Origin of the sequence: Streptomyces sp. CC208A (assembly GCF_030010625.1) — a bacterium.
GTDB lineage: Bacteria > Actinomycetota > Actinomycetes > Streptomycetales > Streptomycetaceae > Streptomyces.
The window spans coordinates 1-54332 of record NZ_JASCXN010000039.1 but is presented as its reverse complement, the minus strand read 5'-3'; the positions used below and the strand labels follow the sequence as shown (position 1 = coordinate 54332).

Here is a 54332-nt window from a genome sequence, read left to right as displayed (position 1 = left end):
GGTGCCGGTGGTGGCCTGCTGTGTCATCTCGCTTCCTCCAGCCGAGCTCCAAGGAGCTCACTCGGAGTGGCGAGACCGCGTGTCCCGAGCCCGTTCCCGGGATCGGAGAACGGTCTCCCTTCCAGCTTGCACCTCATGCCCCCGGGCGGGAAAGCGGCCGGCCCCCACGGCGGACCCGAGGGAGCGACCGGACGCGCCCGGACGATCACATGCCGCCCATGGACGGCATCGAGCCGTCGAGGCCCGGCAGCATCCAGTCCTGGAACGGCGCGAGCACCGCCAGGACGAGGAAGGCGACGCCCACGACACGGCCGAGGAGGACGCCCCGGGACCACAGCTTCTCCATGAAGATCACCAAGGCCAGTCCGGCCATCGCCGCCACGTTCATCATGCCGAGCGGGACGAGCACGACCATCAGCCCGGCGCAGCAGCCGACGCAGTACGCGCCGTGGTGGACGCCCACCCGCAGGTCGCGGGCCGGTCCCCGGAACCCGGCGTAACGCACCAGATGACTCATCGGGTCGCGGCAGTGCCGCAGACAGACGTTCTTGAGGGGGCCGAGCTGGTACAGGCCCGCGAGCAGGAAGGCGACCGAGCCGATCCAGCGTCCGGCGGTGGGGTGGTCGTCCACCAGGCCGCCGGTGAAGGCCAGGGCCGCGTAGGCGAGCAGTCCGAAGGCGGTCCACACGAGCAGGTACCCGCCCATGAACGCGACGGTGCGGGCGGTCCGGGTCCAGCCGGAGGACCGGCGGCCGATCCCCCGCACCCAGGTGAGGGCCACCGGCGCCATCGACGGCAGCATCATGGCCGCCATCATCGTCACCCAGAGCAGCAGGAAGAGGGGCAGCGCCATCCCCATGGTGCCGGGCGCCACGCCCATGTCCCGGGCCTGGCCGATGGTCAGCACCCAGGCGGGCACGGTGATCAGGACGACGAGGAGCCAGGCGACCGCGAGATCCCGCTTGGGCAGCAGCCCCCCGCCGGCTCCGGTCGGGGCGGCCGACCGGGCGGGGACGAAGGCGGAGATCCGGCTGCGACGCATCGGCATGCCTTCCTGCGGCTGCTTCCAGAACAGCACACGTCCCCCTGCGACGCGACCGGTTCGGGCCGCGGCCTCGATCGCCGCCACAGCCGGGCGGTGAGCGCGGCGGCCCCCGCGGCTCCGAGCGCGGCCCAGGTGGCGGGGTGGGTCCACAGGGCGGGGTCGAGCTGCTGGGCGAGGACGAGGACGCCCATCACGACGACGAACCAGCCGAAGGCCCTGCGCAGCGCGTCCTGCGGGACGCGCCCCGCGAGCCGGGCCCCGGCCAGGCTGCCGGCCACCGCCGCCACCGTCACGGTCACGGCCACGCCCCAGTCGAGCGACACGCCGGAGAGGTGCCCGGCGAGTCCCGCGAAGGACTTCATCGCGATGACGAGGAGCGAGGTCCCGACCGCGACGCCCATCGGCAGGCCGCCGAGCAGAACCAGGGCCGGGACGACGAGGAACCCGCCGCCGGCGCCCACCAGACCGGTCACGGCACCGACCGCCAGGCCCTCGGCCGCGATGTGCGTCAGGGGCAGGTCCTGGTGCGCGGACCGGGCGGGGGTACGCCCCTTCCGGGGCGTGCGGAGCATCGCGAAGGCCGTGGCCAGCATCATCAGGGCGAACGCGACGAGCAGCACGGTGCCGGGGACGTACTCGGCGGCCCGGCCGCCGCCGTAGGCGCCGGCCATGCTGAAGGCGCCGAAGAGGAGGCCGGTCCGCCAGCGGACCCGGTGGGCGCGGGCGTGCGGGACGAGGGCCGCGAGGCTGGTGACCCCGACCACGAAGAGGGAGGTGGCGATGGCCTCCTTGGTGTCCTGCCCGGCCAGGTACACCAGGATCGGGACGGTCAGGATCGACCCGCCGCCGCCGAGGACGCCGAGGCTGACGCCGATGAGCAGCGAGGCCGCGACGACCAGGACGGTCACGACGCGCTCCGCAGCTCCGCGATCACGGTACGGATGTCGGTGCGCGGCCCGCGGTTGTAGGGGAGCTTGGAGAGCAGGACGCCCATGGCGCAGGAGTTGCCGATCGCGGCGTAGGTCAGGCCGGCGCCGATCGCCGTGCCGACGAGGTGGACGCCGGGGACGAGGACGCCGAGGAGGCCGGTGACGAGGACGGCGGAGCCGGCGACGAGCCGGACCTGGCGCTCCATGTCCCAGCGCTCGGGGCCCCGCTCCACGGGAGCCCCGGCGGCCTCCCAGGCGTTCATGCCGCCCTCCAGGACGCGGAGGTTGGGCAGACCGGCCTGGGCGAGGGCCTGCTCGGCCTCGCGTGCCCGCTGCCCCGAGCGGCAGACCAGCACGACCTCCTCGTCCAGGTGGGAGCGCAGCTCCGCGCGGTGCTCGCGCAGGGTGTGGAGCGGCACGTTGTACGAGCCCGGGATGTGGGCGGTACGGAACTCGGCGGGCGTCCGCACGTCGAGCAGGCGCGGGGCGCGGCCTTCCGCGACGAGCGGGTGCAGGACGGCGGGGGTGACGGACTGGACGGTGCGCTGGGCGCTCATTGCGGCTCCGGAGGTCGTATACGGGTGGGGGTATAGGGGGGAGTGGTCAGACCGCGGTGCGTTCGGCCGCGAGGGCCAGGGCGGCCCAGCCTCCGAGGACGTCGGAGACGTCCCGGAAGCCGCGCCGGCGCAGGAGGCCGGCGGCGACGGAGGAGCGGTGGCCGCCCGCGCAGTGCAGGACGAGGGGGCGGTCGGCGGGCAACTCGTCGGCACGCGAGGGCAGTTCGCTCAGCGGGATGTGCAGGGCCTCGGGGAGGAAGCCGTTGGCCTCGCGCTCGCCGCAGGTGCGCACGTCCACCACGAGCGGCGGGTTGTCGCCCGCGAGGGCGGCCTTCAGGCGGGCGGCGGTGAGACGGCTCGCGGGGGAGACCTCGTCGGCCATCAGCCTCAGGACGTCCTCGGGGTTGCGGACATAGCCCGCGACCCGGTCGAGACCGATCCGGGCGAGGCGGGTGACGACCTCCTCCTCCCGGTTCTGCGGCGCCATGACCACCAGTTCGTCCGCCGGGTCCAGGACGGTCCCGGCCTGCTCGGCGAACCGGCCGTCGGCCGGCACGTTCACCGCGCCGGACAGGTGCCCGGCGGCGAACTCCTGCGGGTCGCGGGCGTCGACCACCACCGCCCCGCCGGCCCGCAGCCCGGCGAACTCCGCCGGGGACAGCGGGCGGGAGGGCGAGGCCCCGTCGTACAGCGGGTGCTCCCTGCGGTTGAGGTCGGCGTCGTAGGCGAAGTAGCCCGGTGCCGGAGGCTGCCCCGCCGTGACGAGGGCGACGAACTCCTCCCGGCTCATCGGGGCGCAGGCGTAGTTGGTGGCCCGCTGCTCGCCGATGGTGGACTGCTTCTCCGTGGACAGGTTCTTGCCGCAGGCGGACCCGGCGCCGTGCGCGGGGAAGACCCGCACCTCGTCCGGAAGGCCCATCAGCCTCCCCTGCACGCTGTCGTGCAGCATCCCGCCCAGCTCCTCGGCGGTCACGCCCGCCGAGGCGAGCAGGTCGGGGCGGCCGACGTCGCCGATGAACAGGGCGTCACCCGTCAGGACCCCGTACGGGACGGTGTCGCCGGCGTGCTCGTACACCAGCACGCTGACGGACTCCGGGGTGTGCCCGGGGGTCTCCATGACCTGGAGGGTGACGTCGCCGAGGGGGATCCGCTCGCCGTCGGCGAGGTGGCGGATCGGGTACTCCGTCTCGGCGCGCGAACCGTAGCCGATCCAGGCGCCGGTCTCGGCGGCCATCTCCAGGTGCCCGGCGACGAAGTCCGCGTGGAAGTGCGTGTTGATCACGCCCGTCACCGTGAAGCCGTGCGCCCGCGCGTCGGCCAGGTACTCCGAGACGTCCCGGCGCGGGTCGACGACCACCGCCTGCCCGGTCGTCTCGTCGGCGATCATGTACGACGCCTGGGAGAGGCAGTCGAGGTAGTACTGGGCGAAGAACATGGCGGGCTCCCTCACTCTTTCGAATACCCCCCGGGGTATTTACGGGATCGAAGGTAGGGCGCGTCGCGCGGAAAAGTCAAATACCCCCCTGGGTATCTCACCCGGAGGTGGGATACCCAGGGGGGTGTGAGGGTGTGTGTGGCCCGGCGGCGGGGTGTTACTCGACGACGAGGTCGACCCTGATGTTGCCGCGGGTGGCCTTGGAGTACGGGCAGAAGGCGTGGGTCTTCTCCAGCAGGGCCCGGCCGGCCTCGCCCTGGAGGTGGTCGGGGAACTCGGCGCGCATGACGACGGCCAGGCCGAAGCCGCCGTCGGCGGCGTCCTTGCCGATGGAGACCTCGGCGGTGACGGACGCCTCGGAGATGTCGATCTTCTCCTGGCGGGCGATCACGCCCATGGCGCTGCTGAAGCAGGCCGCGTAGCCGGCGGCGAAGAGCTGCTCCGGGTTGGTGCCCAGGCCGTTGCCGCCGAGGGCCTGCGGGTGGGCGAGGGGGAGGTCGATGTGGCCGTCGGAGCTGACGGCGCGGCCCTCGCGGCCGTTGGCGGTGGCGACGGCGGTGTAGATGGCGTCCATGGGTTCTTCCGTTCCTGTTCCTCGGGAAGGGGTGGCCTCATATTTGTAGCGCACGATTAAGTTGTGCACAACTTAATCGTGCGCGGAGGGGTCTCGCGTATCCTGGTGGCATGGAGACGCTCGACACGGTCCCCGGCGAGGACTTCCTCCGGCTCGACCACCAGATCTGCTTCTCGCTGCACGCGGCGACCCGTGCCTTCAACGGCGTCTACCGCGAGGCGCTCAAGGAGCTCGGGCTCACCTACCCCCAGTACCTCGTCATGCTGGTCCTCTGGGAGCACGGCGAGCTGCCCGTGAAGGGCATCGGCGAGCGGCTGCGGCTCGACTCCGGCACCCTGTCGCCGCTGCTCAAGCGGCTTGAGGCGACCGGATACGTCGAGCGGCGGCGCAGCGCCGAGGACGAGCGGTCCGTCACCGTCCGCGTCACCGGGGCGGGCGCGGAACTGCGCGAGCGGGCCCTCGGTGTGCCCCGGCGGATCGCCGCCGCCACCGGCCTCGACCTCGCGGAGATCGCCGAGCTGCGCGACCGGCTCGGCACCCTCGCCGCCCGCCTCGACGGCATCGACCCGGACGAGCTCCGCCCCTCCTGCGGCTGAGCGGCTCCGGGCGGGGACGGGGCGGGCGGGGCGGGGGCACCCGAAAATGTAAGGGCCGGGGTACGAAGGCGTTCCTATACTCGGCCCATGCCCGAGATCAGCATCCGCCGCGCCACCGCGGCCGACTCCAAGCGACTGACCCGGCTCGTCCGGGGCTCCGCCGCCTACCGGGGGCCGTACGCCGTCATGGTCGACGGCTACCAGGTCGGCGGGGCCTACATCGAGCACCACCCGGTGTACGCCGCCGTCGACGACGCGGACGACCGGGTCCTCGGCTTCTACGCGCTCCTGCTCGACGAGGCCGAGCTCGACCTCGCCTTCGTCGCCGACAGCGCCCAGGGGCTCAACATCGGCCGGCTGCTGATGGCCCACATGAACTGTGTGGCCCGCCTTGCGGGGCTCACCGCCGTCCGGGTCGTCGCCCACCCGCCCGCCGAGGGGTTCTACCTGCGCACCGGCGCCCGCCGCACCGGCACCGTCGCCGCCTCCGGACGCATCCACTGGGACCGCCCCGAGCTCACCTACGACCTCACCGGCCCCGCGGACGCCTCCGACCCCTCCGGCACCTTCGCGGACCACTCGTGACCGCCGTCGGGTCGCCGCAGGAGGAGAAGCGGCGGATCTTCGCCGACCTCACCCCGCTGCGGACCTCCGCCGACTACCGCCGCCTCTGGTTCGGGAACACCGTCTCCTGGATCGGCCAGGGCATGACCACCCTGGCGATCTCCCTCCAGGTGTACGAGATCACCGGCTCGGCCTTCTCCGTCGGACTCGTCGGCCTCTTCTCCCTCGTCCCGCTCGTCGTCTTCGGCCTGTACGGCGGGGCGATCGCCGACACCGTCGACCGCCGCACCCTCGGACTCGTCGGCGCCACCGGCGCCGCCGCCCTCTCCGCCGCGCTCGCTGCCGCGGCCTTCGCCGGCTTCCACCGCGTCTGGTTCCTCTACGGGATCGTCGCCCTCCAGGCAGTCTGCGGCGCCCTCAACTCGCCCGCCCGCAGCGCGATGATCCCCCGCCTGCTCCCGCCCGAGCAGCTGCGCGCCGCCAACGCGCTCAACTCCATGGTCATGACCTTCGGCACCCTCATCGGACCCAGCCTCGGCGGGGTCGTCGTGGGCTTCGCCGGCTACCAGACCGCCTACACCATCGATGCCCTCGCCTTCTTCGCGAGCCTGTACGCGATGTGGCGGCTGCCCTCCATGCCACCCGAGCGCACCGGGGCGAAGAGGGCTTCGGTCCTGGACGGACTGCGCTTCCTCGGCACCCGCCCCAACCTGCGCGCGACCTTCGTCTCCGACCTCTTCGCGATGATCCTCGCCCAGCCGAAGGCGCTCTTCCCGGCCGTCGCCGTCCTCTGGTTCGGCGGCGACGCGAAGACCACCGGACTCCTCGTCGCCGCGCCCGCGTTCGGCGCGCTGATGGGCGGGGTGGTCTCCGGGTGGCAGAGCCGGATCCGCCACCACGGACAGGCCATCCTGATCGCGGTCGCCGCCTGGGGCCTCGCCATCGCCGCCTTCGGCCTCAGCCGGAACCTCTGGATCGGACTGCTGTGCCTGGCCGCCGCCGGATACGCCGACACCTCGTCGATGATCTTCCGGAACACGATGATGCAGGTCGCCGCCCCGGACGAGATGCGCGGGCGGCTCCAGGGCGTCTTCATCGTGGTCGTCGCGGGCGGGCCCCGGCTCGGCGACTTCGTCGCCGGCTCGGTCGCCGACCTCACCTCACCGACGGTCGCCATCACAGGCGGCGGACTCGCCTGCGTCCTCGCCATCGGCGTCTTCGCCCTGGGCGCACGCGGTTTCCGGCGGTACGACGCCCACGACCCGCAGCCCTGAGCTCCTGCGTCACCCCTGCGGCAGCCGCTTCTTCAGCACCTTGCCCAGGTCGTTGCGGGGGAGCGCGTCGAGCAGCCGGACCGTCCGGGGCCGCTTGTGCGGGGCGAGCAGCCGGGCCACATGGCCGGCCAGCTCCTCCGCCGCCGGCGGCTTCCCCGGGTCGGCCGGCACCACCCAGGCCACGATCCGCTCGCCCAGGTCCGGGTCCGGCTCCCCGGTGACGGCGGCCTCCCGTACGCCCGGGTGGTCGAGCAGCGCGTTCTCGATCTCGCCCGCCCCGATCTTGTAACCGCCGCTCTTGATCAGGTCGGTGGCCTTGCGGCCCACCAGCCGGATCGTTCCGTCACCCTCCCGGACCGCCATGTCCCCGGTACGGAACCAGCCCCCGGCCACGCTCCCGTCGAAGGCATCCGCCGTCGCCCCCGGCCGGTTCAGATACCCGGAGAAGAGGTTCGGGCCGCGCACCTGCACCTCGCCGACCGTCTCCCCGTCGGACCCGGCGAGCACCGAGCCGTCCTCCTCCACGAGCCGCACCTCCACCCCCGGCAGCGGGGTGCCCACCGTCCCGGGGCGCGGCGGCCCGCCCGGCCGCACGCTGGTGTTCATCAGCGTCTCGCTCATCCCGTACCGCTCCACCACCGTCCGGCCCGTCGCCGCCGCGATCCGCTCGTGGTCGTGCACCGGCAGCGCCGCCGAACCCGACACGAGGAGACGCGCCCCGGACAGGGCGCGGACCAGCTCCGGGTCGTGGGGGAGGGCGTCGGCGAGCCGGTGGTACATCGTCGGCACGCCGAACAGCATCGTGCCGCCGCCCCCCAGCTCCCGCGCGACGCCCTCCACCGAGAACGCCCCCAGGTGCCGGACCTCGCCGCCGCGCCGCAGCGGGCCCAGGATCCCCAGGACCAGACCGTGCACGTGGAAGAGCGGCAGCCCGTGCACCAGGACGTCGTCCGCCGTCCACGCCCACGCCTCGGCGAGCGCGTCGAGCGAGGCGGCGACCGCCCGGCGGGAGAGCAGCACGCCCTTCGGCGGGCCGGTGGTGCCGGAGGTGTAGACGATCAGGGCGGTGGACTCGGGGTCCACCTCGGCCGGCGGCCGGGGCGCGCCCGGCCCGGACAGGTCCACGTCGATCCGGGGGAGGCCGCCGAGCGCCTCCGGCAGCTCGTCCGCCGGACCGGCGAGCACCGCGTCCGGCTTGCTGTCCCCGAGGACGTGCGCCAGCTCCCGCTCGCCGCTGCGCGGGTTGAGCGGTACGGCGGGCACGCCCGCGAGCAGCGCCGCCACGGTGGCGACCGCCGTCCGGGCGGTGGGCACGGCCCACACGGCGACCCGCCGGGTCTCCGCCAGCCGGGCGGCGAGCGCTCCGGCGGCCCGGGCCAGTTCCTCGTACGAGAGCGCGTCAGGGCCGCAGCGCAGCGCGGGGCGGCCGGTCGGGGCCTCCAGGGCCGGGAAGAGCGCACGCACCGGTCGTACTCCTCGGGTCTCGGGTCGCGTCGGGATCGCGGCCGCCGAGGGGCATTCTGCCGGGCCGTCAGGGCTTCCCGGCCGTGACCTTCGTCGCCCCGGCGGCCGGTTCGCCGCCGCCCGGCCGGAGCCCGCGCATCCGCCCGTACGCGTACACACAGCCCGCGAGCGCCAGGTCGGAGAGGAGCATGAAGCCGATCGAGTACGAGTCCTCGGCGCTGTAGACCGCGCCCATGACCAGCGGCGGGACGAAGCCGCCGAGGCCGCCCATGGCGCCGACGATGCCGGTCACGGAGCCCACCTGGGCCTGCGGGGTGACCTGCGAGACCAGTGCGAAGACCGAGCCGCTGGCGGTGCCGAGACCGGCCGCCATGACCAGCAGGGCGATCGTGCCGCCCGGGTCGAGCACCGGGTCGAAGGCCTGCACGACGGCGAGGAGCGCGACGACGCCGAGCGCCCACGCCGTCACGATCGCCGGGTGGATCCGGTCCGACAGCCAGCCGCCGATCGGCCGGAAGACGACGGTGACCGCCGCGAATCCGGCGGCCTTGGTGCCCGCGTCGGTCGGGTCGAGCTCGTACCAGGTCTTCAGGTACGTCGGCAGGTAGACGCCGAAGGCCACGATGCCGCCGAAGCCGATCGCGTACAGCGCCGACAGCTCCCACGTCACCCGCAGCCGGGCCGCCGAGCCCAGTCGGGCTGCCAGCGGGGCGGTCGGCACCGGGCGGTCGGGGCGGTCGGTGATGAGCGCGGCGGCGAGCACCGCGTACACGGCGAGGGCGATGGCCACGACGACGAACGGCAGGTTCTCGCCGTGCCGGGCGATCCGGGGCGTGAAGTAGCCGGAGAGCGCCACACCGCCCATGCCCATGCCGAACACGCCGAGCGCCAGGCCCCGCTTCTCCGGCGGGAACCAGGAGTTGACCAGTGGGATGCCGATCGCGAAGGTCGTGCCGCCGAGGCCGAGGAGGAAGCCGATTACGATCATCAGACCGAAGGAGTCCTTCACCACGGTCAGCAGCAGCACGGGAATGATCGTCAGCGCGGAGACCAGCGGGAACATCAGCTTCGCGCCGTACCTGTCGGTCAGCGCACCGGCCGGGACGCGGCCCACCGAGCCGACCAGGACGGGCACGGCGACGAGGAAGGACTGCTGGAACGAGCTGAGCTCCAGGCGCTCGCCGTACCAGCTGCCGAGGGGCGCGATCAGGTTCCACGCCCAGAAGGTGAGCGTGAAGCCGACGGTGGCCGTCACCAGGTTCCGGTAGGCCGTCGCGGTCGTCGGGGGCTTGGCGTCGGAGTTCACCTGTCTCCTTCGAGGATGCCCCGTCCTTTAGAGCGGGGAGGAATCGAAGCTCCCGCGTGAGCGGGGCAATGAGCGGGGTTTCGCCCCCTGGGCGAAAGACCGTGCCTGTACCTCAACTCGCCCTCCATGATCGGGAACTAGTAGGTTGTTCTGCGTGAAGATCGTCACGCAGGTGAAGCTGTTGCCTGCGTCCGCTCATGACGCGGACGCACTGGCGGCGACTCTGCGTGCCTGCAACCGGGCGGCGAACGCGGCCTCGGAGGTGGCGTTCCGTACGGGCAAGGCCCGCCGGAACGTGTTGCAGGATGAGGTCTACCACCGGATCAAGGCTGACTTTGATCTCGGGGCGCAGGCCGCTGTCCGCACCGTGAAGAAGGTGTGCGACGCGTACGCCACGTTCAAGGCGAATCTCAAGGCCGGGAACTACGGGCCGGAGGGGTCGAAGCGCCGGGCCAAGGCCGAGTCCAGGCCGATCGGTTTCCGGGAGACTGCGGCGCAGCCGTACGACGACCGGATTCTGACCTGGAATCTGGATCAGCGAACCGTCAGCATCTGGACGCTGGCCGGGCGGCTGAAGGGCGTCCCGTTCGTCTGCTCGCCCGAGGCGATGAAGCTCCTGGCCTCCCGCAAGGGAGAGTCGGATCTGGTGATGCGGGACGGCATGTTCTTCCTCGTCGCCACCATCGACCTGCCCGAACCTTCCGTCGCGGAGCCGACCGGTTTCCTCGGTGTGGATCTCGGGATCGTCAACATCGCCACCACCTCGGACGGGCAGATCATGTCCGGGCGTCAGGTCAACCGGTACCGCAAGCGCAAGCGTGACCTGCGGTCCAAGCTCCAGAAGAAGCGCACCAAGAGCGCGGCCCGCGTCCTCAAGCGGCAGCGCCGCAAGGAAGCCCGGTACGCCACCCAGCGCAACCACATCATCGCCAAGAAGCTCGTCGCCATCGCTGAACGCACCTCCCGGGGTATCGGTCTGGAAGACCTGACCGGTATCCGGCAGAGGGTTACGGCCAAGAAAGACCAGCGGGCACGACTTTCCTCGTGGGCGTTCGCCCAGCTCGGCTCCTTCGTGGAGTACAAGGCCAAGCGGGCAGGTGTCGCGGTCGTCCACGTGGACCCGCGCAACACCTCCCGCCAGTGCTCCGAGTGCTGGCACACCCACCGATCCAACCGGATCGACCAAGCACGGTTCGTATGCAAGTCCTGCGGGACAGTGCTGCACGCGGACCACAACGGCTCCCGCAACATCGCCCACCGGGCCGATGCTGTGTGGCAGCGGGGCGCAGTCAACCGCCCCAGAACGGCCTAGCCGTTTAGGACGCAGGGAACCACAGTGCGACATCAGCTTCTCGTCTCGCTCTGCCTGCAAGCCTGGCCCTTTAGGGCCGGGTAGTTGACGCCTCCAGTCAAGATCCGCCCCCACGGCCCCGGCGCGCGGGACTGGTCCGTACGAGGGAGACGGGGCGCGGTGCGGCGACCGGCGCGGAGCCCGTACAAGAAGAAGAGCCCGTACGGGTCAGGGCCAGGTCACCGTCGTCGGCGGGGTGCCGTCGTCCTCGACGCGCAGCCAGGCGCCCTCGTCGCCGACGCCGACGTCCACCGTGATCCGCCCGGTCCCGGGCCGCCGGTGGGCCGCGGCGAGCGCCCCGCGCAGCGCGGCGAGCAGCTTCCGCGCCGACGGCTCGTCGACCAGGGCGTCCACCGCGCCGGTGAAGCGCACCGACGGCCGGAAGCCGAGCAGCGCCTCCGCCCCGCCGGTCTCGCGCAGCACCCGGCCCCGGAAGGTCGTCGGGGCCTCCGCGGGGGGCTGCTGGAGGGCGAAGATCGCCGTCCGCACCTCCTGGATCGTCGAGTCCAGCTCGTCCACCGCCCTGCCGAGCAGCTCGGCCTCCTCGGCGGAGGCCCCGGCACGGCGGCGGGTCGACTCCAGCATCATCTCGGTGGCGAAGAGCCGCTGGACGACGAGGTCGTGCAGGTCGCGGGCGATCCGGTCGCGGTCCTCGAAGACCGCGAGCCGCTCCCGGTCCTGCCGCGCGTCCGCGAGGACCAGCGCGAGCGCCGCCTGCGAGGCGAACTGAGAGGCGAGCAGCCGGTCCACCGCCGAGTACGGGGCGGCGCCCCGCAGCCGGGGGAGCGCGAGGGTACCGATCAGTCTCCCGCCGCTGCGCAGCGGCAGCATCATCGAAGGGCCGAAGCGGGAACGGACCGGGGTGGTCATCCGGGGGTCGGTGGCCGAGTCCTCGACGAAGACCGGCTCCCCGCCGAGGAGTTGGACGAGGACGGGGGAGCCGGGCCGGATGGTGGTGCCGACCAGCTCGCCGGGGTCGTCGGTGGTGGAGGCCGTGACGATCTCCATCCCGCCCTCCGGGGTGGGCTGGAGGATCACCCCGGCGGCCGCCCCCGCGAGGCTCCTGGCCTGCTCGGCGACGGTCATCAGGGCGTCCTCGGCGTCCTCGGCGGACCCGCCGGTGAGCAGGGCCGTGGTGACGGCCGCCGCGCCCTCGATCCACCGCTCGCGCTGCCGGGCGGTCTCGTAGAGCCGGGCGTTGCCGATGGCGATGCCGGCCTGGGCGGCGAGCACCCGCAGCAGGGCGAGGTCCTCCTCCGTGAAGCCGCCGGGCTTCTCGGTGAGGTAGAGGTTGCCGAAGACCCGCGTGTGGACGTGGATCGGGGTGCCGAGGAAGGAGCGCATCTCCGGGTGCCCCTCGGGGACCCCGGAGGAGCGCGGGTCGGCGGTCAGGTCGTCCAGGCGGAGCGGCCGGGGGTCCTCGACGAGGGCGCCGAGCAGCCCCGTACGGCCGTCGGGGAGCCGGCCGACACGGGCCCGCTCCTCGTCGGTCATCCCGGCGGTGAAGAGCCCCGTCAGCCGGGGGCGCTCCGGGTCCACGACCCCCAGCGCCCCGTAGCGGGCCCCGATCAGCTCGGTCGCCGAGTCCACGATGTGCTGGAGCGTGGCGTGGAGTTCGAGCTCCGTGCCGACGCCGAGGACGGCTTCGAGGAGCAGGGCCAGACGGGCCTGCTCCTCGTCCTCGTCGGCGTACGGGGCGCATGCGTCGGGCGGTGTCAGGACCGGTCACCCCGTCGCGTCGTCACCGGCCGGACCGTCACTCGGCCAGGTCGTCGGCGAACGCGCGGTCGAGACCGTCGTGGTCCGCGTCCGCGAGGCCTCGGTGGCCGCCCAGCGGGTCGAGGATCATCGGCTGGACCTTGCCCTCCAGCATCGCGCCGAGGCCCAGGACGGCGCAGACGTCGGGCCGTTCGGCGATGTGCACCGGCATGCCGGTGGCGTCCCGCAGCATCTGGTCGAGGCCCGGGAGCAGCGCGCTGCCGCCGACCATCATGATCCCCCGGTCGGCGAGGTCGGCCACGAGGTCGGGCGGGCAGTCCCGCAGCACCTTCCCGAGGCCGTCGAGCACCGCCGTCAGCGGGGTGTGGATCGCCTCGCGGACCGCGGCCGTGTCGACGGTCACCGAGCGGGCGAGTCCGGTGGCCACGTCCCGGCCGTGGATCTCGGTGGAGGCCGGCCCGTGCGGGGTCAGGCCGTTGCCGCTCAGGGCGAGCTGGAGCGGACGCACCGACTGGCTCGGCAGCATCAGCTCGTGGTGGTGGCGCAGGTGCTGGATGATCGCGTGGTCGATGGCGTCGCCGCCGACCGGGATCCGCTCGGCCGTCACGATCGCGCCGAGCGAGAGCACCGCGACCTGCGTCGTCGCCGCCCCGCACACCATGATCATGGTCGCGGTGGGCTGCTCCACCGGCAGACCGGAACCCACGGCCGCCGCGATCAGCGTGTCGACCAGCTCCACCCGGCGCGCCCCGAGCCCCACCAGGGTCTCCACGGCGGCGCGCTGGGCGAGCGGATCGCTGTCGTGCGGGGTGCAGGCGGCGGCGCGCAGCCGGGGCTTGCGGCGCAGCTGACGGCGCAGCTTCTCGCCGAGGAGGTGGCGCAGCATCCGCTGGGCCATCTCGATGTCGACGACCGTGCCGCCGGAGACGGGCCGGACGACCCGGATGTAGTCGGGGGTCCGGCCGGTCATCTTCTCGGCGAGCGCGCCGACCGCGATCAGCGCTCCGGTGTGGGTGTTGACGGCGGCGACGCTCGGCTCGTCGACGACGAGCCCGGCCCCCTTGACGTAGACCCGGGTGCGGGCGGCACCCAGGTCGACGGCGACATGGCAACGGCGTAGCTGCTCAAGGCTGACGGTCACGGCGGATCCTCCGGGGTGCGGTGCTGACACGGGCGAGGTGTCGCGGTGCGGGTTTCCTGTTGGCATCGTGCGACCACCGGGCCCGCCGCGCGCGCTGGGCTGCGCCGCCCGGGGCCGTCTCCGGGGCCGTTCCGGTGCGTCGGCGAACCGGGAGAATCGCGGCGCCACGGTGTTCGCCCGGGGTTTCCTCACAAGATCCTCACGTCCTCGCCTCCCTGGAGGTGAGCCGCGCGTCTTGGCGCGCGAGCCCATTATTTTCCTGGCGAGGGGGCTACTGGTTTCAGCCGGTGGGGGAATCTCTTTCCTGGCCTGTGGTAGTTTCGTTACGCTCTGTAATGGGTCGGTTCGGGCTGGACCGCAACCTTCGGGTTGGAAGCACCCTCCTCTTTTAGAGGTTGGGGAGCGGAGTCACGGACTACTGCCACGCGTGCTGACGGTGTCCCAACAGGCATCTCGCCTGTGCTGGATGCGGAACCCCCGTCGGCTACGGCTGCGGTACACCCCGCGCCCTGTCTCGTGAGGGCGTCGAGGGATCGCAGCCGTAGTCGACGGGGGTTCCGCGTGCGCCGGAAGCAGTCTCGCGGCCGGACGGCGGTGGTGAGCGCCCTCGGTCTGGTCCTCGCGGCCGGGTCGCTGGGCCTGGCGAAGGCGGCCCTTGAGGAGCCGGAGGAGAAGGGCCCCGCGCAGGCGGTGGAGGAGCTGGAGGTCACCGAGACCCCGCCGCCGCCCGCGCTGCCGACCCGGGCGTCGGGCGACGCGGAGGGCGACGAGGTCGGCGACCGGCCGGGCGGGGGCTCCGAGACCCCGGCCGTACCGACCGGCCGTCCCCGCCAGGTCGGTACGGGCTCCGCGGACGGTTCCGGTACTTCCGGTACGGGCTCCGCCTCCGCGTCCGGCGGGGGCTCCGGTACGGGTACGGGGGCAGGCACCGGTACGGGCACGGGCTCTGGTACGGGCACGGGCTCGGGCGGCTCGTCCGGCGGGTCCCTCTCGGCTTCCTCCACCCCCGCCCCCACCTCCCCGGCCCCGTCCGCGCCGGAGGTCACCGAGGCCCCGCCCTCCGGGACCCCCAGCGGTACGCCGAGCGCCTCGGGCTCGCCCACCGCCCCGGCCCCTGACGGCACGGCCCCGTCCGCCTCCGCGAGCACCGGCCCGGCGACGGCGACGGCGACGCCGACCCCGGAGCCAGAGCCGGAGCCCTCGGAGACCTGCACCCGGTTCCTGTGGTGGTGCGTGTGAGGGCTGGCCTCAGCCCACGTCCTCGCCGAGCATCCGGCGCAGCAGGTCCCGGAGCAGGGTGCGCTCCACGCCGGTCAGCTCGCCGAGGGGCTCGCGGGCGAAGCGGAGGGAGTCGCGCAGGCGGCGGGCGGTGTCCCGGCCCTCGTCGGTGGGGGCGGCCAGCTTGACCCGGCGGTCGGCGGGGTCGGGGCGCCGCTCGACCAGGCCCCGGGACTCCAGGCGGTCGATGATCCCCGTGACGTTGGACGGCTCGCACTTGAGCTTCTCGGCGATCTTCCGCATCGGGGTGGGCTCCAGGGTGAGCAGCCCGAGGACGCGGGCCTGCGCGCCGGTGAGGGAGTGGGCGGCCGCGGCCTCCTCGTACTCCTGGTGGTAGCGCGCCACGACCGTGCCGATCAGCTCGACGACTTCGAGGGTCACGGGGTCGCTGTGTGAGGTGGGCATGGGCACCATCGTACTCCGATGCTTGACAACATGAAATATTCAGGCGCATGGTTGTTTCACGACCTGAAGTTTCACCGCATGAAGTTTCGCCGGAGGTTCCCCCATGACCGCTCTGCCCGCCACCAGCCGTGAATGGCACCTCGTCGCCCGCCCGCACGGCTGGCCCGCCCCCACCGACTTCGCCCTGCGCGAGACCCCGGTCGAGGCGCCCGCCGAGGGCCGGATCCTGGTGAAGAACCTCCACTTCTCGGTCGATCCGTACATGCGCGGCCGGATGAACGACGTGAAGTCCTACGTCCCGCCGTTCAAGCTGGACCACCCGATGGACGGCGGCGCGGTCGGCGTCGTCGTGGCGTCGAACGCGGAGGGGTTCGCCGAGGGCGACCACGTCCTGCACGGCCTCGGCTGGCGTGAGTACGCCAGTGTCCCGGTCCAGCACGCCACCAAGGTCGACCCGGAGCTGGCCCCGCTCTCCGCCTACCTGGGCGTGCTCGGCATGACCGGCCTGACCGCCTACGCGGGCCTCTTCGAGACCGCCTCCTTCAAGGAGGGCGACGCCGTCTTCGTCTCCGGCGCGGCCGGCGCGGTCGGCAGCCAGGTCGGCCAGCTCGCCAAGCTCAAGGGCGCCTCCCGGGTCATCGGCTCGGCCGGCTCCGACGAGAAGGTGAAGTGGCTCGTCGAGGAGCTCGGCTTCGACGCCGCCTTCAACTACAAGTCGGGCTCTGTCCGGGACCAGCTCCGCGAGGCCGCCCCGGACGGCATCGACGTCTACTTCGACAACGTGGGCGGCGAGCACCTGGAGGCCGCGATCTCCTCGCTCAACGTGCACGGCCGCGCCGCCATCTGCGGCATGATCGCGCAGTACAACGAGACGGAGCCGGTCCCCGGCCCGCGGAACATGGCGCTGATCATCGGCAAGCGGCTCCGCCTCCAGGGCGTCCTGGTCGGCGACCACTACGGCCTCCAGCAGAAGTTCGTCGAGGAGGTCGGCGGCCTGCTGCGATCCGGCGAGCTGAAGTACCGCGAGACCTTCGTCGAGGGGATCGAGAACGGGGTGGACGCCTTCCTCGGTCTGCTCCGCGGCGACAACACCGGAAAGATGATCGTCTCGGCGGCCCGGTAGTCTTCCCTCAGCCGTCGCGATCGTGGGCGCGAGTCGAGACGGGGAGAAGAAAGCGGAAACCAGCATGTCCATCCAGCACTCCGACGTCCTCTACACCGCCGTCGCCACCGCGGAGAACGGCCGTGACGGCCGCGTCGCCACGGACGACGGCAAGCTCGACGTCGTCGTCAACCCGCCCAAGGCCATGGGCGGCTCCGGCGAAGGCACCAACCCCGAGCAGCTCTTCGCGGCCGGCTACAGCGCCTGCTTCCAGGGCGCCCTCGGCGTCGTCGCGCGGAACGAGAAGGCGGACATCTCCGGCTCGACGATCACCGCCGAGGTCGGCATCGGCAAGAACGACGACGGCTTCGGCCTCATCGTGAAGATCTCGGCCTCCATCCCGAACGTGGACGTCGAGACCGCCAAGAGCCTGATCGAGAAGGCCCACCAGGTCTGCCCGTACTCCAAGGCGACCCGCGGCAACATCACGGTCGAGCTGGCCGTCTGATCCCTGCCGCTTCCGGCCGTTTCCTGGCGCTTCCTGGCGCTTCCTGACGCACGGAACCGCTGACCCACCCCGATAAGCTGCGCGCATGCGCGATTTCGGGGTGGGTTTCGGTCATCTGGTCCAGGGCCAGAAGTGGGTCGCACGGCACGGACGCCGGTTCGGCTTCGGGCTGCTGCCCGGCCTGGTGACCCTGGTCCTCTACGCCGGGGCCCTGACCGGCCTCGGCTTCGGCGCGGACGACCTGGTGGCCTGGGCGACGCCCTTCGCCGACGACTGGTCCTCGCCGTGGCTCGGCCTCTTCCGCAACGCCCTGACGGCGCTCCTCTTCGTCTTCGGCCTCTTCCTCGCCGTCATCACCTTCACCGCCGTCACCCTCCTCGTCGGCCAGCCCTTCTACGAGACGCTCTCCGAGGACGTCGACCGCGACCAGGGCGGCGAGGCCGCCGAGTCCGGTCTGCCGCTCTGGCGCGAGCTGTGGATCTCCGCCCGCGACAGCCTGCGGGTCCTGCTCCGGGTCGCCCTCTACGGCATCCTGCTCTTCGCCTGCGGCTTCATCCCCGTCGTCGGCCAGACCCTGGTCCCCGCCCTCGGCTTCTGCGTCTCCGGCTTCTTCCTCGCCGAGGAGCTGACCGCCGTCGCCCTCCAGCGCCGGGGCGTGGAGCTCAAGGAGCGCCTGACGCTGCTGCGTACCCGGCGCGGCGCCGCCCTCGGCTTCGGCGTCCCGCTCACCCTCGCCTTCCTCGTCCCCTTCGTGGCGGTCTTCCTGATGCCCGGCGCCGTCGCCGGCGCCACCCTCATGGTCCGCGACCTGCGCGGCGAACAGCCCGCGCGGGAGCCGGACGAGAGCACCCCGCACAAGGACGCGCACCTCCACTGAGCCACGCCTCCCCACAAGGCGGCGGGCACCACCTGCCGCTGCACGGCCTCCGGCCTCTCGTACGACCAGGTCACTCCGCCGCCAGGACCGGATGGAGCTCCGGCCTGGCGTCCCACCACTCCTGGTGGAAGGCGCCGTTGCCGACGTTCGCGGGGTACGCCTCGGCCGCCGCCCGGTTTCGGGCGAGCCGGATCCGGCCGGTGACCGGCTGCGACAACGCCGAGCGCGCCTACCGGGGCAGCCTGACCTCCGGGCAGGTCGCGGCCCGGCCGGACGGCTCGTACTCCTACTCGGCGAGCGCCGGCACCGCCTCCGCCGACGAGGACATCCGCCCCTACGGCACCGCGGGCTACTACCGCTACCTCGTCCACGCCTACAGCGGCTCCGGCACCTCCACGCTGGGCCTGAGCGCCCCCTGACGGGCGACGAGCGCCCCGGGCCGGGCCGCCGCGGTCCCACGGCGACCCGGCCCTTCCCGCACGTCAGCCCACCTCGGCCAGGACGAACCCCGGCTTCTCCGTCCCCGCGTCGGCGAGTCGCCCGCCGTCCGGCCCCCAGATCCCGGCCATGCCGCCGCCCTCGCCGACCTCGCTCGGCCCGAGCGAGTTGCCGAGCGCCACGTACAGGCCGAAGTCCCGGGCCCGGACCGGATAGACGGTCTCGAAGGAGTCGTTCCCGGCGTCCAGCATCGAGCTGGCCAGGTACACCGAGCAGCCGTCGGCGGCGGCCCGCTCGGCGAGTTCGGGGAACCGGTTGTCGTAGCAGGTGGCGAGCGCGAACCGGAGCCCGTCGAGCGCGAACCGCCCGTCGGCCGTGCCCGCCGCGAAGGTCTCCTGCTCGTCCCCGTGGAAGAGGTGCCGCTTGTCGTAGCGGGCGAGCGTCGAACCGTCCGGCCCGATCACCAGCGTGGTCAGACCGGGGCGCGAACCCCCGCCCCGCACCGGCCCGTTGACGACCGCGGCCGTCCCGGCGGCCCGGCAGGCCGCGCGGACCGGCGCGAGCCGCGGATCGTCCTCGGTCAGGATCAGGGCGGGGTCCTCCCGGATCAGCGCGGTCTCGTACCCGGTGAGCGACAGCTCCGCGAAGACGACGAGCCGGGCCCCGGCGGCCCCGGCCTCCCGGACGAGCCCGGCGATCGTACGGACATTGGCGTCGACGTCCCCGGAGACCGGGGTGAACTGGGCGGCGGCGAGCATCATGCGTCCCATGCTCGCAGCCCGGCGGGCGTCGTGGGGCCCGGCCTGGAACTCCGGCCATCGGGGCGGCGCGCAGCCTCGAAGGGTGCGGGGCCGTGGCGGAGCGGTCGATCGCGGAGCCGGGCCGAGGAGGTCCCCGAGGCCCGGGGAGAGGGAGCGGGCCGCCGGACCCGGCGGCCCGCTCGCGCGGGTTCGAATCCCGCCGGCCCCGCACCCGCCTCCTCTACGCCTCCGCGTTCCCGCGCAGCAGCCGCAGGAAGTCCCGGAAGGCGCCCGGCATGTCGACGGCGGACGGGTCCAGGAGCCACTGGTACTGGAGGCCGTCCATCACGGCGGTGAGCAGGGGTGCCGCCCGCTCGGGGGTGAGGCCGCCCGGCAGGCGCTCGCCGAACTCCAGCCGGAGCACGTCCGCCATGCTGGCCCGCACGTGCGCGTACCGCTCGGTGAAGAACTCCCGCGCCGGATGCCCGTCGGTGACGGACTCGCCGAGCAGCGCGGAGAAGGTCTGCACGATGCCGGGCCGCATCGCGTTGTACTCCACCAGCGACTCCAGCAGGTCGAGCCGCCAGCCCTCGCGGTCCCGGCCGCCGCTGGTGTCCCAGCGGTCGCGCTCCTCCAGGACGGCGACGAGCAGCGCCTCCTTGGTCGGGAAGTAGTGCAGCAGACCCTGCTGGGTCAGGCCGACGCGCTCGGCGACGGAGCCGAGCGTGGCGCCCCGGTAGCCGCGCTCCGCGATCACCTCCAGGGCGGCGCGCAGGATCTCCGCGCGGCGCTCCTCGCTCCTGGTCCGTGCCATCGCCGGCCCCCTTTCCGCTGGTCCTGTCGACAGGACCGTACGCCATGGCCTGAGCACCGAACTCGAATAACGGAAAGATAACGTCACCTACCGATCTACAGGTAGGTGGGTTCATGATGGGCCGCACCAGCACTTCAACGCGGAGGTACGGACGTGATCGAGGACACCGTGCGCGAGGACGCCGTGAACGGGGACGCCGTGAACGGGGACGCCGTGCGCGAGGCAGCCGTCGAGGCCGCGCTCGCCCAGCTCGACCTGGACGCCAAGACCCGGCTGCTCGCCGGCCAGGACATGTGGTCCCTGCCCGCCCTGCCGGAGATCGGCCTCGCCTCGATCGTCATGTCCGACGGCCCCATCGGCGTCCGCGGCGTCCGCTGGACCGCCGACGACCCGTCCGTCGCCCTGCCCTCCCCGACCGCGCTCGCCGCCGCCTGGGACCCCGACCTCGCCCGCCGCGCCGGCCGGCTCCTCGCCCAGGAGGCCCGCCGCAAGGGCGTCCACGTCCTGCTCGCCCCCACCGTCAACCTGCACCGCACCCCCCTCGGCGGCCGCCACTTCGAGGCGTACAGCGAGGACCCGTACCTCACCGGCGCCATCGGCACCGGCTACGTCCAGGGCGTCCAGGAGGGCGGCGTCGGCACCACCGTCAAGCACTTCGTCGCCAACGACGCAGAGACCGACCGCTTCACCGTCGACAACAGGATCGCCCCGCGCCCGCTCCGCGAGCTCTACCTCGCCCCCTTCGAGGCGATCGTCGCCAACGCCCACCCCTGGGGCATCATGACCGCCTACAACCAGGTCAACGGCGTGACGATGACCGAGCACCGGTACCTCGTCAACGAGGTCCTGCGCGGCGAGTGGGGCTTCGACGGCTTCAACGTCTCCGACTGGATGGCCGCCCGCTCCACCACCGGCGACATCACCGGCGGCCTCGACGTGGCCATGCCCGGCCCGCGGACCGTCTACGGCGAGGCGCTCGCCGCCGCCGTCCGGGCCGGCGAGGTCGAGGAGTCCGCCGTCGACACCGCCGTACGCAACGTGCTCCGGCTCGCCGCCCGCGTCGGCGCCCTGGACGGCGCCCCCGCAGCCGTCACCGAGCACCCCGCCCCGATCGACGGCGACGCCCTCGCCCGCGAGATCGCCCGCCGCGGCTTCGTCCTCGTACGCAACGAGAACGGGGCCCTTCCCCTGAAGCCCGGCACCGTCGCCCTCTCCGGTGCCGCCGCCCGCGACGCCCGCGTCCTCGGCGGCGGCTCCGCCCAGGTCTTCCCCGAGCACGTCGTCTCCCCGCTCGACGGCCTCACCGCCGCCCTGGCCGCACTTCCCGGCGGGGCATCCCTCTCCTACGTCACCGGCGCCGACCCCAGCGACGAACTCGCCCCCGCCGACCAGGGCTTCACCCTCCGAGCGGTCTGCCGCGACGCCGAAGGCAACGTCCTCGGCGAAGGCACCCTGCCCAACGGGCAGGTCCAGTGGATCGGCGACGACCTCCCGGCCGGCGTCACCCACGACACCCTCGCCTCCGTCGAGGTCACCGGCGTCTTCACCCCCCGCGAGACCGGCGCCCACGCCTTCGGCACCCGCGGCCTCGGCGCCTTCACCCTCACCGTCGCCGGCCGCGAACTCTTCGACGGCGTCCAGGAGATGGGCCCCGAGACCGACCCCTTCGAAGCCTTCTTCGGCTCCCCGGTCGAACGCGGCACCGTCGAACTCACCGCCGGCGAGACCGTCGAGGTCTCCCTCCGGCACACCCTCGCCAAGGAGTTCGCCGCCCCGCTCCCCGCCGTCATGTTCTCCTTCGTCCACCTCGGTCCCCGCCGTGACCCCGACGAACTGATCGCCGAAGCCGTCGAGGCCGCCCGCGCCGCCGACACCGCCGTCGTGGTCGTCGCCACCACCGAGCGCGTCGAGTCCGAGGGCTTCGACCGGAGGGACCTCGCCCTCCCCGGCCGTCAGGACGATCTGGTCCGCGCCGTCGCCGCCGCCAACCCGAACACGGTCGTCGTCGTCAACGCGGGCTCCCCGGTGGAGCTGCCGTGGCGCGAGGACGTCGCCGCGATCCTCCTCGGCTGGTTCCCCGGCCAGGAGGGCGGCGCCGCCCTCGCCGACGTCCTCACCGGCGCCGAGGAGCCCGGCGGCCGCCTCCCCACCACCTGGCCCGTCGCCCTCGCCGACGTCCCCGTCACCGAGGTCACCCCCACCGACGGCGAACTCGCCTACACCGAGGGCCTCTTCATCGGCTACCGCGCCTGGGACAAGGCCGGCGCCGTCCCCGCGTACCCCTTCGGCCACGGCCTCGGCTACACCACCTGGTCGTACGACTCCGTCACCGCGACCCCGGACACGGTCACCGTCCGCCTCACCAACACCGGCGACCGCCCCGGCCGCGAGACCGTCCAGCTCTACCTCGCCCCCGTCGCCACCGTGTCGATCGGCGCGCGGAGCACGACCGCCGAACGCCCGGCCCGCTGGCTCGCCGCCTTCGCGGGCGTCGAGGCCGCGCCCGGCGAGACCGTCGAGACGACGATCGCGCTCCCGCGCCGCGCCTTCGAGATCTGGGACGAGGAGAAGAACGCCTGGACCCTCGTCCCCGGCCGGTACGAGGTCCACGCGGCCCACTCCCTGGCCGACAGCCGCCTGACGGCCACCGTGGAGCTCTGACACCCCCGATCGGCCCCGGGGCGGACCTGACGCCCGCCCCGGGGCTACTTCTCCGTGATCCTCCGGTACGCCAGCTCCGCGAGGCGCGCCTGCCCGTCGCGGCTCGGGTGGAACCAGTCCCAGGAGCTCAGCAGCGTCTCGTCGAAGCGGAAGCCGAAGACCGCGCCGCCGTCGTACCGGCACAGCTCGTCCCGGGCGCAGACCTCGCCGAGCACCTCGTTGTACGCCACCACCCGGTCGCGCACGGCGGTGCGCCGCTTCTCAGCCGCCGCCCCCAGGTCCTCCGGGTCCGCGAGCATCGAGCCGCAGACGCCCAGCTCCCAGACCCGCCGCACCAGCGGACTCGCCCGGCCGGTGTCCCACAGCCGCCGCAGGTCCGGCACGCTCGCCACGTACACCTGCGCCTTGGGGGCGTCCTTCCGCAGCCGGGCCAGGGCCGCCTCGAACGACCGCCGGAACTCCGCCACCGGCGTCATCCCCGCCGGGGTCGGCCGACAGGCGTCGTTGGCGCCGATCATCACCGTGACGAGGTCCGGCCGCTCGGCCGCCGCCCGCGCCATCTGCTCCGGCAGCGCCGCCACCCGCGCCCCGCTCCGGGCGAGGTTCCAGCTCTTCGCGGCGACCCGCCCGGGCCCGAGGAGACGCAGCGCCAGGCTGTTCACCGCCGGGTCCGTACCGGTCGCCCAGGACGCCTCCGGGCAGTCCGCGAGCAGCGAGCAGGCGTCGAAGGCCCGGGTGATGGAGTCGCCGACGGCGGCGACGGAGGAGGGCGAGACGTCCCAGCGGGAGGACGGCGTGGGGCTCGGCGTCACCCTCGGAGCCGTAGGAGGAGTGGGGGCGGCGGTGCAGCCCGCGAGCGCGGCCACCGCGAGTACGGTCCCCGCGACGGCGGTACGGATGCGGCGTCGGCCGTACGGCACCGGCCCCCTCCTTCGCGCTGCTGGCCTCCTGGCGAGTGAAAGCTTCGTGTCCACCCGCCCCCGTACCGACCGTACGTCACCCCGATGACGGTGCGGCGCGGTAGCTTTTCCCCGTCGAACCAGCGGCGCGCCCGCGCCGACCGGCTCCGGTAAATTACATCACGTCACATGCTGTCCCTTTTCAGAAGGTTTGTGGAGTTATTCGCCTGATGCTGTTTACCGAGGCCGCTGGGAAGGCGAACCTCGTCCCACACTGGAGGTCCCGGTGACGACACGTGGAGTCCTGTACGTACACTCCGCACCGCGCGCGCTCTGCCCGCACGTCGAATGGGCGGTGGCGGGTGTCCTCGGCGCGAGGGTCCAGCTCGACTGGATCCGCCAGCCCGCGGCGCCCGGCACCTGGAGAGCCGAGTTCTCCTGGCAGGGCGAGACCGGCACCGCCTCCCAGCTCGCCTCCGCCCTGCGCGGCTGGCAGCTGCTCCGCTTCGAGGTCACCGCCGAGCCCTGCCCCACCGCCGAGGGCGAGCGCTACAGCGCCACCCCCGAGCTCGGCATCTTCCACGCCGTCACCGGCATGCACGGCGACATCCTCGTCCCCGAGGACCGGCTCCGCGCCGCGCTCGCCCGGGCCGCGCGGGGCGAGACGATCCTGGAGGCCGAGATCGCCAAGCTCCTCGGCAAGCCCTGGGACGACGAACTGGAACCCTTCCGGTACGCCGGCGAGGGCGCCCCGGTCCGCTGGCTTCACCAGGTCGTCTGAGCGCGTTCACCCGGGCCCGGTAGCTTCCGCCCCGAGGCGCGCAGGGGGCGCGCGGGGCGGGAGACGGGCGTGACGGATCTGCGCAGAGTGGGCGGTGTGGTCACCGCCCTGCTGGCGGCGACCACCCTGGGCACGGCCCTGGTGCTGCTGTCCGGCTTCGCCTACCAGCTGGTGGCCGGCGACCCGACCGGCACCCTGGCGGCCTGGGCCTTCGGCCTGCTGCTCCTCGCGGCGGCCCTCTTCGGCGCCTTCGGCGGCCTGCTCCCGGACAGCGAGCCCGGCGAGTGGGCCGACACCCTCGTCTTCTGCCTCGTCCTGCTGGGCCTCCTGGCCGGAGGCCCCTTCGGCATAGCCGGCTACGAAGCCCTCCGCTGAGACACCGGAGGCCCACCCCGAACCCGGGGTGGGCCTCCGTACACGTACCGCGGGTCAGACCGTGCGGAACGCCAGGACCACGTCGTGGCCGCCGAAGCCGAAGCTGTTGGCCCCTTCTTCGTGCGCCTCTCGCACCGCTTCGCGGGCTTCGGGGCGCTGTGCCGGACTCCGTCCGGCGGCCTCCGTGCGGGGCGTTCCGCGGGTCAGACCGTGCGGAACGCCAGGACCACGTTGTGGCCGCCGAAGCCGAAGCTGTTGGCCCCTTCTTCGTGCGTCCCTCGCACCGCTTCGCGGGCTTCGGGGCGCTGTGCCGGACTCCGTCCGGCGGCCTCCGTGCGGGGCGTTCCGCGGGTCAGACCGTGCGGAACGCCAGGACCACGTTGTGGCCGCCGAAGCCGAAGCTGTTGTTCACCGCGGCGATCGTGCCCTGGGGCAGCTCGCGGGGTTCGCCGCGGACGATGTCGGCCTCGACCTCGGGGTCGAGGTCGTCGACGTTGATGGTCGGCGGGGCCAGGCGGTGGTGGAGGGCCAGGACGGTCGCGACGGTCTCGATGCCGCCGGCGCCGCCGAGGAGGTGACCGGTCATCGACTTGGTTGCGGAGACCGCCACGTGGTCGAGGTCGTCGCCGAAGACCTTCCGCAGCGCCTTGATCTCGGCGACGTCGCCCTGCGGCGTCGACGTGGCGTGCGCGTTGAGGTGCACGACCTCGGACGGCTTCAGGTCGGTCGTGTCGAGCAGGTGCTGGAGCGCGGAGGCGATGCCCCGGCCGGTCGGCTCGGGCTGCGCGATGTGGTGGCTGTCGGCCGACAGGCCCTGGCCCAGCGCCTCGCAGTAGATCTTCGCGCCGCGGGCCTTCGCGTGCTCCTCCGACTCGAGGATCACGACGCCGGCGCCCTCGCCGAGCACGAAGCCGTCGCGCGCGGTGTCGTAGGGGCGCGAGGCCTTCTCCGGCTCGTCGTTGTTCTTGGACATCGCCATCATGTTGGCGAAGGCGGCGATCGGCAGCGGGTGGATCGCGGCCTCGGTGCCACCGGCGACGACCACGTCGGCACGGCCGCTGCGGATCATCTCGATGGCGTAGCCGATCGCCTCGGCACCCGACGCGCAGGCGGAGACCGGGGTGTGGACGCCGGCGCGGGCGTTCACCTCCAGACCCACGTTCGCGGAGGGGCTGTTCGGCATCAGCATGGGCACGGTGTGCGGGGAGACGCGGCGGACGCCCTTCTCCTTCAGCACGTCGTACTGGTCGAGCAGGGTCGTGACACCGCCGATGCCGGAGGCGATGACCGAGCCGAGCCGCTCGGGGGCGATGCTCGCGTCCTCACCGGCCGGGGCGGTGTACCCCGCGTCGGCCCACGCCTCACGGGCCGCGATCAGCGCGAACTGCGCCGAGCGGTCCAGCTTGCGGGCGAGCGGACGGGGCAGGACCTCACCGGGGTCGACCGCGGCGGTCGCCGCGATCTGGACGGGCAGTTCGGCGAAGCGCTCGCCCTCCAGGGGCTTGACGCCGGAGCGTCCCGCAAGAAGACCTTCCCAGGTCGATGCGGAGTCGCCACCCAGCGGTGTGGTTGCGCCGATACCGGTGACGACCACGGTGCGATTGGTCGAGCTCACAGGAATTCGTTCTCCATGTGTGTGATGGTCGAAAGACGGCGCCACCGCCGGGTGGCGGACCGAATCAGCGGGGACCGGGCCCGGTGGGGCCTGGTCCACCAGGGCCGAATCAGGCCTGGTGCTTGAGGATGTAGTCGACGGCGTCGCCCACGGTCTTGAGGTTCTTGACGTCCTCGTCGGGGATCTTGACGTCGAAGCGCTCCTCGGCGGCGACGACGACCTCGACCATGGACAGGGAGTCGACGTCCAGGTCGTCGGTGAAGGACTTGTCCAGCTGGACGTCCTCGGCCGGGATGCCGGCGATCTCGTTCACGATCTCGGCGAGGCCCTCGACGAGCTCTTCCTGGGTGTGAGCCATAGTGGCGCTCCTTCTTGCGGTTACTTCGGTAAAGGGGGCTTCCGGAAGGTCCCGGTCGCCTAGGGGAGAGTAACGACCGTCGCGGCGAACACGAGACCCGCCCCGAAGCCGATGACGAGCGCGGTGTCGCCGCTCTTCGCCTGTCCGGTCGCCAGGAGCCGCTCCATCGCGAGCGGGATCGAGGCGGCCGAGGTGTTGCCGGTGGTCTCCACGTCACGGGCGACCGTGACGTGCTCCGGCAGCTTCAGGGTCTTCACCATCGAGTCGATGATCCGCATGTTGGCCTGGTGCGGGATGAAGACGTCCAGGTCGTCCGCCGTGATGCCGGCGGCGTCCAGGGCCTGCTGGGCGACCTTCGCCATCTCGAAGACGGCCCAGCGGAAGACCGCCTGACCCTCCTGCGTGATGGCGGGGAACTTGATCTCGCCGCGCTCGTTGAGCGGCAGCTTGGAGACGTCGCCGGTGGGGGTCCCCCCGCTCGAGCGAAGCCGAGAGTGGGGGAGGTACTCGTTCCACGGGACGGTCTGCTTGATCGTCTCGGACTTGTCGCCCTCGGAACCCCACACCGTGGGGCCGATGTGCGGCACGTCCGAAGGACCGACCACGACCGCGCCGGCGCCGTCGCCGAAGAGGAAGGCCGTGGCGCGGTCCTCCAGGTCCGTCAGGTCGCTCAGCCGCTCCACGCCGATCACAAGGACGTACTCCGCCGAGCCCTCGACGATCATGCCCTTGGCGAGGGTCAGGCCGTAGCCGAAGCCCGCGCAGCCGGCGGAGATGTCGAACGCGGCCGGCTTGCCGGCACCGATCTTGTCGGCGATCTCGGTGGCGACGGCCGGGGTCTGCTTGAAGTGCGAGACGGTGGAGACGACGACGGCGCCGATCTGCTCCGGGGAGATCCCGGCCGCGGCGATCGCCTTGCCGGAGGCCTCCACCGACATGGCGGTGACGGTCTCCTCCGGGGAGGCCCAGTGGCGGGTGGCGATACCGGAGCGCGAGCGGATCCACTCGTCGGACGAGTCGATCTTCTCGAGGATCACCTCGTTGGGCACGACCCGGGTCGGGCGGTAGCCGCCGACACCCATGATCCGCGCGTACGGCGCGCCCTTGCTGGGCTTGATCTTCGACATGCTTCTCGACACTCCTCGTCAGACGGCCGTGTGCTCGGCGACGAGCGTACGGGCCGCGTCCAGGTCGTCGGGAGTCTTGAGGGCCACGGTGGCCACGCCCGGCAGCGCCCGCTTGGCGATGCCGGTGAGGGTGCCGCCGGGGCAGACCTCGACGAGCGCGGTCGCGCCGAGGGCCTGGAAGGTCTCCATGCACAGGTCCCAGCGGACCGGGTTGGCGACCTGGCCGACCAGACGCGCGAGGACCTCCGCGCCGCCGGCGACGGTCCGCCCGTCCTTGTTGGAGACGTACGGCACGGTCGGGTCGGCCGGGGACAGCTCCTTCGCCGCCGCCTCCAGGGTGGCGACCGCGGGGGCCATGTGGTGCGTGTGGAAGGCGCCGGCGACCTTGAGCGCGACGACCCGGCGGACGCCCTCGGGCTTGTCCGCCTCCAGGGCGGCCAGCTGCTCCAGCGTGCCGGCGGCCACGATCTGGCCCGCGCCGTTCACGTTGGCCGGGGTCAGGCCGAGCTTCTCCAGGTGCGGGACGGTCACCTCGGGGTCGCCGCCGAGCAGCGCCGACATGCCGGTCGGGGCGATCGCGGCCGCGTCGGCCATCGCCAGACCCCGGGTCCGTACGAGACGGAGCGCGGCGGTGTCGTCGAGGACGCCCGCGAGGGCGGCGGCGGTGAACTCGCCGACGCTGTGCCCGGCGACCGCGCCGGGCGTCACGTCACCGAGGGCGGCGGCGGAGAGCAGACCGGCGGCGACGAGCAGCGGCTGGGCCACGGCGGTGTCGCGGATCTCGTCCGCGTCCGCCTTCGTGCCGTAGTGGACGAGGTCGAGCCCGATGGCGTCGGACCAGGCCGCGAGGCGGTCGGCGGCACCGGGGAGTTCGAGCCAGGGAGTCAGGAAGCCGGGCGTCTGGGCGCCTTGGCCGGGAGCGACGAGTACGAGCACCCTCACACTCTCTCTTGGGGACGGTGTCCGGCGCCCGTGGGGACTGGGACGAAGAACCGTCGGTCTCGTTGTTGGTGTTCGACAAAAGTCTAGGACTGGCCGTCCGCGTCGGCCAAGCGCCCGAGGATCAGGGCGATCCGCAGGGTGAACGCGGATCGGACGTCGGAGGGTGACCAGCCGGTGACGTCGGTCACACGTCGAAGCCGGTAGCGCACGGTGTTCGGGTGGACGAAGAGCATCCTCGCCGCGCCTTCGAGACTGCTGGCCTGCTCCAGATAGACACTCAGAGTTTCGAGCAGCGCCGAGCCCGCTTCTTCCAGCGGTCTGTAGATCTCCTCCACCAGCTGTTCGCGGGCCGAGGGGTCGGAGGCGATGGCGCGCTCCGGCAGCAGGTCGTCGGCGAGGACCGGACGGGGCGCGTCCTGCCATGCCGTGCACGCCTTCAGACCGGCTGCGGCGGCCTGCGCGGACCGGGTCGCCGCCAGCAGGTCGGGCACCACGGGCCCGGCCACCACGGGACCCGGCGCGTACGGCCCGATCAGCGCCTTCGCCACGCCCAGCGGATTGTCGGAGCCGCCCGCGATGACCACGAGCCGGTCGCCGAGCACCCCCGTGAGCACCTGGAGCTTGGCGTGCCGGGCGGCCCGCCGGATCGCCTCCACGGTCAGCTCGCTGTCCCCGTCGGGCGCGGTGCCGAGGACGACGCACACGTGGTCCGGCGAGTTCCAGCCGAGCGCGGCGGCCCGCGACACGGCGCCCTCGTCGGCCTCGCCGGACAGCACCGCGTTCACCACCAGCGACTCCAGGCGCGCGTCCCAGGCGCCGCGTGCCTCCGCCGCCTGCGCGTACACCTGCGCCGTCGCGAAGGCGATCTCCCGCGCGTACACGAGGAGCGCCTCGCGCAGCACCGACTCGTCGCCGGGCGCGGCGACCTCCTCGATCGCCGCCTCCATGACCTCGATCGTCGTCCGGACCATCTCCACGGTCTGCCGCAGCGTGATCGCCCGGGTCAGCTCGCGCGGCGCGGTCCCGAAGACGTCCGTCGAGATCGCCTGCGGCGTCTCCGGATGCCGGAACCACTCGGTGAACGCGGCGATGCCCGCCTGCGCGACCAGCCCGATCCACGAGCGGTTCTCGGGCGGCATCGCCCGGTACCACGGCAGCGTCTCGTCCATGCGGGCGATGGCGTTCGCGGCGAGCCGCCCGGAGGACTGTTCGAGGCGCTTCAGGGTCGCGGCGTGCGGGTGAGCGGCGTTCACGGGTTCAGACACGGGGACAAGACTGCCTCATCCGGGCGCCGGGGTGCCGCGTCGGGGCGGTTTCGCCCCCACGGGCCGCGCCGCCGTACCGCTACCGTACGCAGGGTGATCCGCATCCAGCGCGCCGGCGACCGCTACCCGGGCGGCGACCCCGAGGCCGGCATCGAGACCCGGCACGCCCTGTCCTTCGGGCCGTACTACGACCCCGACAACCTCCGCTTCGGCCCCCTCCTCGCCGTCAACGAGGAGCGCCTGGCCCCCGGCGCCGGCTTCGGCGAGCACCCCCACTCCCACACGGAGATCGTGACCTGGGTCGTCGAGGGCGAACTCACCCACCGCGACACGACGGGCCACGAGACGCTCGTCCGCCCCGGCGACCTCCAGCACCTCAGCGCGGCGACCGGCGTCCGCCACGTCGAGCGCAACGCGGGCCCCGCCCCCCTGACCTTCGTCCAGATGTGGCTGGCCCCGTCGGACCCGGCCGGCCCCCCGACGTACGACCTGATCCGCGCGGTCCCGGACCGCTACGACCTCCCGGCGGCGGGCGCGACCCTCCACGTCCACCGCCCCGGACCGGGCGACGAGGTGAACCTCCCGGAGGCGGACTCCCTGTACGTCCACGTGGTCCGGGGCACGGTGACGCTGGGCGCCGAGACGCTGGGGGAGGGCGACGCGGTGCGTATCGCGGCGGAGAAGGCCCTGACCCTCAAGGCGACGGAAGCGGCCGAGCTCCTGGTCTGGGAGTTCCGCGCCTGACGCCCGCACCTCACCGCACCGCGCTCTTCGCCTTCCACTGCGCCCACGACAGGTTCCACGCCCCGTACCCGTTCCCCTCCGCCACGACCCCCTTCGTGTCGCCGCCGCGGATCTCGAACGGGTCGCCGACGTTGACGGAACCGTAGAACGCCGCCGCATCCGCCGTGCTCATCCCGATGCACCCCGAACTCCGGTTCGCCACCCCGAAGTACCCCGCGTTCCACGGCGCCGCGTGCGCGTACATCCCCGACCACGTCAGCCGCATCGAGTAGTCCACCATCTTGTCGTACGCGTCCCCGAGGCCGACCGTCTCCGAGTTCATCCGGATCGTGCCCTCCTTCGCCATCAGGACGGCCGTCCCCCGCCACGACCGCTTGTCGCCGCCCGGCGTCCCGCCGGAGACGGGGATCGTGCGGACCGTCCGGCCGTCCTTCACCAGCGTCAGCCGCTTCGCGTCGAGGTCCACCTTCACCACCTGCGCCGCGCCGACCGTGAAGCCGGTCCGGTAGTCCCGTACGAACCAGCCGTCGCCCGAGTCCGTGCCGTTGAGGTCCGCCTCCAGCGTGACCTCGGTGCCCGGCTTCCAGTACTCCCGGGGCCGCCAGTCCACCCGGTCACGGCCGGAGTAGTCGGTCACCCAACCCCACGACCCCTCGGTGTTGTCGGAGGTCGTGACCTTCAACTGCCGTTCCACGTCGGCCTTCCGCTTCACCGGCCGGTCGAAGACGATCGACAGCGGCTGCGCGATGCCGACGGTCGTGTTCTTGCCGGGCGCCAGCGTCAGCTTGTTGACCCGCTCGGCCTTCGCCGTGGTGAAGGTGGAGCGGCTCGTCGTCTCCTTCCCGCCGGCCGTACGGGAGACGGTCTCGACCGTGTACGAGGTCCCCGGCACCGCCTTGCGGCCGGAGGTCCACCGGGCGCCGCCCCCGGCGACCTCGCCGGCCAGCCGCCCGCCCTCCGCGTCCGTGACCGTCACGGAGACGAGGGTCCCGCCGGCCGCCGTCACCGTCACCGGCCGCCCGGCCTCCGGGTCCACGACGGTCACCTTCGCGGGCGGCCCGTCCGGCGCGGCGTCCCGGCCCGGGGCGGCGGGGGAGGCGGGACCGCTCGCGGCCTGGGCCGTACAGGCGGTGAGGGAGACGGCGAGGGCGACGGCGGCGAGAGCGGGCCGGGGCAGGCGTATCGGCGGCACGGAAGACCTCCGGAAGAAGAGGAAAAGGGTGGGATGCCCGGACTGTAGGCCGCTCCCGGCCGCCTCCGCCCGGCCGGAGGCCCATGTGACGAAGGCTGGAGAAGAACGGTCATCGTCTCGTCACACACGCCGTGCGGACCCGTCTCATCCGGCTGTGAGCCTGCTGTGCGCCGCCCCACCGACGGGGCGGACGAACCAAGGAGGCTCCCGTTGTGTCAGCGCTGCTCGTGACGCCCGCACCCGTGAAGCGCCGTGCCGCCGCAGGCCCGCCCGCCGGGCCGGTCCGGCTCGGACCCGTGACCCCGGAGGCGTACCGCGCCTTCCTCGCGTCCCGTGCCACGGGACCGGAAGGACCCAGCTTCCTCCAACTCCCCGCCTGGGCACAGGTGAAGGAGGGGTGGAGCCACCAACTCATAGGCTGGGGGCCGGAGTCCGGAGAACTGACCGGCGTCGCCCTCGTCCTGCTCCGCGCCTTCCCCGGCACCCGCAAGCACTTCGCCTACCTCCCCGAGGGGCCCGTCGCCGACTGGGCCGACCCGGACCTCGACCGCTGGCTCGACCCGCTCCTCGCCCATCTGCGGGCCGCCGGCGCCTTCGCCGTACGCATCGGGCCCGGGCCCGCCCACCGCCGCTGGACCGCCGCCACCGCCAAGGCCGCCACGGGGCCCGGCCGCCGGCTCGGCGACGTCCTCGCCGACGAGGTCGACCCGCTCGGCACCGCCGTCGCCGAACGGCTCCGCGCCCGCGGCTGGAAGCGCTGCGGCGGCGACTCCGAGGACGGCGCCGACGCCCAGCCCCGCCACGTCTTCCAGGTCCCGCTCACCGGCCGCACCCCCGACGACCTGTGGTCCGGCCTCAACCAGGAGTGGCGGCGCAACGTCCGCAAGGCCCGCAAGTCCGGCGTCGAGGTCACCGTCGGCTCCGCCGCCGACCTGCCCGAGTTCCACCGGCTGCTGAGGATCACCGAGGAGCGCGACGGCTTCCGGCTCGGCCGCTCCCTCGCGTACTACGAGCGCCAGTACGCCGTCCTCAACGCCGAGCACCCCGGCCGGATGAAGCTCTACCTCGCCCGCCACGAGGGCGAGATCCTCGCCGCCCACACCATGATCACCGTCGGCCGCCGGGTCTGGTACCAGACCGGCGCCTCCGCCGACCACCGCCGCGAGGTCCGCCCCTCCAACGCCCTCCAGTGGCGGATGATGCTCGACGCCCACGCCCTCGGGGCCGACGTCTACGACCTGCGCGGGGTACCCTCCACCCTCGATCCGGACGACCGCGCCCACGGGCTCCTGCGCTGGAAGCTCGGTACGGGTGGACAGGTCGTCGAGACGCTGGGGGAGTGGGAGACACCGATGCACGGCACGACCAACCAGGCGCTGTACCGCGCCTTCCAGGCCTACCTCAACCGCCGATGAGCGGCGGCACCGCCCTCGCGCCGCCCGCGCAGCCCGCGCCGGCCCGGCGGAAGGCCGCCTCCGCGCTCCGCAGCGGCGCCCTCATGGCCGCCGGCTCGCTGGTCTCCCGCGCCACCGGCTTCGTCCGCGCCTCGGTCGTCGCCGCCGCGCTCGGCGCGGGAGCGGTCGCCGACGGCTACGCGATGGGCAACTCCGTCCCCACCATCGTCTACATGCTGCTCCTCGGCGGCGCCCTCAACGCCGTCTTCGTCCCCGAGCTGGTCAAGGCCGCCAAGGAGCACGAGGACGGCGGCGCCGCCTACACCGACCGGCTCCTCACCCTCTGCGCGCTCGCCCTCACCGTCCTCACGGCCGCCGCCGTCCTCGCCGCGCCCGCGCTGGTCGACGCGTACACCGACTACACCGGCGGCCAGCGGGACCTCACGATCGCCTTCACGCGCGCGTGCCTGCCGCAGATCCTCTTCCTCGGCCTCTTCACCCTCCTCGGGCAGGTCCTCAACGCCCGCGGCCGGTTCGGCGCCATGATGTGGACCCCGGTCCTCAACAACGTCGTGGTCGTCGCCGTCTTCGGCCTCTTCCTCGTCGTCAGCGACGGCGGCGAGCTCACGGCGGGGGAGACCGCGCTCCTCGGCTGGGGCACCACCGCCGGCATCGCCGTCCAGGCCCTCGCCCTGCTGCCCTCGCTGCGCGCCGCCCGCTTCCGCTGGCGGCCCCGCTTCGACTGGCGCGGCAGCGGCCTGACCGCCCCGCTGCGCGCGGCCGGCTGGCTGGTGCTCCTCGTCCTCACCAACCAGGCCGCGTACTGGGTGACCACCTGGGTCGCCACCTCCGCCGGCGCGGGCGCGAGTACCGGGGGCGCGGGTCTCGCCGCGTACAACAACGCCTATCTGCTGTGGGCGGTCCCGCACGGCATCGTCACCGTCTCCCTCGTCACCGCCCTCATGCCCCGGATGAGCGGCGCCGCCGCCGACGGCGATCTCGCCGCCGTCCGCCGGGACGTCTCCTACGCCCAGCGGACCACGGCCGCCGCCGTCGTCCCCGCCGCCTGCGCCCTCTTCGCCCTCGCCTTCCCGCTGATGAGCGCCGTCTTCGGGTACGGGGCGACCGGCGACGCCGACGTACGCGCGATGGCCTGGACGCTGACCGCCTTCGCCCCCGGCCTGATCGCCTTCTCCGGCCAGTACGTGTGCACCCGCGCCTTCTACGCGCTCCGCGACACCCGCACCCCCTTCCTCCTCAACCTGGTGATCGCCGGGCTCAACGCGCTCCTCTCGCTCGCCGCGTACCACTGGCTGCCCACCCGCTGGGTCGTCACCGGCATGGCCGCCGGCTACTCCCTCGCCCTGTGGGCGGGCTGGGCGCTCACCGCGTACGTCCTCCGGCGCCGCCTGCCCGCGGCCGAGGGCGGGGACGGCGGGAACGGCCTCGGGCGGCTGCTGCTCGCCGCCGTCCCCGCCACCGGCTACGGCCTCTTCGCCGCCGAGGGAACCGCCTCCGCCGGAGCCGTCGTCTCCGGTCTCGTCGGCGCGGCCACCGTCCTCGGCACCTTCGCCCTCCTCGCCCGGCCGCTGCGTCTCACCGGGGTCTCCGCCCTCCTGACGGCCGCCGCCGGCCGGCTCACCCGCCGGACCTGACCACCGGGGGCTCCCTCGCGGGCGCCCCCGCCGACCTTGGGATACTCCACCCATGCCTCGCGTCCTCCTCATCGAAGACGACCCCTCGGTCCGCGAAGGCGTCGAGCTCGGGCTCCGGCGCCGCGGGCACGAGGTGCGCACCGCCGCCACCGGGGAGGCCGGGCTCGCCGCCCTCCGCGAGTTCCGCCCCGACCTGCTGCTGCTCGACCTCATGCTGCCCGGCATGAACGGCGTCCAGGTCTGCCGCAGGGTCCGCGAGAGCAGCCAGCTCCCGATCATCATGCTCACCGCCCGCGGCGACGACTTCGACATGGTCGTCGGCCTGGAGGCGGGCGCCGACGACTACATCGTCAAACCGGCCCGCACCGAGGTCATCGAGGCCCGCATCCGGGCCGTCCTGCGCCGCATCGAGGCGCCCGGCGGCGGCCGCCCCGCCGTCGAGCACCACGGCGCTCTCGCCGTCGACCGGGCCGGCCTCACCGTCGCCAAGAACGGCGAACGGCTCGCCCTCGCCCCCTCCGAGCTCAAACTGCTGCTCCACCTCAGCGCAGCCCCCGAGCAGGTCTTCAGCCGCCAGCAGCTCCTGGAGCACGTGTGGGAGCACGACTACCACGGGGACGCCCGCCTGGTGGACGCCTGTGTGCGGCGGCTCCGCGCCAAGATCGAGGACACCCCCGGCGACCCCCGCTACATCCAGACCCTGCGGGGCTTCGGCTACCGCTTCGGCCCGCTGTGAAGGTGTGCGTGCCCCGCGAGGAGCCGGGGCGGGAGGCGGCGGACCTCCCGGAGGGGACCCCGTACGGGAACGGTGCCTCGCCCGGCGGAACCGGAGGCGCGGACGGGACCGCCCCGGAGGCCGGCGGCCGGCGCCGACCCGGCCTGCGGGCCCGCCTCCGGCCCCGGAACCGGCGGAGGAACGCCGGCTCGGAGGGCCGCCGGCCGCGCGCCCGCCGCCCCCGCCCCTTCGGTCTGCGCACCCGCCTGGTCTTCTCCTTCCTCCTCGTCGCGGCCGTCGGCTGCGGCACCACCGCCGCCCTCACCTACCGGGCCGCCCGCAGCGCCATCCTGGAGCAGACCCAGAACACCGCCGTCTCCGCCTTCCGCCAGCAGGTCGACGACCTCAACATCTCCCTGCCCCTCGACGAGGAGACGCTCCGCGACCGGCTCCAGTACATCGCCCGCCAGGGCAGGCCCCACCCCTGGCGGGTCTACGCCGAGTACGGCTCGCTCCGCGTCTCCTCCACCGACCGCCCCACCTCCACCGTCCTCACCCCCGAGCTCAGGGCCCGCGCCCACGACCGCGAGGTCACCCCGCACACCTCCTTCCAGCGCGTGGTCAAGGGCGGCACCCCCTATCTGACGATCGCCGTCCCCGCCCTCTTCCTCACCCACGTCGGGGGAACGGCCCAGCCCACCGGGCTCGTCGTCTACGCCGTCATGGAACTGCGCGAGGAGGACGCCAACATCGAGGCCATGCTCACCGCCGCCCGCGACGGCGCACTGCCCGCCCTCGCCATCGCGCTCGTCCCCGCGCTGATCGCCTCGCGCGGCGTCCTCCGCCCCGTCCGCGAACTGCGCCACGCCGCCCACAGCATGGGCCGCGGCCGGCTCGACACCCGCATCCACGCCAAGGGCAGCGACGAACTCGCCGACCTGGCACGCACCTTCAACGAGTCCGCCGCCGAACTGGAGCGCTCCGTCACCGAACTGCGCCACGCCGAGGCCCGCGCCCGCCGCTTCGCCTCCGACGTCTCGCACGAACTGCGCACCCCGCTCGCCGGGATGCTCGCCGTCACCGAGGTCCTCGACGAGGACGCCGGCGCCCTGGACAGCGACACCGCCCGCGCGGTCCGGCTGATCAGCGCCGAGACCGTCAAACTCGCCGTGCTCGTCGAGGACCTGATGGAGATCTCCCGCTTCGACGCCCGCGCCGCCGAGCTCCACACCGACGAGGTCGATGTCGCCGACTGCGTCCGCAAGACCCTCATCAGCCGCCGCTGGACGGACCCGGAGCAGGTCCACGCGGCCCTGGGGGAGGGCATCAGGGCCCGGCTCGACCCCCGCCGCTTCGACGTCGTCGTGGCCAACCTGGTCGGCAACGCGCTGCGGCACGGGCGGCCCCTGGTCACGGTCCGCGTGTATGTGGACGGCGGCGACGACGGCGACCACGGTGACGGCGACGGCACGCTCGTCGTCCAGGTCTCCGACCGGGGCCCCGGCATCCACCCGGACGTCCTGCCGCACGTCTTCGAGCGCTTCTACAAGGCCGACCCGGCCCGTGCCCGCTCGGCCGGCAGCGGCCTCGGCCTGGCGATCACCCGGGAGAACGTCCTGCTGCACGGCGGCACCGTGGAGGCCGCCAACCACCCGGCGGGCGGGGCCGTGTTCACGGTCCGGATGCCGCTGTGAACCGCCGCCGCGCCCTCCTCCCGCTGCTCGTCGCAGGACTGCTGGCGCTCGCCGGCTGCGGCATCCGGGGCAGTGACGTCGTCGAGGCGGGCGAGGCGCCGACCGTCGTCGTCCCGCCCATCCCCGAGCGCCGGATGCTGCTCTACTTCGCCGGCCCCGACGGGCAGCTGATGCCGGTCGCCCGCGAGGTCGGCTTCCGGAGCGTCCCCTTCCCGACCCCGACCCATCCGGAGACCGCCCGGGGCAGGGCCACCGAGGCCGACGGCTCCGGCATCGGCTTCGAGGCCGACCACCCGTACACCTCCGACCTCGCCGTAGTGAAGGTCCTCGCGGCCCTGCTCGCGGGCCCCGGCGGCGCCGAACGCCAGGCGGGCCTCACCACCGAACTGCCCGCGAGCGGCGAACTGATCAGGGTCGAGGACGACGGCTCGGGCGGCATCCGGCTCCTGTCCCCCTTCCCGGTCCGCGAGCTGTCCGGGACGGCGGTCGCCCAGCTGGTGTGCACGACCGCGTACGCCGTCGACCGCTCCGGCACCCCCCAGGTGACCCTCACAGGCCCCGACGGCGCCCTGCCGCAGACCACCTGTGCGCTGTAGCGCCCGGCGGCTAGCGGCGCAGGTCGGCGAGGACCGCGTCCGTGAACGGCGTCCACGCCTCGATCGCCCACGGCCCGAAGGCCCGGTCGGTGAGCGCCACGCAGGCGGCCCGCGCGTCCGGGTCGATCCACAGGAAGGTGCCGGACTGGCCGAAGTGGCCGAAGGCGCGCGGTGAGGACGTGGTGCCGGTCCAGTGCGGCGACTTGCCGTTCCGGATCTCGAAGCCGAGCCCCCAGTCGTTGGGCCGCTGGTGGCCGTAGCCGGGCAGGATGCCGGTGAGACCGGGGTACGTGACCGTCATCGCGTCCAGGACCGTGCGGGCGTCGAGCAGCCGGGGCGCCTGCACCTCGGCCGCGAACCGCACCAGGTCGTCCACGGTCGACACCGCGTCCTTGGCGGGGGAGCCCTCCAGGCTCGTCGCCGCCATGCCGAGCGGCTCCAGGACCGCCTGGCGCAGATAGTCGGCGAAGGGGATGTCGGTGGCCTTGGCGACCAGGTCGCCCAGAACCTCGAAGCCGGTGTTGGAGTAGATCCGGCGGGTGCCCGGCGCGGCCATGATCCGGTTCTCGTCGAAGGCGAGCCCCGAGGTGTGGGCGAGCAGGTGCCGCACGGTCGAGCCCTCGGGGCCGGCCGGCTCGTCGAGGTCGATCGCCCCCTCCTCGTACGCGACGAGCACCGCGTACGCCGCCAGCGGCTTGGTCACCGAGGCGAGCGGGAAGCGGTGTCCGGTCGGCCCGTGGCTTCCGGCCACCGTGCCGTCCGCACGGACCACGGCCGCCGCCGCGGTGGGGACGGGCCAGTTGTCGATCGCCGCCAGGCTGGGCACGCTGCTGCTCTCCATGGGCCCGAGCCTACTTGCTTGGAGTGCACTCCAACCTTTTAGCGTGGGGGCATGAGCGTGATCGAGAGCACCACCGGACTCTCCGGACGGGACCGCTACACCATCAGCGAGGTGGCCGCCCTGACCGGGCTCAGCGCCCACACCCTGCGCTGGTACGAGCGGATCGGCCTGATGCCGCACGTCGACCGTTCGCACACCGGGCAGCGCCGCTTCACCGAACGGGACCTCGCCTGGCTGGCCTTCGTCGGCAAGCTGCGGCTGACCGGGATGCCGGTCGCGGACATGGTCCGCTACGCCGAGCTGGTCCGCGAGGGCGACCACACCCACGCGGAGCGCCGGGCCCTCCTGGAGGCCACCCGGCGCGACGTCCTGAACCGGATCGCCGAGCTCCAGGACACGCTCGCCGTGCTCGACCTCAAGATCGACCACTACGGAACCATCTGCGGAGGCCCCTCTTCATGAGCGACAGGATCGACACCGTACGCCTCGGCGGCCAGGACGGCCCGGAGGTCGGCGTCCAGGGCTTCGGCGCCATGGGCATCAGCGAGTTCTACGGCGACACCGACGAGGCCGCCGCCCGCGACACCCTCGACGCGGCCCTGGAGGCCGGCGTCACCCTGATCGACACCGCCGACATGTACGGCAGCGGCGCCAACGAGGAGTTCCTCGCCCACTTCCTCGCCGCCCACCGCGACGAGGTCACCATCGCCACCAAGTTCGCCATCGAGCGCGACCCCGACCGGCCCGCCTCCCGCGGCATCCGCAACGACCGTGCCTACATCCGGCAGGCCGTCGAAGGCAGCCTGCGCCGGCTCGGGGTGGAGACCATCGACCTCTACTACATGCACCGCCGCGACCCGGAGGTCCCCTTCGCCGAGTCCGTCGGCGCCATGGCCGAACTGGCCGCCGAGGGCAAGGTCCGGTACCTGGGCCTCAGCGAGGTCACCGGGCCCGAGCTGCGCGAGGCGCACGCCGTCCACCCGATCGCCGCCCTCCAGTCCGAGTGGTCGCTCTTCTCCCGGGACGTCGAGCGCAGCGCCGTCGGCGCGGCCGCCGAACTCGGGGTGACCTTCGTGCCGTGCTCGCCGCTCGGCCGGGGCTTCCTGACCGGCTCCTTCGCGGACGCCGGGAAGGACCTTCCGGACGGCGACTTCCGCCGCCACCAGCCCCGCTTCACCGGCGAGAACGCCGCCCGGAACGCGGACCTGCTCGCCCCGGTACGGAAGATCGCCGCCGTCCACGGGGCGACCCCCGCGCAGATCGCCCTCGCCTGGGTGCAGCAGCGCGCCGCCGTCCACGGCCTGACCGTCGTCCCCATCCCCGGCACCCGCAAGCGGGCCCGCCTGGAGGAGAACGCCGCCGCCACCCGCATCACCCTCACCGAGGCCGAACTCGCCGACCTCGAACCCCTCGCGGGCCTGGTGGCGGGCGACCGCTACCCCGACATGAGCTTCACCTCGGCCGCCCGCGAGGCCTGACCCGAGAGCCCCGCTCCTCCTCACGCGAGGCCCAGGGCGAAGACCGCGAACCCCGCCGCGAGCACGCCCGCGAGCGCGCGGCGGGCCGGGCCGGTGCGCGCCCACGGCGACTCGAAGCCCCGCGCGTACCGCCCGATCAGCACGAGCAGCCCGGCGAAGACCGGCAGCCAGGCCAGCCGGGCCAGGATCCAGCCTGCCGAGTCCGGTGCCCCGACGAGACCGGGTACCTCGCCCAGGTACGCGCCGGGGACCGCCGCCGCGAGCATCGCGGTCCGGTGCCAGCACAGGATCGTCATCGCCGACAGGTTGACCACGACGACCGGCGCCCACAGCGCGGGCCGCCGCAGCCACCGGCCGAGCCGGTCCCGCAGCAGGACGGCGGCCCCGCTCTGCGCGGCGGCGAGCGCCAGGACGAGCAGCGACGGCGGGTGCGCGTTGGTCCGGGCCTCGCCGGGGACGCCGACCATCGACGCCGGGTAGCCGAAGGCCAGCAGCAGCGCGGCGAAGAGCGCCGCCCCGCCGAGCAGCAGCCCCCACGCGTGCCGCCGGCCCACCCGGCCCTCGCCCCAGGCGACGCCGAGCTGGTACGCGAAGAGCCACCCCGGCAGGATGTTCGGCAGGCTCACCAACCTGATTGGCGTTCCGTAGTCATCCTGCGGCAGAGTGTCATGCACGCCCGGCGCCCAGGCGACGTCAGGCACCCTCCTCGGTCCCATAGCTGTGCAGGTTGGACCGATCAGCGTCCGGAGGGACGTGTCGCGAGGGCCGATCGCTTCGGTGACCGGCACCAGGGCACGAAGGCGACTGGCTCACCTCCCTGAGCAACACCGGGGATCACCAGGCCAGTCTGAGACGCTCAGCCAGGACGGCCCGGCCTCCGCGTACGGGCCGTACTGCAGGAAGTACATGGCGGCGACCGAGCCGAGCCAGGCCCGTGTCGTACCGGCCCGCCGCCGGTAGGGCAGGACGGAGGCGCAGCCGCCGACCAGGAAGAAGATCCCCAGCATCTGGAGGATCCAGCTCGCCGGGGCGAACGCGGAGAGCGGGGAGGCGTTGTGGAGCGCGCCGTCGGCGGAGAGCGTGAACCCGCCGAGCAGCCAGTGCCCGGTGGGCACGGCGAGCAGCGCGAGGGCCCGCAGGCCGTCCACGGCCCGGTCGCGGTGGGCGGGGGTGCCGGCCTCGATCCTCCGGACCAGGGCCCTCATCGGGCGTCCCCCTCCGCGATCGCGGCGAAGGCGCGCAGCGAGGACGTGCCGGGCGCGAAGTAGCCGTCGTGGCCGTCCGCGTCCCCGGCGGGCACCGGCCGGGCGCCGAACTCCGGCGCCGCCGGGTCGGTGCCGTGCCCGAGCCCGGCCACGGCCACGTTCGGCACCCGGTCGATCCAGTCCGTCGGGTTCTTCGCCGCCCACACCCGGGCCGTCGTCCGCAGCGCGGCCGCGTTCCCCGCCCGCATGCCGGGGGAGCCGAACACCACCAGGTCCTTGGCCTTCACCTCGTGCGCGGCGAGACCGCAGACCACGGAGCCGTAGCTGTGGCAGAACAGGGACGGCTCGGGGCGCACCCCGGCGGCCCGCAGCCCCTCCGTGAACCGGACGAGACGCCTGGCGCCCGCCTCCGCCAACTCGCCCGACGCGGCGTCGAGTCCGACGCCGACGGGGGTGGTGTAGCCGGCCCAGGCGACGACGGCCGTGCGCCCGCCGGTCGCCTCCCGCAGGGCGGTGGCCTTCCGGGTGAGGGAGCCCAGGTGCCCGGCGTCGACGTCGGAGCCCGGCACCAGCACCGCCACCCGCTCGGCCCGCTCCAGGTCCCCGTAGACCAGGACCGCCTGGCCCCGGCCGCGGGGGTCGTACGCGAGGACCCGTGCCCCCGGATACCGGCCCGGCGCCGTACGGGAGTTGGCCTCGTACCGCAGCTCCGGCGGCGCCCCCTCCAGGTTCCCCACCACCGTCGGGTGCGCCCGCACCAGCCTCTGCCGCTCGGCGGGGCCGAGCCCCGCGAAGAAGCGGGCGAGCCCCGCCGGGTCCGTCCGCTCCGGGTCGGGCAGGCCCTCCGCCCGCCACTCGGCGGTTCCCGGCGGCGGCCCGGTGACCGGCTCCTGCGCGGTGCCGGACGCCCAGCCCGCCGTCCCCGCCACCACCGCCGTCACCACGGTGGTGGTGACCAGGGTCCTCGTCGCGCGGCGCATGTCCGCCCTCCCTCGTTCTCGTCGCTCTCGTCGCTCTCGTCGGCGTTCTCGTCGGCGTGAGGAAGGTAGGAAGGGGGTGGGTGACGGCACGTCACACCGGGGAGCCGACTGCCGTGCCATACCCGGGTAGGGGGTGGACGAGGCGGTGTCCCCCGGTGGGGGGTGGGGCTGTCCCCCGGGGGTCACCAGGCCCGACTCGTAGGCGAAGACCACCGCCTGCGCGCGATCCCGCAGGTCGAGCTTGGCGAGGATCCGCCCGATGTGGGTCTTCACCGTCTGCTCGGCGAGCACGAGGCGTTCCGCGATCTCCTGGTTGGACAGGCCCCGGGCGATCAGCTCCAGTACCTCGGTCTCACGCGGTGTCAGACCGTTGAGCCGGAGCGCCGTCACGTCCTTGCGGGCGGCCGGTCGGGTGGCGGCGAAGTTGGCGATGAGCCGGCGGGTCACGGAGGGCGCGAGCAGCGCGTCGCCCGCCGCCACGACCCGTACGGCGGCGATCAGGTCGGCGGGCGGCGCGTCCTTGAGCAGGAAACCGGAGGCCCCGGCCCTGGGGGTCCCCCCTGAACGAAGTTCTAGGGGGAGCCTCGTACACGTAGTCGTCGACGTCGAAGGTGGTCAGCATCAGCACCCTGGGCCGGTGGGTCACCCCGGCCGGCGGGTGCAGGATCTCCCGGGCCGCCGCGAGCCCGTCCAGCTCCGGCATCCGCACGTCCATGAGCACCACGTCGGGGTGGACGGCCCGCGCCACCTCGATCCCCCGCCGCCCGTCCGGCGCCTCGCCCACCACGTCGATGTCGGCCTGCGCGGCCAGCAGCGCGGCGAACCCCGCCCGCACCATGGCCTGGTCGTCGACGATGATCACGCGAATGGTCACGGGGCGCCCTCCGTACGGCGGTTCACTGGGTCTCTCTGTCCGGCGAGGCATCCTCGACCGCTGCGGCCTCCCCGTCCGGCGCGGCTTCCCGCGGCGGCCCGAGGGGCAGTCGGGCCGCGACCCGGAAGCCGCCGTCCGGAAGCGGCCCGGTGTCCAGCGAGCCGCCCGTCAACCGTACGCGCTCCCGCATCCCGACGAGCCCGTGTCCCGTACCGGCCCCGCCCTCCAGCGGCGAGACCGGCTCCGGGGCGGGCCCGTTGACCACCAGGACCGTCAGCCGGCCGGCCCCGTCGCCGCGCACCGACACCCGGGTCGGGGCGCCCGGTGCGTGCCGCACCACGTTGGCCAGGGCCTCCTGCACGATCCGGTACGCGGAGAGCCCGACCGCCTGCGGCACCTCGGTCCCTCCGCCGCCGGGCCGTGCGACGAGCTCCGCGGCGAGCGACAGTTCGGCCGGCACCCCCGCCCGTACCGTCGCCTCCACCAGCTGCTGGAGCCGGTCGAGACCGGGCTGCGGAGCCCGTTCGCCGCCCTCGCCGCCGTCGCTGCGGAGGACCGCGAGCAGCCGCCGCATCTCGGCCAGCGACTCCCGCGCGCTGCCCGCGATCGCCGCGAACTCCTCGCGGGCCGCCTCCGGCAGCTCCGGGATGCGGTACGGCGCGGAGTCCGCCTGCACGGTGATCACCGACATGTGGTGGGCGACCACGTCGTGCAGCTCGCGGGCGATCCTGGCCCGCTCCTCCAGGAGCGTGCGGCGGGCCCGCTCGGCCTCGCTGATCGTCTCCTGCTCGGCGAGTCTCCGCTGGGCCTCGCTCCGCGCCCGTATCGCCGAGGTGAGCAGCAGCAGCACGCCGCTGAGGACGAAGAGCAGGGTGGTGACGCCGGTGTCGCCGTACGGCCGGACGATCTCCAGGAGGTAGCCGGCCGCGCCGGTCGCCAGCCACACCCCGACGAGGGTGCGGCGCGACTCGCGCAGCCCGAGCGCGAGCATCAGCGCGCAGTACCCGACGACGACCGGCGGGGTCCAGGGCCACACCTGGGCCCGGGGCCCGTCGGAGGCGAGCAGGACGAGCGCCCCGGCGACGTCGGCGGGCAGCACCACCCACCAGGCCTGCAGCGGCCGGGTCGCGGCGAGCAGCAGCGGCGCGGTCTGCGCGGTGCCGAGCGCCCCGGCCAGGGCGCCGGGCACGTCGTAGTCCTGGACGAGGAGGTGGACGGTGACCGGCAGCAGCGGGGCGACGAGCGCGACCCCGAACACGTACGGCAGCACCCGCACCCACCACGAGGACCCGCCCGCGAAGGGGGAGGAGCCGGGTGGTGCGGGCGAGGCGAACGCTGCTTCGAGCGCCCGCCCGGCCGCCTGCCCCCCGCCCCGGAGCCGCGCCGCGAGCCGTTTCTGGATCACCTTCATGACGGGTCAGCCTAGGTTCGCGCCCCGACCCCCGTCGTCGTACCAGGGGCGACAATCGCGGATACGCCCCTGGTAGGGGGCGCGCGACTTTCGTCGCGCGCCCCAAGCCGTCCCCGCCCCTCGGCCCCTACAGCTCCGCCAGCAGTTCCGTCTTCTTCGCCGCGAATTCCTCGTCCGTCACCAGACCCGCCCGGTGCAGTTCGCCCAGGTGCCGAATCCTTTCGGCGATGACGCCGGGGTCCCCGTGCGCCGCGCCGCGCGCCCCCGCCGGGACGGGGGTGCGGTCCTTGGCGCGGGTCGCCGCGAGGACCGCCGCCGCGAACGGCAGGGAGTCGTGCACAGGCCCGTAGCCGAGGCCGAAGACGACCGACGCCGGGTCGTGTTCGGGCCGGTCGGGGCGGGGCGCGCCGTCCCGGGGGAGCAGGCGCAGGAACCCGCCGGGGGAGTCCGGCGTGCGCCATTCGATCCCGGCCAGCTCCCGCACCGGGAAGGACTGGTCGCCCGTCCGCCACTTCTCCGACGTGGCCATCGTCGACGACCAGCGGAAGGAGACCTCGGACGAGCCGTCGAAGCTCGCCTTCCCGTCGTACGCCTTGAAGGAGAGCGGCCCCTGCGGCGCCGCCACCAGGAACCCCGTGTCGAGCCGGTCCGCCGGGTCCGCGGGGGCCGGCGGGATCACCGCGGCCAGCTCGTCGCGGCAGTGGGCGGCGAGGGCCTCCCGGTCGGCGGGCAGCACCAGCCGGTACGGGTCGCAGCTCTCCTTCAGCTGCCCCGCCGCCGCCTCCATCAGCGGATCGGCGCCCGGCCGCGGCACGGCGTGCAGCACGACGGTGCCGCGCCTGCCCGGCGCGAGCGTCGCCGACGCCAGCGCCTCGTACGGCACGCGCCGCTCGCGCAGCGTCTGGAACAGCCTCGGCGTGCGGATCCCCCGTTCGAAGCGGATGACAAGTGCGTCGCTCTCCAACTCCCAGGTGGCATGAATTCCGGCCAGCACATCACCCATACGCCTCATCGTAAGCGGCGCGTGGCCGTGCGTCGCCCCTTGGAACTGTCAGGAAATTCCGGGATCTACGCGCGTCAGAGGCCGGAGCCGCCGGAGATTCCCCTGTGGCAAGCGCTGTCGGCACGTGCGCAGACCACCCGCCCGAAGGCCCCGATGCCTATCGCCGCGAAGTTGCCGAGGCTCTCCGTGCCCGGCTCGAAATAGCCGTTGTGTCCGTCCGCTCCGGCCGCGGAGACCAGCCGCGCACCGAACTCCGGCGCCACCGGGTCCGCCCCGTGCCCGACCCCGCCGAGCTCCAGGTGGGGGACGTCCGCGATCCAGTCCTCGGCGTCCCGCATCGCCCAGATCCGCGCCCGGGTGCCGAGCTCCGCCGCCGACTCCACCCGCATTCCCGGACTGCCGGCCACCGCCAGGTCGGTCACCCGCCCCGGCAGCCGGGGCGCGGCGAGTCCGCACAGCACGGAGCCGTAGCTGTGGCAGAAGAGCGCCACCCGGCCCGTCCCCGGCAGGCCCTCGGTGAGCCGGACGAGCCGGTCGGCGCCGGACGCGGCGAGCCGGCCGGTCGCGGCGTCGACGCCGACCCGGGCGGGGGCGGTGTAGTCGGCCCAGGCGATGGCCGCGACCCTGGCCCCGGGCGAGGCGCGCCGCTCGGCCTCGTACAGGGCGCGGGCCATGCCGGCGGGGGCCGTGTACCGCCCGTTCGTCTTCTGGAAGGTGAGGAGGTGGGTGTCGACGCCGGGCACGATCACCGACACCCGCCGGGCCCCGTCCAGGTCGCCCAGGACCTCGGCCGCCCGTCCCGTACCGGTGGGGTCGAAGGCGAGGATCCGGCGGCCGGGCTTCAGCAGGGAGGCGAAGCGGTCCACCCGGCGGCGGGCCTCGTGCCGGCCCTCGGCGGAGAGCCGGGGGTCGTCGAGGCGGGGCCGCTCGGCCGCCAGCGCGCGCCGGAGGCCGATCCGGTTGGCGCGGTAGCGCAGGGCCGTCGGGGCCCCGTCGAGATTGCCGACGACGAGCGGGTGCCGCCGGGCGAGGCCCTCGGCGCGGTCCTGGCCGAGCGCGGCGAACCAGGCCGCGACCGTACGTGGCGGGGCGGTGGCCGGGCCGGGCGGCGGTGCGTCCCCGATCCGCTCCCGCGCCCAGGCGGCCAGCGCGGCCTCCATGGAGAGGGTGGGCGCCGGGTGGTGCCGGATGGCGGTCCACCCGGTGGTGGCCAGCATCACGAGGACGACGCCGAGCGTGAGGAGGGTGCGCAGGACCGCGGGGGAGGGCGGGGCGTCGGATGAAGGCGGGGCGTCGGCGGAGGTCATCGGCGGCCACCTTAGACGGCGAAGGTGACGCGCCCGGTCCTTCAGGAGCTTGCAGGGGTGCGCGGCTCGCGCCAGTGGAGCGAGAGGGCGGGCCCCAGGTGGTCCAGGTACCGCTCGGTGAGGGCGCGGATCCCCTCCAGGGTGGGGTCCGTCCCCTTGCCCCACATCTGGCCGGTGACCCGCATGACCCCGCTGAAGGCGGCCACCGCGATCCGGGGCCGCGGGTCGACGTCCACGTCGAGCCCCTCGCGGCGGGCGATGAGCAGGGCGATGGTCTCCTCCAGCTCGCTGGACCGGCGCAGGTGCGCGGCGAGCAGCGACGGCGTCGACTCGATCATCTGGAAGGTCTTCAGGTACAGCTCGACCGGGACGACTTCGTCGATCGTCCCGGCCAGGTCGTCCCACGCGGCGAGCACGGCCTTGCGCATCGCGTCGAAGGGGCCCTCCTCGGGAGGGCGCCGGGCGAGCGCCCGGACGAACTCCGCCTCCACCATCCGCTGCACGGCGAAGGCGACCTCCTCCTTGGAGGAGAAGTAGCGGAAGAAGGTCCGCTGGGAGACCTCGACCGCCTCGGCGATCTCGTCGACGGTGGTCCGCTCGTACCCCTGGTCGGTGAAGAGCTCCAGGGCGACCCGGACGAGCGCGTCGCGCGTGCGCTGCTTCTTCCGCTCGCGCAGGCCGGGCGCGGACACAGTCAAAGGAGTCTCTTTCCGGTCGATTGCAGGAGGTTCTTCCTGCTCAGCGTACCTGTGAGCTACATGACAGTTACCGACGCGTGAATCGCTTTGTCAATTGTCAGTGACTGTCACTAGCCTCATCCGCATGACTAGTCAGATCAGCATGGAAAAGGTCCCGCAGGGCCCGGGGGGTTTCCGGGAGCCTGCTCCGGCCCCGGCGAAGGGCCTGCGCGACCATCCCTGGCTGACCCTGTTCTCCGTCCCTAATCACGCTTAAGTGGGTAGGAAATTTCTGGGGACGCGTGAAGCCCCGACCAGGGAGGGCTGGTCGGGGCTTCGACATTCTCCTCTACGGCCAGGTCAAGGGCCGCCGTAGAGCCGTCGGTAGACATCCAGGAGCTGCGCCAGGGCAACGGCAAGGTCTCCGGGCGGGGCCGCAAGCTCGGCGGCGTGCTCGGCGCAGGCGTAGACCGGCTCGCCGTCGGCCAGGGCGACGAGCGTGGTGGGGGAGCCGTCGGCCGAGGTGGTTGCGCCGCAGGTCTTGCAGCGGGTGTCAGGCATGGTGTGCGTCTCTGCGTGGGGGAGGGGCCGGTTCGGCCCGGGTCGTTCATGATCGAACTTTTTACCTGGTCAGGTAAAGACCTAGCTTCATGATCATCAGAAGTTGGAGGGATGCCCTCCGACCTGCCTGCATGGGTGCTGAGCCGACGCCAGGCGATCGGTGCCCGCATCCGCACCGCCCGCGAGCACGCCAACCTCTCCCAGCTCGCCCTCGCCGACCGGTGCGGCGTCGACCACAAGACGATCCACCGCATCGAGTACGGCACCAGCGACCCGAGCCTGAGCCTGCTGCTCCAGATCGCACAGGCCCTCGACGTGCCGCTCGCCGAGCTGCTGGAGTAGCCGGCCTGCGGGCGATCGGCGCAACCATCCGCAGGCCGGACATCAGGGAGCGGCGTCGCACGGGACGGCGTCGCGGTACAGCTCGGGGTCGCGGAGGTCGACGGCCGTGACGTCCTCCAGGCGGCGGACGAGGTACTCGGCAAGGAGGAAGCGCGCGTCGACGTCCTGGTGGCCGGCGTCCTCGTCCAGCTCGAACACAGCTCGCTGTCGGGCCTCCACCTGGCCCTCGCCGGTCGGCCGGTAGAGGGTGCCCTCGACGGCGGCGAGCGGCGCCTGGCGGACGAGGAGGGCGGCATACCCGCCGTGCCGGAGCCGCGGGCACCAGCGGGCCGCCAGAGGAGCGTGCGCCGCGCACACCGGCGGCTCCACCGTCCGGACCGCCGGCCACCCCGGCTGGTGCGGATCCGCGGCACTGCCCGTGGGCCGGGGGACGATCCACAGGACGCCGTCCGGGCCGACGGTGGCTGGGCCCATGCCGACCTGGCACAGCAGGCGTTGGGGATTCTCCATGGCGGCCCGCTGCCGCAGGGGGTTGACGTCGGCGTACAGCGGGTCGCCAGTCTCCTCGCCGACGATCCGGGGCCACAGGATCCCTTCCGCGTCCCGATCCGCCGGATCCGGATTCGGATAGGCGATGCCGTCCGCCGTGATCCGGAGCGGTCCGCGGACGATCCGCTGTCCGGCGCGGAGCACGAGCCGGGGCACCGGGCGGTTGCCGCTGATGGGGCAGGCGGATGTGGGAGTGACGGGCGCGGTCACCGCGGCGCCCGCACGCGTTCGGTGACGAGGTCGCTCGCGGCGAACTCGCGGTACTTCCGGTGGTTGGTGCGCCCGCTGTGGTCCATGGCCCACAGGTCGCATTCCGACTGCGAGACCTCCGTGGGCGAACGGTCGTCGCAGTCACGGCACTGGACGTACCGGGTGGGGGCCTGTCGATCGGGGTCGGGCTTGATTCGCCACAGCAGGTGCCGGAGGACGGTCGTCATCGGCGCTCCCCCGTCCTGGGGTCGACGTACACGTACAGGGGGAGCACGCCCCGCTTCTTCGCGCACCGCGTGTGGGCGTAGATGTGCGTGATCTCTCCGGTCTCGCTGCGGTGCGAGCGGATGCATGTGTCGGCGTCGTCTCGCCGTGTGCAGAAGGTGCAGGGCCGCCTGCTGGTCTGCGTTGCCATGTGCCGGACGGTAGGCGGGGGTTGGTAGCGTGAGCGACGTCATGTTCTCGAATGTTCTCGATGCTTGGCCGGATGGTTCCGTCTGGTCGCAGGTAGGCACTCGAAGGTCGTGGCGCAGGGCCCCGGCGGCGACCAAGCTGAGGGGCGACAGAGTTCGACCAAGGGGAGGACGAGCACATGACGCGACACCTGCGCTTCATCGGCACCGACAGCAAGAACGGCAGCTGCCCCGCACTCCACGAAGACCTCGACACCGGTGAGGTCATCGTCCAGGGCCGACCGCTCACCGACCAGGACGACCTCGCAAGGCTTCAGCACTTCGGTCCGGAGGACGCAGCGGTCGCCGTGCCGCGCGAGCTGCTCGTCAACCACGCCCCGAAGGAGATGCAGCGCGTGAGCACGCTGATCAGCCCGGAAGAGTTCGGCCAGCTCTTCCACAACTTCGCCTACTCGGCCTGGCACCTGGAGACCCGCGGCCGTTACGCCTCCGACGAGGAGGACGAGGGGTACGCCACGTTCCTGGAGACCGGGGAGGCCCCCATGGACCTCGACAGCGACTGGTGCCGGAACATCACCGCCCAGACCGCGGCCGGCAAGTACGTCGGCCGCGTACGGATCGTCGACAACCCGCCAACCGACGGCCAGCGGTTCCTCCTGTCCTACGCCCGCTGCAACGCGGCCACCGGCGAGGACGCCCGGAACCTGTGGCGGGATGAGGCCGAGGCCGTGCTCCTGCCGGCCGAGGACTTCTGGGTCTTCGACTCCCGTCTCGTCGCCGTCCTCCGCTTCGACGAGCAGGACGAGTTCCGCGACGTCGAGATCATCACCGAGCCCGCCGAGGTGCTGCGGTACGTCCAGGTCCGCGACGCCGCCGTGGCCGCGTCCCTGCCGTACGACGCCTTCGCTGCCCAGCTCGGCACCGAGTAGGCCCATAGCCGGTGAGCACGGACTACCAGCAGGCGCGTGAGGCTCTCGGGATCCGCCTCCGAGAGCTACGCCTCACCGCTGTTGGTGGCCGGCTCACCGGCCCGCAGCTCGCCCAGCGCCTCGGCTGGCAGCACTCGAAGGTCTACAAGCTGGAGAACGGCCGACAGACCGCGCACGCCGAGGACCTGACAGCCTGGGCCGAAGCCGTCGGCCAGCCTGAGGCCGCCGAGGAGCTGCTCGTCCGCCTGCGAGGGTTCGAGTCCCACATCCGGTCCTGGCGCCGCCAGCTCGCCGCCGGCCACCGCCCGGTCCAGGACACATGGAACGTCGCCGTCGAGCAGGCCCGGACGATCCATGCGTGGGAGGAGTCGGTGATTCCCGGCATGCTCCAGACTGCGGACTACGCGCGGCACATCTTCCTGCGGTACGCCGAGCTCCAGGGCACGAAGCCGGATACCGAGGACGCTGTCCGGTCCCGGATACGGCGTCAGGACTGGCTGTACCAGGGGGGCCACCGTCTCCACGCGCTCGTCTGGGAGCCCGCGCTTCACGCGCTGATCTGCCCGCCGCTGGTGCTCGCCGGGCAGTTGGACCGGCTTGCCGGGACCGTCGGTATGGACACGGTGGAGCTAGGTATCATCCCGCTCGGGGCGCCGCTGAAGATCCCGACGGCGAACGGCTTCTGGGTGCTCGACGAGCGGTTGGCGGTCACTGAGGACTGGCACTCGGAGTCGTGGCTCGACGACGGGGGGACAGTGGCCACGTACATGCGGGTGTGGCGGACGCTTCGGCAGTCGGCGGTGGTGGGCGCGGAGGCGCAGGCGGTGATCATGCGGGCTCGTCGTTCCCTTCCCGCGCGGTGACGGCGGTGCTGGTGGGGTGGTGTCGTAGCATCCCGCCGTGGCGATCGAACTCACCGACGAACTGATCCGGCTCGAAGAAGCGGCGTGGGCCGAGCAGCAGGCCGGAGCCCTTACCGTGGCCACGGCGGAGGCGGTGCAGGCCGCGATCACTGCCCATGCGGAGGCGACCGGGCAGTCTCGGTTCGACGTCGAGGCCGCTCTCAAGAAGCATGTCCGGCACCCAGAAGACTGACCTCGGAAACGACGAAGCCGCCCCCTCCCGAAGGAGGGGGCGGAGTACGTTCAGCGGCCGGCCAGCTCCCAAAGCGCGAGTCCCGCACCCGCCACAGCCGTGAGTGCGGCGATGGAGGCGAGGGGCCACCGGTTCTTCTCCAGGGCGTCGAGCCGGGCCTCGTGGTCGGCGAGCTGCTTGTCGGTCTGATCGGACCGTTGCACCAGCAGCGCAAGGGAGCCGTCCACCCGCGCGAATCCGGCGTCGAGCGAGCCGCGGAGCCGCTCCAGTTCGAGGGCCACCTGGTTCGACTCCGTCGGCGTCACCGTCGAGCCTCCGTCCCGTCGGTGCGAAGCCAGGGCGGCAGCAACGCCTGGACGCCCGGGAGGGCCATCACGCGGGTGATGGCGCCCGCGACGGCGAGCGCGCCGGCGACCCACGGCAGGGCGGCGGGGATACTGGCGGCCTCGACGACCGCGGGGAGGACGACGGCGATACCGAGGGCAGTCTGGAGGATGGTGCGCGCCGTGCGCTTGGCGGCGTCGGACATCGTCACTTCTCCTTCTGGGCGGTGAGCAGCGAGTTGAGCTTGTCGATCTTCGCGCCGAGCGCGACGACAGCCTCGTACGTCTTCACCACGTAGCCGTAGAAGTCCGGGATGCGGCGGCCGGCCTTCTTGCTGGCCTCGTCCGCCTTCGGGTTGCGGTACTCCAGCACGCGCAGTGCGACGCGGGTGATGTCGTCCTTGGTCAGGGCCACGGTGGGCTCCTTCTCGGAGGTGGGCCTCGGCGTGGCCGGAGGCGCGGGGGTGGCCGGCTTGTCGCCGGGGTTCCAGGACGCCGGGTGCCGCAGGCGCTCGGCGACGGCGGCCCGGAAGTCGTCCATGTCGATGCGGGGATCCAGGGGCTTGCGGGTCGTGGCCTCCTTGTGGGCCCAGACCGAGTCCGCAGACCAGCCGTGGTGGCGGCAGCGGGCGGCCTGGACGCGGACGGCGACGTCGTACTGCTTCGGTGTCCAGTCGCGGCCGGGCTGGCCGTTGTTCTCGACCTCCAGGCCGTACGAGACCGCGTTTCCGTCGAGGGCGTCGGGCCCCGGCGCCGGATGCACGGACCGCTCGTGGAGGACGGCCTCGTACGCGTTCCGCGCGACCCGGCCAGCGTGGTTCGCCCGCCCGTTGCCGACGAGGTAGAGCGTGCCGGAGCGGGCGAGGAAGTCGTGGCACAGCGGGCCGGGAAGGTCCGCGCTGCCGTTGTAGCACCAGGCCGGGAGCCCGGGGCCCTCTCCGGCGGTGTGGTGGACCATCGTGGCGTGGACGTCGCCCCAGCCGTCGCCGCGCTGGCCGCGGTTGTGGGTGCGCCAGCCCTTCATCTCGACGATGTCGGTGACGCCCTCCGCGCGCAGAGCGGCGAGCCACTGGTCGGCAGTCATCGGAACGGCCATCAGCGGATCACCCCTTCGGACAGGAGCCGGTCGACGACCGCGACCATGAGCCCCTTGTTGTTCTCGGGCACCTCGGCCCAGGGCTTCCGGGACGCCTCGCGGGTCTCGTAGCCGTGGCTCGGCGCCAGCTCCTCGTACGCCGCATGGAACTGCTGGGCGATCTCCTCAGCGCGTTGGGTCATCAGGCACGCCCCGGCCATGCCCAGGTGCCCGGCTCGGCGCCCTCGGCGCGCGAGGTGGCCCACAGCACGTCGTTTCCGTCCAGCGCCACCTGGAGGTTGACGGTCACGGTGGACTCGTCCCAGACCCGCACGATCATCGCGGGGAACACGTCGCCGGGCTCGACCCGGTTGCCGACGTGGCCGACGAACCCGGTGCGGTCAGCGGCGCCCCGGCTGTTGTGGAAGTCCCGCCGACGGCGGTTGACGGCATCGGCCTCCTCCTTGCTGACGCGGTAGTGAACGATCCGGCCGATGGCCGGGGTGGGGTGGGACATGAGGGCCTCCAGGAAGCAGAAGGGCCCCGGCCGTACGGCGCGGGGCGGGCGGTGAAGCGGTGGGGGTCAGACGGGGTTGGTGAAGCACACGTTGTCCAGCCAGATCGTGGTCGGCGACGCCGAGCCTGTCGGCACCGAGCCGGTAAGCGCGCCCGAGACCATCAGGCCGAGACGCACCGGGAAGTGCGCGCTCGTGGCGGCATACACGCTCGCGCCGCGTTCGACCAGGGGCCGGTACCCGCTGTTGAAGGTGAACATCGTCTGCGTCGTGTTCACCATGTTGGCCCCGGAGTTGTTGATCCGGCCCTCGTACATCCAGTACTCAGTGCCGAGGACCCGGAGGATCCGCATACGGGGAGCCATCGCAGGGTTGGCGGAGAAGTTGGTGGCGAAGCTGCCGAGGTTGGCCAGG

Annotated in this window: 61 protein-coding genes and 2 pseudogenes (1 of these 63 running past the window's edge); 24 read left to right on the top strand and 39 right to left on the bottom strand. The window is 73.3% G+C overall.

Going from position 1 to position 54332, the window contains the following annotated elements:
* From QK442_RS31135 to QK442_RS31110, 6 genes are all read right to left on the bottom strand, one after another.
* On the bottom strand, nucleotides 1–27 hold the 5' portion of the coding sequence (locus QK442_RS31135) for a DUF1326 domain-containing protein (protein WP_282697441.1). The gene continues 630 nt to the left of window position 1, outside the view; the window shows 27 of its 657 coding nt (coding positions 1–27); it begins with the start codon at nucleotides 25–27; its stop codon lies off the left edge, out of view.
* 178 nt (nucleotides 28–205) lie between these two features.
* The gene (locus QK442_RS31130; protein WP_282697440.1) at nucleotides 206–1042 is read right to left on the bottom strand and encodes a DUF2182 domain-containing protein; all 837 of its coding nucleotides are present in this window, start codon (nucleotides 1040–1042) and stop codon (nucleotides 206–208) included.
* Nucleotides 925–1953: a sulfite exporter TauE/SafE family protein gene (locus QK442_RS31125; protein WP_282697439.1), complete on the bottom strand. Its 1029-nt coding sequence runs from the start codon at nucleotides 1951–1953 to the stop codon at nucleotides 925–927. The genes QK442_RS31130 and QK442_RS31125 overlap by 118 nt, the downstream gene beginning before the upstream one ends.
* Nucleotides 1950–2531: a rhodanese-like domain-containing protein gene (locus QK442_RS31120; RefSeq protein ID WP_282697438.1), complete on the bottom strand. Its 582-nt coding sequence runs from the start codon at nucleotides 2529–2531 to the stop codon at nucleotides 1950–1952. The genes QK442_RS31125 and QK442_RS31120 overlap by 4 nt, the downstream gene beginning before the upstream one ends.
* Before the next feature lie 46 nt (nucleotides 2532–2577).
* The gene (locus QK442_RS31115) at nucleotides 2578–3966 is read right to left on the bottom strand and encodes a rhodanese-like domain-containing protein (protein ID WP_282697437.1); all 1389 of its coding nucleotides are present in this window, start codon (nucleotides 3964–3966) and stop codon (nucleotides 2578–2580) included.
* Nucleotides 3967–4123: 157 nt separating this feature from the next.
* Nucleotides 4124–4540 carry an organic hydroperoxide resistance protein gene (locus tag QK442_RS31110; RefSeq protein ID WP_282697436.1) on the bottom strand — a complete coding sequence of 139 codons (417 nt, stop codon included), beginning with the start codon at nucleotides 4538–4540 and terminating at the stop codon, nucleotides 4124–4126.
* Between the two features lie 110 nt (nucleotides 4541–4650).
* On the opposite strand from QK442_RS31110, the gene QK442_RS31105 reads away from it, so the two are divergent.
* From QK442_RS31105 to QK442_RS31095, 3 genes are all read left to right on the top strand, one after another.
* On the top strand, nucleotides 4651–5136 hold the full coding sequence (locus QK442_RS31105; RefSeq protein WP_282697435.1) for a MarR family transcriptional regulator: 486 nt from the start codon (nucleotides 4651–4653) through the stop codon (nucleotides 5134–5136).
* An 87-nt stretch (nucleotides 5137–5223) separates the two neighbouring features.
* Complete coding sequence (locus tag QK442_RS31100) at nucleotides 5224–5721, top strand: GNAT family N-acetyltransferase (protein ID WP_282697434.1); 498 nt, start codon at nucleotides 5224–5226, stop codon at nucleotides 5719–5721.
* A complete protein-coding gene (locus tag QK442_RS31095; protein ID WP_282697433.1) occupies nucleotides 5718–6974 on the top strand; it encodes an MFS transporter in 1257 nt (418 codons plus the stop codon). Before QK442_RS31100 ends, QK442_RS31095 begins: the two co-directional genes overlap by 4 nt.
* A gap of 9 nt (nucleotides 6975–6983) precedes the next feature.
* Here QK442_RS31095 and QK442_RS31090 read toward each other — a convergent pair whose 3' ends face one another.
* On the bottom strand, nucleotides 6984–8438 hold the full coding sequence (locus tag QK442_RS31090; RefSeq protein ID WP_282697432.1) for an acyl-CoA synthetase: 1455 nt from the start codon (nucleotides 8436–8438) through the stop codon (nucleotides 6984–6986).
* A 67-nt stretch (nucleotides 8439–8505) separates the two neighbouring features.
* Nucleotides 8506–9744 (bottom strand): MFS transporter, encoded by a 1239-nt coding sequence (locus QK442_RS31085; RefSeq protein WP_282697431.1) that lies wholly within the window; start codon nucleotides 9742–9744, stop codon nucleotides 8506–8508.
* Between the two features lie 154 nt (nucleotides 9745–9898).
* On the opposite strand from QK442_RS31085, the gene QK442_RS31080 reads away from it, so the two are divergent.
* On the top strand, nucleotides 9899–11056 hold the full coding sequence (locus QK442_RS31080; RefSeq protein WP_282697430.1) for a transposase: 1158 nt from the start codon (nucleotides 9899–9901) through the stop codon (nucleotides 11054–11056).
* A gap of 207 nt (nucleotides 11057–11263) precedes the next feature.
* Here the strand turns inward: QK442_RS31080 and QK442_RS31075 are convergent, their stop codons facing one another.
* Nucleotides 11264–12757 (bottom strand): GAF domain-containing protein, encoded by a 1494-nt coding sequence (locus QK442_RS31075; protein ID WP_282697455.1) that lies wholly within the window; start codon nucleotides 12755–12757, stop codon nucleotides 11264–11266.
* A gap of 94 nt (nucleotides 12758–12851) precedes the next feature.
* On the bottom strand, nucleotides 12852–13955 hold the full coding sequence (locus QK442_RS31070) for a rod shape-determining protein (RefSeq protein WP_282697429.1): 1104 nt from the start codon (nucleotides 13953–13955) through the stop codon (nucleotides 12852–12854).
* Nucleotides 13956–14516: 561 nt separating this feature from the next.
* Between QK442_RS31070 and QK442_RS31065 the strand changes: the two genes are divergently transcribed.
* A complete protein-coding gene (locus QK442_RS31065) occupies nucleotides 14517–15194 on the top strand; it encodes a hypothetical protein (RefSeq protein WP_282697428.1) in 678 nt (225 codons plus the stop codon).
* A 9-nt stretch (nucleotides 15195–15203) separates the two neighbouring features.
* Here QK442_RS31065 and QK442_RS31060 read toward each other — a convergent pair whose 3' ends face one another.
* Complete coding sequence (locus QK442_RS31060; RefSeq protein ID WP_282697427.1) at nucleotides 15204–15638, bottom strand: MarR family transcriptional regulator; 435 nt, start codon at nucleotides 15636–15638, stop codon at nucleotides 15204–15206.
* Nucleotides 15639–15741: 103 nt separating this feature from the next.
* On the opposite strand from QK442_RS31060, the gene QK442_RS31055 reads away from it, so the two are divergent.
* The 3 genes from QK442_RS31055 (at nucleotide 15742) to QK442_RS31045 (ending at nucleotide 18125) form a co-directional block, all read left to right on the top strand.
* On the top strand, nucleotides 15742–16761 hold the full coding sequence (locus QK442_RS31055) for an NADP-dependent oxidoreductase (protein WP_282697426.1): 1020 nt from the start codon (nucleotides 15742–15744) through the stop codon (nucleotides 16759–16761).
* 64 nt (nucleotides 16762–16825) lie between these two features.
* The gene (locus QK442_RS31050; RefSeq protein WP_282697425.1) at nucleotides 16826–17248 is read left to right on the top strand and encodes an organic hydroperoxide resistance protein; all 423 of its coding nucleotides are present in this window, start codon (nucleotides 16826–16828) and stop codon (nucleotides 17246–17248) included.
* Between the two features lie 85 nt (nucleotides 17249–17333).
* Nucleotides 17334–18125, top strand: coding sequence for an EI24 domain-containing protein (locus tag QK442_RS31045; protein ID WP_282697424.1), 792 nt, complete (start codon nucleotides 17334–17336; stop codon nucleotides 18123–18125).
* A 70-nt stretch (nucleotides 18126–18195) separates the two neighbouring features.
* Here QK442_RS31045 and QK442_RS31040 read toward each other — a convergent pair whose 3' ends face one another.
* Nucleotides 18196–18342: a hypothetical protein gene (locus QK442_RS31040; RefSeq protein ID WP_282697423.1), complete on the bottom strand. Its 147-nt coding sequence runs from the start codon at nucleotides 18340–18342 to the stop codon at nucleotides 18196–18198.
* Between QK442_RS31040 and QK442_RS31035 the strand changes: the two genes are divergently transcribed.
* A complete protein-coding gene (locus QK442_RS31035) occupies nucleotides 18326–18544 on the top strand; it encodes a hypothetical protein (RefSeq protein WP_282697422.1) in 219 nt (72 codons plus the stop codon). The genes QK442_RS31040 and QK442_RS31035 overlap by 17 nt on opposite strands.
* Nucleotides 18545–18607: 63 nt before the next feature.
* Here QK442_RS31035 and QK442_RS31030 read toward each other — a convergent pair whose 3' ends face one another.
* Nucleotides 18608–19333 (bottom strand): carbon-nitrogen hydrolase family protein, encoded by a 726-nt coding sequence (locus tag QK442_RS31030; protein ID WP_349239698.1) that lies wholly within the window; start codon nucleotides 19331–19333, stop codon nucleotides 18608–18610.
* Between the two features lie 211 nt (nucleotides 19334–19544).
* Nucleotides 19545–20117: a TetR/AcrR family transcriptional regulator gene (locus tag QK442_RS31025; RefSeq protein WP_282697421.1), complete on the bottom strand. Its 573-nt coding sequence runs from the start codon at nucleotides 20115–20117 to the stop codon at nucleotides 19545–19547.
* Between the two features lie 156 nt (nucleotides 20118–20273).
* Between QK442_RS31025 and QK442_RS31020 the strand changes: the two genes are divergently transcribed.
* The gene (locus QK442_RS31020; protein ID WP_282697453.1) at nucleotides 20274–22778 is read left to right on the top strand and encodes a glycoside hydrolase family 3 C-terminal domain-containing protein; all 2505 of its coding nucleotides are present in this window, start codon (nucleotides 20274–20276) and stop codon (nucleotides 22776–22778) included.
* Between the two features lie 44 nt (nucleotides 22779–22822).
* Here QK442_RS31020 and QK442_RS31015 read toward each other — a convergent pair whose 3' ends face one another.
* Entirely contained in the window at nucleotides 22823–23644 is an 822-nt protein-coding gene (locus QK442_RS31015; protein WP_282697452.1) for an SGNH/GDSL hydrolase family protein, read from the bottom strand.
* A gap of 319 nt (nucleotides 23645–23963) precedes the next feature.
* Here QK442_RS31015 and QK442_RS31010 point away from each other — a divergent pair, with 319 nt between their 5' ends.
* Together QK442_RS31010 and QK442_RS31005 are read left to right on the top strand one after the other, a co-directional pair.
* A complete protein-coding gene (locus QK442_RS31010) occupies nucleotides 23964–24458 on the top strand; it encodes a DUF3145 domain-containing protein (RefSeq protein ID WP_282697420.1) in 495 nt (164 codons plus the stop codon).
* Between the two features lie 69 nt (nucleotides 24459–24527).
* Nucleotides 24528–24833: a hypothetical protein gene (locus QK442_RS31005; protein ID WP_282697419.1), complete on the top strand. Its 306-nt coding sequence runs from the start codon at nucleotides 24528–24530 to the stop codon at nucleotides 24831–24833.
* Between the two features lie 352 nt (nucleotides 24834–25185).
* Here QK442_RS31005 and fabF read toward each other — a convergent pair whose 3' ends face one another.
* The 5 genes from fabF to fasR all read right to left on the bottom strand — a co-directional run bounded on the left by fabF (nucleotide 25186) and on the right by fasR (nucleotide 30140).
* Nucleotides 25186–26448 (bottom strand): beta-ketoacyl-ACP synthase II, encoded by a 1263-nt coding sequence (gene fabF, locus QK442_RS31000; protein WP_282697418.1) that lies wholly within the window; start codon nucleotides 26446–26448, stop codon nucleotides 25186–25188.
* Nucleotides 26449–26557: 109 nt separating this feature from the next.
* Nucleotides 26558–26806, bottom strand: coding sequence for an acyl carrier protein (locus QK442_RS30995; protein ID WP_282697417.1), 249 nt, complete (start codon nucleotides 26804–26806; stop codon nucleotides 26558–26560).
* A 59-nt stretch (nucleotides 26807–26865) separates the two neighbouring features.
* A complete protein-coding gene (locus QK442_RS30990) occupies nucleotides 26866–27933 on the bottom strand; it encodes a ketoacyl-ACP synthase III (protein WP_282697416.1) in 1068 nt (355 codons plus the stop codon).
* An 18-nt stretch (nucleotides 27934–27951) separates the two neighbouring features.
* A complete protein-coding gene (locus tag QK442_RS30985; RefSeq protein WP_282697415.1) occupies nucleotides 27952–28869 on the bottom strand; it encodes an ACP S-malonyltransferase in 918 nt (305 codons plus the stop codon).
* 89 nt (nucleotides 28870–28958) lie between these two features.
* Nucleotides 28959–30140 carry a fatty acid biosynthesis transcriptional regulator FasR gene (fasR, locus tag QK442_RS30980; protein ID WP_282697414.1) on the bottom strand — a complete coding sequence of 394 codons (1182 nt, stop codon included), beginning with the start codon at nucleotides 30138–30140 and terminating at the stop codon, nucleotides 28959–28961.
* Between the two features lie 93 nt (nucleotides 30141–30233).
* On the opposite strand from fasR, the gene QK442_RS30975 reads away from it, so the two are divergent.
* Nucleotides 30234–30884 carry a pirin family protein gene (locus tag QK442_RS30975; protein WP_282697413.1) on the top strand — a complete coding sequence of 217 codons (651 nt, stop codon included), beginning with the start codon at nucleotides 30234–30236 and terminating at the stop codon, nucleotides 30882–30884.
* Nucleotides 30885–30894: 10 nt separating this feature from the next.
* Here the strand turns inward: QK442_RS30975 and QK442_RS30970 are convergent, their stop codons facing one another.
* On the bottom strand, nucleotides 30895–32076 hold the full coding sequence (locus QK442_RS30970) for an Ig-like domain-containing protein (RefSeq protein ID WP_282697412.1): 1182 nt from the start codon (nucleotides 32074–32076) through the stop codon (nucleotides 30895–30897).
* Nucleotides 32077–32318: 242 nt separating this feature from the next.
* Between QK442_RS30970 and QK442_RS30965 the strand changes: the two genes are divergently transcribed.
* The 5 genes from QK442_RS30965 (at nucleotide 32319) to QK442_RS30945 (ending at nucleotide 38130) form a co-directional block, all read left to right on the top strand.
* Complete coding sequence (locus QK442_RS30965) at nucleotides 32319–33491, top strand: peptidoglycan bridge formation glycyltransferase FemA/FemB family protein (RefSeq protein ID WP_282697451.1); 1173 nt, start codon at nucleotides 32319–32321, stop codon at nucleotides 33489–33491.
* Nucleotides 33488–35125, top strand: coding sequence for a murein biosynthesis integral membrane protein MurJ (murJ, locus tag QK442_RS30960; RefSeq protein WP_282697411.1), 1638 nt, complete (start codon nucleotides 33488–33490; stop codon nucleotides 35123–35125). Before QK442_RS30965 ends, murJ begins: the two co-directional genes overlap by 4 nt.
* A 52-nt stretch (nucleotides 35126–35177) precedes the next feature.
* Entirely contained in the window at nucleotides 35178–35861 is a 684-nt protein-coding gene (locus QK442_RS30955; RefSeq protein ID WP_282697410.1) for a response regulator transcription factor, read from the top strand.
* Between the two features lie 233 nt (nucleotides 35862–36094).
* On the top strand, nucleotides 36095–37534 hold the full coding sequence (locus QK442_RS30950; protein WP_282697450.1) for a HAMP domain-containing sensor histidine kinase: 1440 nt from the start codon (nucleotides 36095–36097) through the stop codon (nucleotides 37532–37534).
* Nucleotides 37531–38130: a hypothetical protein gene (locus QK442_RS30945; RefSeq protein ID WP_282697409.1), complete on the top strand. Its 600-nt coding sequence runs from the start codon at nucleotides 37531–37533 to the stop codon at nucleotides 38128–38130. Before QK442_RS30950 ends, QK442_RS30945 begins: the two co-directional genes overlap by 4 nt.
* Before the next feature lie 10 nt (nucleotides 38131–38140).
* Here the strand turns inward: QK442_RS30945 and QK442_RS30940 are convergent, their stop codons facing one another.
* Nucleotides 38141–38971, bottom strand: a complete 831-nt coding sequence (locus tag QK442_RS30940; RefSeq protein ID WP_282697408.1) for a serine hydrolase domain-containing protein — start codon at nucleotides 38969–38971, stop codon at nucleotides 38141–38143.
* 51 nt (nucleotides 38972–39022) lie between these two features.
* On the opposite strand from QK442_RS30940, the gene QK442_RS30935 reads away from it, so the two are divergent.
* Both QK442_RS30935 and QK442_RS30930 read left to right on the top strand, forming a co-directional pair.
* Nucleotides 39023–39433, top strand: coding sequence for a MerR family transcriptional regulator (locus tag QK442_RS30935; protein WP_282697407.1), 411 nt, complete (start codon nucleotides 39023–39025; stop codon nucleotides 39431–39433).
* Nucleotides 39430–40449 carry an aldo/keto reductase gene (locus tag QK442_RS30930; RefSeq protein WP_282697406.1) on the top strand — a complete coding sequence of 340 codons (1020 nt, stop codon included), beginning with the start codon at nucleotides 39430–39432 and terminating at the stop codon, nucleotides 40447–40449. The genes QK442_RS30935 and QK442_RS30930 overlap by 4 nt, the downstream gene beginning before the upstream one ends.
* Nucleotides 40450–40469: 20 nt before the next feature.
* Here the strand turns inward: QK442_RS30930 and QK442_RS30925 are convergent.
* From QK442_RS30925 to QK442_RS30890, 8 genes and pseudogenes are all read right to left on the bottom strand, one after another.
* Nucleotides 40470–41654: pseudogene (locus tag QK442_RS30925) on the bottom strand (acyltransferase).
* Nucleotides 41651–42634: an alpha/beta hydrolase gene (locus tag QK442_RS30920; RefSeq protein ID WP_282697449.1), complete on the bottom strand. Its 984-nt coding sequence runs from the start codon at nucleotides 42632–42634 to the stop codon at nucleotides 41651–41653. Before QK442_RS30920 ends, QK442_RS30925 begins: the two are co-directional and overlap by 4 nt.
* 174 nt (nucleotides 42635–42808) lie before the next feature.
* Nucleotides 42809–43508: pseudogene (locus QK442_RS30915) on the bottom strand (response regulator transcription factor); the annotation flags it as partial.
* Nucleotides 43509–43530: 22 nt separating this feature from the next.
* The gene (locus QK442_RS30910) at nucleotides 43531–44919 is read right to left on the bottom strand and encodes a sensor histidine kinase (protein ID WP_282697405.1); all 1389 of its coding nucleotides are present in this window, start codon (nucleotides 44917–44919) and stop codon (nucleotides 43531–43533) included.
* A 127-nt stretch (nucleotides 44920–45046) separates the two neighbouring features.
* The gene (locus QK442_RS30905; RefSeq protein WP_282697404.1) at nucleotides 45047–45922 is read right to left on the bottom strand and encodes a DUF4429 domain-containing protein; all 876 of its coding nucleotides are present in this window, start codon (nucleotides 45920–45922) and stop codon (nucleotides 45047–45049) included.
* Nucleotides 45923–45996: 74 nt separating this feature from the next.
* Complete coding sequence (locus QK442_RS30900; protein WP_282697403.1) at nucleotides 45997–47229, bottom strand: alpha/beta hydrolase; 1233 nt, start codon at nucleotides 47227–47229, stop codon at nucleotides 45997–45999.
* 41 nt (nucleotides 47230–47270) lie between these two features.
* A complete protein-coding gene (locus QK442_RS30895) occupies nucleotides 47271–47927 on the bottom strand; it encodes a TetR family transcriptional regulator (RefSeq protein WP_282697402.1) in 657 nt (218 codons plus the stop codon).
* A gap of 339 nt (nucleotides 47928–48266) precedes the next feature.
* Nucleotides 48267–48467, bottom strand: coding sequence for a hypothetical protein (locus QK442_RS30890; RefSeq protein WP_282697401.1), 201 nt, complete (start codon nucleotides 48465–48467; stop codon nucleotides 48267–48269).
* A gap of 111 nt (nucleotides 48468–48578) precedes the next feature.
* Here QK442_RS30890 and QK442_RS30885 point away from each other — a divergent pair, with 111 nt between their 5' ends.
* A complete protein-coding gene (locus QK442_RS30885; protein WP_282697400.1) occupies nucleotides 48579–48809 on the top strand; it encodes a helix-turn-helix transcriptional regulator in 231 nt (76 codons plus the stop codon).
* 42 nt (nucleotides 48810–48851) lie between these two features.
* On the opposite strand, the gene QK442_RS30880 is transcribed toward QK442_RS30885, so the two are convergent.
* From QK442_RS30880 to QK442_RS30870, 3 genes are read right to left on the bottom strand one after another with little or no spacing between them, the layout of a single operon-like run.
* On the bottom strand, nucleotides 48852–49568 hold the full coding sequence (locus QK442_RS30880) for a hypothetical protein (RefSeq protein ID WP_282697399.1): 717 nt from the start codon (nucleotides 49566–49568) through the stop codon (nucleotides 48852–48854).
* Nucleotides 49565–49795 (bottom strand): hypothetical protein, encoded by a 231-nt coding sequence (locus tag QK442_RS30875; protein ID WP_282697398.1) that lies wholly within the window; start codon nucleotides 49793–49795, stop codon nucleotides 49565–49567. The genes QK442_RS30880 and QK442_RS30875 overlap by 4 nt, the downstream gene beginning before the upstream one ends.
* Nucleotides 49792–49983, bottom strand: a complete 192-nt coding sequence (locus QK442_RS30870) for a hypothetical protein (protein ID WP_282697397.1) — start codon at nucleotides 49981–49983, stop codon at nucleotides 49792–49794. The genes QK442_RS30875 and QK442_RS30870 overlap by 4 nt, the downstream gene beginning before the upstream one ends.
* 177 nt (nucleotides 49984–50160) lie before the next feature.
* Here QK442_RS30870 and QK442_RS30865 point away from each other — a divergent pair, with 177 nt between their 5' ends.
* Genes QK442_RS30865 through QK442_RS30855 form a run of 3 tightly spaced genes read left to right on the top strand, consistent with a single transcriptional unit; the run spans nucleotide 50161 to nucleotide 52005 of the window.
* The gene (locus tag QK442_RS30865; protein WP_282697396.1) at nucleotides 50161–50910 is read left to right on the top strand and encodes a DUF6879 family protein; all 750 of its coding nucleotides are present in this window, start codon (nucleotides 50161–50163) and stop codon (nucleotides 50908–50910) included.
* 11 nt (nucleotides 50911–50921) lie between these two features.
* Nucleotides 50922–51773: a helix-turn-helix transcriptional regulator gene (locus tag QK442_RS30860; RefSeq protein WP_282697395.1), complete on the top strand. Its 852-nt coding sequence runs from the start codon at nucleotides 50922–50924 to the stop codon at nucleotides 51771–51773.
* Between the two features lie 37 nt (nucleotides 51774–51810).
* The gene (locus tag QK442_RS30855; RefSeq protein WP_282697394.1) at nucleotides 51811–52005 is read left to right on the top strand and encodes a hypothetical protein; all 195 of its coding nucleotides are present in this window, start codon (nucleotides 51811–51813) and stop codon (nucleotides 52003–52005) included.
* A gap of 50 nt (nucleotides 52006–52055) precedes the next feature.
* On the opposite strand, the gene QK442_RS30850 is transcribed toward QK442_RS30855, so the two are convergent.
* The 6 genes from QK442_RS30850 to QK442_RS30825 form a co-directional block, all read right to left on the bottom strand.
* Nucleotides 52056–52310: a hypothetical protein gene (locus QK442_RS30850; protein WP_282697393.1), complete on the bottom strand. Its 255-nt coding sequence runs from the start codon at nucleotides 52308–52310 to the stop codon at nucleotides 52056–52058.
* A complete protein-coding gene (locus tag QK442_RS30845) occupies nucleotides 52307–52534 on the bottom strand; it encodes a hypothetical protein (RefSeq protein WP_282697392.1) in 228 nt (75 codons plus the stop codon). The genes QK442_RS30850 and QK442_RS30845 overlap by 4 nt, the downstream gene beginning before the upstream one ends.
* 2 nt (nucleotides 52535–52536) lie before the next feature.
* Nucleotides 52537–53412, bottom strand: coding sequence for an N-acetylmuramoyl-L-alanine amidase (locus QK442_RS30840; RefSeq protein ID WP_282697391.1), 876 nt, complete (start codon nucleotides 53410–53412; stop codon nucleotides 52537–52539).
* 11 nt (nucleotides 53413–53423) lie between these two features.
* Nucleotides 53424–53606, bottom strand: coding sequence for a hypothetical protein (locus QK442_RS30835; RefSeq protein WP_282697390.1), 183 nt, complete (start codon nucleotides 53604–53606; stop codon nucleotides 53424–53426).
* The gene (locus QK442_RS30830) at nucleotides 53606–53920 is read right to left on the bottom strand and encodes a hypothetical protein (protein ID WP_282697389.1); all 315 of its coding nucleotides are present in this window, start codon (nucleotides 53918–53920) and stop codon (nucleotides 53606–53608) included. The genes QK442_RS30835 and QK442_RS30830 overlap by 1 nt, the downstream gene beginning before the upstream one ends.
* A gap of 66 nt (nucleotides 53921–53986) precedes the next feature.
* Nucleotides 53987–54332: hypothetical protein (locus QK442_RS30825; protein ID WP_282697388.1), on the bottom strand; the 346-nt coding region annotated here is incomplete at its 5' end.

What these genes read in the sequence shown, in the direction of transcription:
- QK442_RS30865 (WP_282697396.1), top strand. Translation starts at nt 50,161, where the DNA reads ATGACGCGACACCTGCGCTTCATCGGCACCGACAGCAAGAACGGCAGC.
- QK442_RS30830 (WP_282697389.1), bottom strand. Translation starts at nt 53,920, where the DNA reads ATGTCCCACCCCACCCCGGCCATCGGCCGGATCGTTCACTACCGCGTC.
- QK442_RS30840 (WP_282697391.1), bottom strand. Translation starts at nt 53,412, where the DNA reads ATGACTGCCGACCAGTGGCTCGCCGCTCTGCGCGCGGAGGGCGTCACC.
- QK442_RS31120 (WP_282697438.1), bottom strand. Translation starts at nt 2,531, where the DNA reads ATGAGCGCCCAGCGCACCGTCCAGTCCGTCACCCCCGCCGTCCTGCAC.
- QK442_RS30910 (WP_282697405.1), bottom strand. Translation starts at nt 44,919, where the DNA reads ATGAAGGTGATCCAGAAACGGCTCGCGGCGCGGCTCCGGGGCGGGGGG.
- QK442_RS31130 (WP_282697440.1), bottom strand. Translation starts at nt 1,042, where the DNA reads ATGCGTCGCAGCCGGATCTCCGCCTTCGTCCCCGCCCGGTCGGCCGCC.
- QK442_RS31105 (WP_282697435.1), top strand. Translation starts at nt 4,651, where the DNA reads ATGGAGACGCTCGACACGGTCCCCGGCGAGGACTTCCTCCGGCTCGAC.
- QK442_RS31050 (WP_282697425.1), top strand. Translation starts at nt 16,826, where the DNA reads ATGTCCATCCAGCACTCCGACGTCCTCTACACCGCCGTCGCCACCGCG.
- QK442_RS31100 (WP_282697434.1), top strand. Translation starts at nt 5,224, where the DNA reads ATGCCCGAGATCAGCATCCGCCGCGCCACCGCGGCCGACTCCAAGCGA.
- QK442_RS31045 (WP_282697424.1), top strand. Translation starts at nt 17,334, where the DNA reads ATGCGCGATTTCGGGGTGGGTTTCGGTCATCTGGTCCAGGGCCAGAAG.
- QK442_RS30940 (WP_282697408.1), bottom strand. Translation starts at nt 38,971, where the DNA reads ATGGAGAGCAGCAGCGTGCCCAGCCTGGCGGCGATCGACAACTGGCCC.
- QK442_RS30935 (WP_282697407.1), top strand. Translation starts at nt 39,023, where the DNA reads ATGAGCGTGATCGAGAGCACCACCGGACTCTCCGGACGGGACCGCTAC.
- QK442_RS30905 (WP_282697404.1), bottom strand. Translation starts at nt 45,922, where the DNA reads ATGGGTGATGTGCTGGCCGGAATTCATGCCACCTGGGAGTTGGAGAGC.
- QK442_RS30875 (WP_282697398.1), bottom strand. Translation starts at nt 49,795, where the DNA reads ATGACGACCGTCCTCCGGCACCTGCTGTGGCGAATCAAGCCCGACCCC.
- QK442_RS30845 (WP_282697392.1), bottom strand. Translation starts at nt 52,534, where the DNA reads ATGTCCGACGCCGCCAAGCGCACGGCGCGCACCATCCTCCAGACTGCC.
- QK442_RS31030 (WP_349239698.1), bottom strand. Translation starts at nt 19,333, where the DNA reads ATGGGACGCATGATGCTCGCCGCCGCCCAGTTCACCCCGGTCTCCGGG.
- QK442_RS30835 (WP_282697390.1), bottom strand. Translation starts at nt 53,606, where the DNA reads ATGACCCAACGCGCTGAGGAGATCGCCCAGCAGTTCCATGCGGCGTAC.
- QK442_RS30870 (WP_282697397.1), bottom strand. Translation starts at nt 49,983, where the DNA reads ATGGCAACGCAGACCAGCAGGCGGCCCTGCACCTTCTGCACACGGCGA.
- QK442_RS31060 (WP_282697427.1), bottom strand. Translation starts at nt 15,638, where the DNA reads ATGCCCACCTCACACAGCGACCCCGTGACCCTCGAAGTCGTCGAGCTG.
- QK442_RS30900 (WP_282697403.1), bottom strand. Translation starts at nt 47,229, where the DNA reads ATGACCTCCGCCGACGCCCCGCCTTCATCCGACGCCCCGCCCTCCCCC.
- QK442_RS31055 (WP_282697426.1), top strand. Translation starts at nt 15,742, where the DNA reads ATGACCGCTCTGCCCGCCACCAGCCGTGAATGGCACCTCGTCGCCCGC.
- QK442_RS30955 (WP_282697410.1), top strand. Translation starts at nt 35,178, where the DNA reads ATGCCTCGCGTCCTCCTCATCGAAGACGACCCCTCGGTCCGCGAAGGC.
- QK442_RS30990 (WP_282697416.1), bottom strand. Translation starts at nt 27,933, where the DNA reads ATGTCGAAGATCAAGCCCAGCAAGGGCGCGCCGTACGCGCGGATCATG.
- murJ (WP_282697411.1), top strand. Translation starts at nt 33,488, where the DNA reads ATGAGCGGCGGCACCGCCCTCGCGCCGCCCGCGCAGCCCGCGCCGGCC.
- QK442_RS30920 (WP_282697449.1), bottom strand. Translation starts at nt 42,634, where the DNA reads ATGCGCCGCGCGACGAGGACCCTGGTCACCACCACCGTGGTGACGGCG.
- QK442_RS30890 (WP_282697401.1), bottom strand. Translation starts at nt 48,467, where the DNA reads ATGCCTGACACCCGCTGCAAGACCTGCGGCGCAACCACCTCGGCCGAC.
- QK442_RS30930 (WP_282697406.1), top strand. Translation starts at nt 39,430, where the DNA reads ATGAGCGACAGGATCGACACCGTACGCCTCGGCGGCCAGGACGGCCCG.
- QK442_RS31115 (WP_282697437.1), bottom strand. Translation starts at nt 3,966, where the DNA reads ATGTTCTTCGCCCAGTACTACCTCGACTGCCTCTCCCAGGCGTCGTAC.
- QK442_RS31110 (WP_282697436.1), bottom strand. Translation starts at nt 4,540, where the DNA reads ATGGACGCCATCTACACCGCCGTCGCCACCGCCAACGGCCGCGAGGGC.
- QK442_RS31025 (WP_282697421.1), bottom strand. Translation starts at nt 20,117, where the DNA reads ATGGCACGGACCAGGAGCGAGGAGCGCCGCGCGGAGATCCTGCGCGCC.
- QK442_RS30995 (WP_282697417.1), bottom strand. Translation starts at nt 26,806, where the DNA reads ATGGCTCACACCCAGGAAGAGCTCGTCGAGGGCCTCGCCGAGATCGTG.
- QK442_RS30885 (WP_282697400.1), top strand. Translation starts at nt 48,579, where the DNA reads ATGCCCTCCGACCTGCCTGCATGGGTGCTGAGCCGACGCCAGGCGATC.